The sequence below is a fragment of the Azohydromonas aeria genome, assembly GCF_009760915.1.
GTDB lineage: Bacteria > Pseudomonadota > Gammaproteobacteria > Burkholderiales > Burkholderiaceae_C > Azohydromonas > Azohydromonas aeria.
Window position 1 is genome coordinate 1 of sequence record NZ_VIDQ01000014.1, and the last position, 56,340, is coordinate 56,340.

Here is a 56,340-nt window from a genome sequence, read left to right on the forward strand (position 1 = left end):
TGCCCAGCGGGCGCTTGAGCCAGCCCGGGGCCAGCTCGGTGAGGAACAGCGCGATGCCGAAGCTCACCGGCACGGCGATGAGCAGCGCGATGGCCGAGCTCGCCAGCGTCCCCCAGATCATGACCAGGCCGCCGAAGCGCTCCTGCACCGGGTCCCACTCGCTGCTCCACAGGAAGCCCAGCCCGTAGGCCTCGATGGCCGGACCGGCGCCCACGAAGAGCGAGATGATGATGCCCACCAGCAGCGTGAGCACCAGCGCCGCGGCGGCATGCGCGGCGGCCGAGAACAGCCGGTCGGGCCAGGGCGAGAAGCGGGGCGTCGCCGGCGGCGGCACCAGCGGCAGGCGCCGCTCTTGGGCGGCGTCCTGCAGACGGCCGGGGGTGGGCATGGTCGAGCTCATGGGCCTCCTTCGGGCGCCGGGCAAGGGTCCGGGGCTGCGGGCAGCCCCGCAGCCTCATGGCGCCGGGAGTGGGGATGTCGTTGTGGGTGAGGTGGCAACCTCAACGCGCAAAGCCGGCATCAGACCGGCTTTGCAGGAGCGTTGCGCTGCTCAGTTGGCCGCGGCCAGGGTCTTGCCGTCGGCGCTCTTGATGGTGGCCCACTGCTTGCGCACCAGCGCCTTCACGGGCTGGGGCAGCGCCACGTACTCCAGCTCCGCGGCCATGGCGTCGCCATTGGTGAAGGCCCACTCGAAGAACTTGAGCGCCGCGGCGGCGTTGGCCGGCTTCTCCGGCGTCTTGTGCATGAGGATGTAGGTCGCGCCCGTGAGCGGCCAGGCGTCCTTGCCGGGCTGGTCGGTGAGCACCTGGAAGAAGGTCTTGTTCCAGTCGGCGCCGGCCGCCGCGGCCTTGAAGTTGGCGTCGTCGGGCGACACGAAGTTGCCGGCCTGGTTCTTCATCAGCGCGTACGTCATCTTGTTCTGCTTGACGTAGGCGTACTCGACGTAGCCGATGGCCCCGGGCAGGCGCTGCACGAACGCGGCCACGCCCTCGTTGCCCTTGCCGCCCGCGCCCGTGGGCCAGTTCACGGCCGTGCCCTCGCCCACCTTGGCCTTCCACTCCGGGTTGGTCTTGGAGAGGTAGTTCGTGAACAGGAAGCTCGTGCCCGAGCCGTCGGCGCGGCGCACCACGGCGATGGCGTCGTCGGGCAGCGGCACGCCGGGGTTGAGCGCCGCCAGCGCCGGGTCGTTCCACCTGGTGATCTTGCCCAGGTAGATGTCACCCAGCACCTGGCCGGTGAGCTTGAGCTGCCCGGGCTGCAGGCCCTTGACGTTGACCACCGGCACCACGCCGCCGATGACGGTGGGGAATTGCACCAGGCCATCAGCGGCGAGCTCCTCGTCCTTGAGCGGCATGTCGGTGGCGCCGAAGTCCACCGTCCTGGCCTTGATCTGCTTGATGCCGGCGCCTGAGCCTACCGACTGGTAGTTCACGCGCACGCCGGCGGCCTTGTTGTAGGCATCGGCCCACTTGGCATAGACGGGCGCCGGGAAGGTCGCGCCCGCACCGGTCACGTCCTGCGCGTGGGCGGTGGAGGCAGAGGCGACGAACAGGGCGCCGCACAGCAGCGGCAGGGAAATGGCAAGGCGATTCATCACGGCTCCTCAGGGGACAAAGGCAACGGGCTGCAATCTATCCAGCACATATGTCATTACCGTGACAGCCGCGCCGCCGCCGAAGCCGTGTGGCACGCCGGCCGCGACGCTTGCGAAAGCAGGCGTTGCCCGTGGCAACACGGCCGCCCTGTCACGATGCCGTCACGCGAATCACGTAGGCTGGGCCGCTCACCGCCCGCGCCGCCCCGGCGCCTCGCGCGCCCCATCCATGACCGACTCCGTGACGCTGCCGGCCGCCGAAGACAGCCCGTCCTTGCCTCCCGCGCCCGCACCCTCGCTTTCGCCCGAAGCGCTGTACCGCCGCACGCTGGACAGCAACTACGGCGCCGATGCCAACGGCCTGGTGTGTGGCTACCACTTCCCGCCCGGGCAGCCCGGCGTGCCGCTGGCCGCGGAAGAAGCGCAGCAGTGGCTGCAGCGACCGGCCGACGCCGGGCCCGAGGGCTTTGTGTGGCTGCACTTCAACCTCTCGCACGCCAAGGCCCTGCCCTGGCTGCAGGCGCATGCCGACCTGCCCGAGAGCTGGTTTGAAGCGCTGCACGCGCTGGGCTCGCGCTCCACGCGCATCGAGCGCGACGGCCAGAACCTGCTGGCCGTGCTCAACGACGTGACCTTCGACTTCTCCTTCGACCCCAACGACGTGGCCACGCTGTGGGTGAGCCTCGGCCCGCGCCTGGTGGTCAGCGCGCGGCGCCAGCCGCTGCGCACGGTGGACCGGCTGCGCGCGGCCGTGAACCGCGGCGAGCCGATCGACTCCACCGTGGCGCTGCTGGAGCACCTGCTGGGCGACCAGGCCGACGAGCTGCAGCGCATCCACCGCGCCGCCGCGGACCGGGTGGACGACATCGAGGATGAGCTGCTGGCGCAGCGCGGCGCGCGCCACGCCGGCGAGCTGGCGCGGTTGCGGCGGCTGACGGTGCGGCTGCAGCGGCTGCTGGCGCCCGAGCCCACGGCGCTGCTGCGGCTGCTGTCGGCGCCGCCGCGCTGGGTGTCGCACGAGGAGCGCGAGCTGCTGCGCCGCGCCGGGGAGGACTTCTCGGTGGTGCTGCGCGACGTGCTGGCGCTGCAGGAGCGCATCAAGCTGCTGCAGGACGAGGCCGCGGCGCACGTGGCCGACCAGAACAACCGCAGCCTGTTCACGCTGACCATGGTGACCGTCCTGGCGCTGCCCATCAACCTGGGCGCCGGCCTGATGGGCATGAACGTGGGCGGCATCCCGCTGGCGGAGTCGCCGCACGGCTTCTGGCTGGTGGTGGGGCTGATCGCGGCCTTCACGGTGGCGCTCGCGGTGTTTGCGCTGCGGCGGCTGCGGCGGCCGGACTGACGGCCCCTCCCCGGCCCGGCGCCTGGCCCGCGGCGGCGCCGAGCCGGGGCCCGTCCTGCGCCTTGCGCCACCGCGCGCCTGGACCGCGTCAGCGCGCCGCCAGGAATTCGCCCACGTCGAGCAGCACGAGCTCGTTGTCGTCGGCCTGGGCCGGATCACGGCTGCTGGAGAAAGGCAGGTTGTTGTCGTTGCCCACCACGATGTGGCGCGCATCGACCACGTCCACGTTCTCGATGGTGAAGAACGGGAAGGCCAGCGCCCCGTTGGTCAGCGGCTTGCGCGCCAGGCGCTGCGGGTCCGCCATCTTCAACAGGTCGATGTAGCCGATCTTGCGCAGCGCGCCGCCGGCGTTGGCCTCGGACAGCTCCACCTTGTAGACGCGCTTGAATTTCGCCACGTCGTGGAAGCAGTCGGCACGCCTGGCGCCTTCCGGGCAAGCCTTGTCAGGCGTGCCCTCGCCGTTGTCGCGCTCGATGATCAGGCCCGTGGTGCCGTCGATCATGTTGAAGTCGCCGATGGCGTGACCATTGCCTTCGAGCACGTATTTCCAGTGCCGGCCGCTCCAGCGGCCGGCCTGCACGTCGAATTCCAGCACGCGCAGGTACTGCCTGCCGCCCACGCTCTCGTAGGCGCCGGCGGCCTCGTCCCAGAGCGCGCCTTCGAGCAGCGCGTAGAGCCTGCTGCCGTCGGGCGAGGCGGCCATGCCCTCGAAGCCCTTGGAGCGGCGCACCTGGAATTTCGGTGCGGCCGCATCCGGCGCGGCCGGCGTCGCCAGCGCCGGATGGTCCGGCGAGCGCACCGCCTTGCCGTCCACCATGGTTTCGAACACCGCCAGCACCTTGCCGCCCAGGTCGGCCTTGATCAGGTACGGCCCCAGCTCGTCGCCGATCCACAGCGCCCCGCCGGCAAACTGGAAGCTCTCGGTGTCGAAGTCGGCGCCGGTGAGGTAGCGCTGCTTCGTGCCCTCGTGGACGATGCGAAACGGCACCCGCTTGTCCGGGTCGTGCAGGAACACCGTCTGCAGCCGTGACAGGCGCCCGGAAGCGAAGTCCACCTTGTAGCGGTTGAGGTAGAGCATCGCGTCGGGCGAGTTTGCCTTGGAGCCGAAGCCGTTGTCGGTCAGCACCCAGTAGCTGCCGTCGCTCATGTGCTTGATGCCCGAGTGTCCCTGCAGCGGCTGGCCCGCGAAAGGCAACGACACGCCGGTGGGCCGCCCGCCCGAGGTGCCCGGCACCGTGCCCGGCGCTTCCACGCGCTGGCCCGTGGTGAACTTGCCGCTGACGCGCAGGTCCGCCGGCGCGTCCTTGGGCGCGGGCATGAAGCTGCGCGCCGGCATCACCGCGTGGCCGTCAAGCACGGCGGCGAACTCGCGGGGCCCGGGCGCGGGATCGTCTTGTTGGGCGGCGGCGGCCTGGCAGGCCAGCGCCGCGGCGGCGCAAAGCAGTAGTCGCTGAGACATCGTGATCCCTCCTGGAAAGACGGGTGGGGCCGGTCCGGTGCGGCCGGCCGCCTGTTCAGACGGCGGGCAGGCCCGCCAGGTCGCCCACGGCCGCGCCGTGGCGGTCGCGGTCGCGGTCGCGGCACGCTCAACCGGGCATCTGCGAGCCGGGCAACTCCATGGGCCGGGCCAGGCCCTGCGCGTCGAAGCGCTCCCGCAGCCGCTGCAGCCGGTCCTTCACCTCGGCCACCGAGAAGCGGCCCAGGCAGGTCTGCTGCCACAGCTCCTCGAAGGCGTCCTCGTAGGCGGCCACCCGGTTTTCCATGTCCTGAATGGGCGTCGTCATGTGCGCACTCCTCGTGTTGACGGTTGCCGAACGGATGACGCGCCTTCTCCGCGCATCGCATGACAAGGTGATGACGGCGGCCATGCCCGCGCCGCGCGGCGATGGCCACCCCACCGGCTTGCGGGCACGGCGCGGCACGGGCGCGCCGGTTTCACGCACCTGTCACGAGCCGCCGCGCACAGTGCGCGGCGCGCCCGGCCCGCGGCGCGCCGATACCCAGGAACCGAGGAGCGCTTCCCATGCCCATTCCCCGCCGCCAATTGCTTGCCGCCACGGGCGCCAGCCTGCTGCTGGCCGCGCCCGTGGCCCAGGCCGCCGGCACCGCCGCCGCGACTGCGGCGGCCGCCTCCCGCGCGGCTCGCCGTCCGCTGGTCATCGCCCACCGCGGCGCCAGCGGCTACCTGCCCGAGCACACGCTCCCGGCCTACTGGCTGGCGATCCAGATGGGCGCCGACTACATCGAGCCCGACCTGGTCAGCACCCGGGACGGCGTGCTGGTGGCGCGCCACGAGAACGCCATCGCCATCCTCAATGCCGACGGCAGCGTGCGCGAGGCCACCACCGACGTGGCCGAGCGCCCCGAGTTCGCCTCGCGCCGCGCCACCAAGACCATTGACGGCACGACGCTCACCGGCTGGTTCACCGAGGACTTCACGCTGGCCGAGCTCAAGACGCTGCGCGCGCGCGAGCGGCTGCCCGCGCTGCGCGCGGCCAACACGCGCTTCGACGGCATGTTCGAGGTGCCCACGCTCACCGAGATCCTGCGCCTGGTGCGCGACGTCAACGACTACCGCCGCGAGCGCGCGCGCGGCGGCGCCTGGCGCCCGGTGGGCATCTACCCGGAGACCAAGCATCCGAGCTACTTCCAGGGCATTGGCCTGGCGCTGGAGGAGCCGCTGGTGCGCACGCTGCGCGCCTGGGGCTACGCCAGCCCCACCGACACGGTGATCATCCAGTCCTTCGAGACGGCCAACCTGCGCAAGCTCGCCGGCATGACGAAGCTGCCGCTGGCGCAGCTGCTCAACGGCTCCGGCCGGCCCTGGGACTTCACGGTCGCCGGCGACCCGCGCACCTACGCCGACCTGGCCAGGCCCGAAGGGCTGGCCGAGATCGCGCGCTACGCCCGCGGCATCGGCGCCAACACGAACCTCATGATCCCGCTGGTCGGCGGCCGGCTGGGCACGCCCACCACGCTGGTGCGCGATGCGCATGCGGCGGGCCTGGTGGTGCACGGCTGGACGTTCCGGGCCGAGAACCAGTTCCTGCCCGACGAGTTCGACAGCGGCAGCGACCCGGCCGCGCTGGGCAACCTCGAAGGCCAGCTGCGCGCCTTCCTGGACCTGGGCATGGACGGCTTCTTCACCGACCACGCCTTCCTGGGCGTGCAGGCGCGCGAGGCCTGGCTGCGGCGCTGAGGAGAGGGCTGATTGCCCGCGCAACCGGGCCGATGCGCGGGCGCGCCGCGGCGGCGCGTTCCCGCCGGCACGGACGTCCACGCGGGGCCGATACTGCGGGCTCGCCAAGGAGGAGCCTGCCCATGCCTGCGCCCATGCCCGAAGCCCGCCATCCCAACGCCGTGCGCCTGGAGCTCGAACCCGGCGGCGTGGTTCACACCAACCTGTCCGGTGCCGCCTTCAGCGGCGACTGGCTCTGGGTCGCGGGCGACGAGGCATGCGCCGTGGAGCGGCTGCGCCGGCTCGACCCGGTGGGGCCGGAAGCGCTGCGCTTCGGGCAGGCGCACACCTTCGCGTTGGCCGACCTGCTGGACCTGCCCGGCGCGCCCGACGACGAGGCCGACCTGGAAGGCCTGGACGAAGTCGATGGCTGGCTGTGGCTGGCGGGCTCGCACGGGCTCAAGCGCAGGAATGCCAAGTCCGGCCGCGAGGACGCGGACAACGCCCGCCGCCTGGCCCGGGTCAAGCTCGACGGCAACCGCCGCCTGCTCGCCCGCGTGCCCATCGAGCTGCGCGACGGCGTTCCGCACCTGGCGCGGACCGCGGCCGACGGCCGCCGCGCCGCCCGGCTCAAGGGCGATGCCGAGGACAACCAGCTCACGCGGCTGCTCAGGGACGACGACCACCTGGCGCCGTTCCTGGAGATTCCCGGCAAGGACAACGGCTTCGACATCGAGGGCCTGGCCGTGCTCGACGGCAGGCGCCTGCTGCTGGGGCTGCGCGGGCCGGTGCTGCGCGGCTGGTCGCTGCTGCTGGAGATCGCCGTCGAGGCGCACCAGGGCCACCTGGAGCTGGTGCCGCTGGACGCCGGCGAGCGCGACGGCGTGCGCCTGCGCAAGCATTTCGTGCAGCTCGGCGGCCTGGGCGTGCGCGACCTGCACTTCGACGGCGACGACCTCTACATCCTGGCCGGGCCGACCATGGTGCTCGACGGCGAGATCCGGCTGCTGCGCTGGAGTGGCGCGCGCCGCGTGCTGCTCGACAACCGGCAGCCGGTGCGCTTCGAGCCGGCGCTGCCGGTGCTGGGCGAGCTGCCGCACGGCCCGGGCTGCGACCGTGCCGAGGCCTTTTGCGAAGTGCCCGCGTCACTGGCCGGCGCCACGCCGGCCTGGCTGGTGCTCTACGACGCCCCGGGCGCGCAGCGGTGCGCCGAGGACGGCGCGGTGTACGGCGACCTGCTGCGGCGGCTCTGAGGCAGCGGGCAGGCGGGCAGGCGGCTGCGCGTGCCGGCGCTCCACGCCATCGGCGGCGCCGCGCATCCGATGCGGCGCCGGCCGCGTAAATGCGGTTCAAACTACCGCCCGACTCCCGTGTCCCCTTCCTTCATGCATTCGATTCCCCGGCCCGCGGCCCCCTTCCTCCTTCACACGCTGGCCGCCGCCGCGGCCTGCGCCCTGATCCCCGCCGCCCAGGCCCATGACGTGCCCGAAGCCGCCGAGGCGCTAGTGCAGCACGTCGAGATCACCGGGCGCCATTACGACAACGCGGTGGGCTCGTCCGACGCCGCCTCGCAGGGCGTGATCCGCGCCGAGCTGCTCAGGAGCCGCCCCGCGCTGCGTCCGGGCGAGGTGCTGGAGTTCGTGCCCGGCGTCATCGTCACGCAGCACTCCGGCGACGGGAAGGCCAACCAGTACTTCCTGCGCGGCTTCAACCTCGACCACGGCACCGACTTCGCCACCAGCGTCAACGGGCTGCCGGTGAACATGCCCAGCCACGGCCACGGCCAGGGCTACGCGGACCTGAACTTCCTCATCCCCGAGCTGGTGGACCGCGTCGAGTACCGCAAGGGCCCGTATTTCGCGCGCAACGGCGACTTTTCATCGGCGGGCTCGGCCGACATCGCCTACCGCGACACGCTGGAGCGCCCCTTCGCCGCGGTGACGCTGGGCCAGCGCGGCTACCGGCGGCTGCTGGGCGCGGGCTCGAACGAGGTGGCCCCGGGACTGTCGCTGCTGGGCGCGCTGGAGCTGCAACGCAACGACGGGCCGTGGACCGTGCCGGAGGACCTGCACAAGCTCAACGGCGTGCTCACGCTCTCCGGCGGCACCCGGGCCGAGGGCTTCAGCGCCAGCCTGATGCACTACGACGCGCGCTGGACCGCGACCGACCAGGTGCCGCAGCGCCTGCTCGACGCCGGCGGCATCGGCCGCTTCGACTCGCTCGACCCGACGGACGGCGGCAGCACGCGCCGCAGCAGCCTCTCCGGCGAATGGCACCGCCGCAACGAGGACGGCTCCGCCACGCGCGTGGCGGCCTATGCCATCGACTACCGGCTGCAGCTCTTCTCCAACTTCACCTACGCGCTGGAGCGGCCGCAGCAGGGCGACCAGTTCGCGCAGCGCGACCGGCGCCAGGTCTACGGCTTCAGCGCCAGCCATGCCTTCGACCACGCGCTGGGCACCTTTGCCGCGCGCACGGAGTTCGGGCTGCAGCTGCGCCACGACCGCATCCGCGTCGGCCTCTTCGACACGCAAGCGCGGCAGGTCACGGACACCACCCGCGACGACCGCGTGCGCCAGACGCAGCTGGGCCTCTATGCCCAGAGCGCGGTGGAGCTCACGCCCTGGCTGCGCGCCATCGCCGGCGTGCGCGCGGACCGCGCGCGCTTCGACGTGGACAGCCTGTCCAATGCCGTCAACTCCGGCCGCGCCTCGGACCACCTGCTGTCTCCGAAGCTGTCCGTGATCCTGGGCCCCTGGCAGAAGACGGAATTCTTCGTCAATGCCGGGCGCGGCTTCCACAGCAACGACGCACGCGGCACCACGGCCCGGGTCGATCCGCGCACGGGCGAGGCGGTGGACAAGGTGCCGGGACTCGCGGCCGCGCGGGGCCAGGAGATCGGCCTGCGCACGGAAGTGGTGCCGGGGCTGCAGAGCTCGCTGGCGCTGTGGCGGCTGGACTCGGACTCGGAACTGCTCTACGTCGGCGACGCCGGCGCCACCGAGGCCGCGCGCGCGAGCCGGCGCCGCGGCGTGGAGTGGAACAACCGCTGGACGCCCCCCGCCCTGCCCTGGCTTCTGCTGGACGCCGATCTGGCCTGGAGCCACGCGCGCTTCAAGGGCGCCGCGCCGGAGGGCGACCGCATTCCCAACGCGGTGGACAAGGTGGCCTCGGTGGCGGTGACGGTGCGCGAGCTCGGCCCCTGGTCGGCCAGCCTGCAGTGGCGCTACCTGGGCTCGGGGGCGCTCGTCGAGGACAACAGCCAGCGCTCGCGGTCCTCGCTGACCACCAACTTCCGCCTGAGCCGCCAGCTCGGCCGCGACACCGAGCTGACGCTGGACGTGTTCAACCTCTTCAACCGCCGCATCAACGACATCGAGTACTACTACGAGTCGCGCCTGCCGGGCGAGGCGGCAGCCGTGGCCGACCGCCACGTGCATCCGGCCGAGCCGCGCACGCTGAGGCTGACGCTGCGCACGAGCTTCTGAGCCTGGGCCAGGGCGCCGCGGCCGGCCGCGGCGTTCACCGGCTCGCGGGCCAGGTCCCGGCCGGGCATCAGGTTGCGAGCGCAATCAGCAGCGGCGCCAGCGCCAGGACGGCAACGCAGGCCACGCCGGCCCACTTGCGCTCCGCGGGCGCCGCGCAGGGCGTCGCGGGCAGCGGCGCCTGCGCGTAGCGGCTGAGCATCTCGGGCTGCAAGTGAACGAGGGCGGCGGGATTCATGGCGTCTTCTCGCTTCTCGGAGTTGGAAAGGGCCGCAACGCTGTGCCAGACCCGCCATTGCAGTGCGCGGCCGTGACAGCGGCGTGTCAGCACGCCGGCATTCCTTCACCGAAATGAGCTGGATCAATGCCGGCGACGGTGCCGCCCCGCCGCGCCAACGTCCCCCGGTCAGCGCCACAGCAGCAGGATCGCCACGCCGCCGGCCAGCGCCAGGCCGAAGTACAGGGCAATGCGCGCGCGCAGCGCGGAGGAGCCCAGCACCATCGCGCAGCCGCCCTTGAACGCCAGGTTGGCCAGCACCGCCAGCAGGACCAGCCGGGCGCCGACGTCGGCCTCGATCCGGCCCGCGTTGGCGAGGTTGGCGGTGGACAGCGTGATCGCGTCCACGTCGGTCAGGCCGCTGAGCAGCGCCACGGGGTACAGGCCCGCGTCGCCGAAGCGGTCCTTGGCGAAGGCCACCGCCAGGATCACCAGCGCGTACAGCGCGCCGAAGAGCAGCGCCGGCTTGAGTTCGGCGGGGTTGCCGCCTTCGGGCAGCGTCTCGGCCTTCTGGCGCCGCCCGTGCCGCCAGGCCAGCAGCGACAGCAGCGCCATCCAGCCCAGCAGCGCGCCCAGCGGCGCGCCGATGGCCGCGAAGTGGCGCGGCGCGACGACGGCGACTTCCACCATCACGCGCAGCAGCGACATGGCCGAGGCCACCACGATCACCAGCGTGGCCAGCGCGGCGCCCGCCGCCTGCGCGCTGCCGCCGGCCTCGCCGCGGCTGCGCCGCGCGTAGCTGACGGTGGTGGCCGTGCTCGACACCAGCCCGCCCACGATGCCGCCCAGCAGCGCGCCGGTCTGCGCCGCGGCGAGCTTGCGGGCCACGAAGCCGGCGAGGTTGATGGTCACGATCAGCACCACCATCAGCCAGATACGAAAGGGATTGAGCACTTCGTACGGGCCGAAGCTGCGGTCGGGCAGCACCGGCAGCACCACCAGCGTCACCAGCGCGAACTGCATCACCGCGGTGACGTCGCGATCGCTCATCGCACCGACGATGCGGTGCATCGGGGCCTTGAGGTAGAGCAGCAGCACCGACACGCCCCCCAGCGCCACCGCGGCCTCGGTGTGGCCGACCACGAGATAGGCGCCCAGCCCATAGGTCAGCAGCACCGCGACCTCGGAGGTCATGCCGGGGTTGGCGTCGGGCTGCCGCAGCTTGATGAGATTGGCAATCAGCAGCAGCAGCGCCAGGGCGAGCATGCCGGCGGCGACGAGCCAGGGGCCGAAGGCCGGCACGGTCAGCGCCATGAGCGCGCCGAACAGCGCGATCAGCGGGAAGGTGCGTATGCCCGCCAGGCGCGAGTCGACGCGCTGGCGCTGCAGCCCCATGAGCAGCCCCAGGCCCAGCGCCAGGGCCAGCTTGAAGAAGGTGGTTTCCAGGTCCATGCGCACCCCGCGAAGGAAGCCGGCAGACGGCACCATGGTGCCGCACGCCGCCCAGGGGGCACGCCCAGGCGCGGCCGGGCCGGACCCTCAGAGAGCGAGCTCACGCAGCTCACGGATGCAGGCCCGCGAAACCACCGTGCACGAGCCCGCGGCGCAGGCCGCGAAGTGGCTCGACGGCGGGGTTCAACCCGATGCCGCCTGCTCCTGGGGACGGGCCTTGAGCAGGCGCAGCCCATTGGCCACCACGAGCAGCGTCGTGCCCATGTCGGCGAAGACGGCCATCCACATCGTGGCCGAGCCGAACACCGCCAGCACGAAGAAGACGGCCTTCACGCCCAGGGCAAAGGCGATGTTCTGCCACAGCACGGCGTGCGTGCGGCGGGACAGCCGGATGGTTTCAGGCAGGCGGCGCAGGTCGTCGTTCATCACCACCACGTCGGCCGCCTCCATGGCCGTGTCGGTGCCCGCCGCGCCCATGGCCACGCCCAGGTCGGCGCGCGCCAGCGCCGGCGCGTCGTTGATGCCGTCGCCCACCATGGCGACCGGGCCGCGCCGGCGCAGCTCCTCCACGGCGGCGAGCTTGTCCGCGGGCAGCAGGTTGCCGCGCGCCTCGTCGATGCCGGCCTCGCGGGCGATGGTCTGCCCCGTGGCGGCGTTGTCGCCGGTGAGCAGCACCGGCGTGACGCCCAGCGCCCGCAGCTGTGCCACCGCCTCGCGCGAGCCGGGCCTGAGCGTGTCGGCGACCGCGAACACCGCCAGCACGCCGTCGTCGCCCATGAGCAGCGTGACGCTGCGCCCCTGCGCCTCGTGGGCCTGCAGCCGCTGCTCCAGTGACGGGCTGCACTGCCCGCGCTCCTCGGCCAGCCGGTGGTTGCCCAGCACGTAGCGGCGGCCGTCCACCACGCCTTCCACGCCGCGCCCGGCCAGGGCCCTGAAGCCGGTGATGCCGTCGCCCCGCAGCGCCAGGCCCTGCGCGATGGCCTGCGACACCGGGTGGTCCGAGCGCGCGGCCAGGCTGGCGGCCAGCAGCGCGTTGGCGTCGCGCTCGCCGTGCAGGCTTTCCCAGTGCACGAGCTTCGGGCGCCCCTGCGTGAGCGTGCCGGTCTTGTCCAGCGCCACGACCTTGAGCGAGCGCGCCAGCTCCAGGTGCGTGCCGCCCTTGATCAGCACGCCGCGCCGCGCCGCGGCCGCCAGCGCGCTGACCACCGTCACCGGCGTGGAGATCACCAGCGCGCACGGGCAGCCGATGACCAGCAGCACCAGCGCCTTGTACAGGCCCTGCGTCCAGGTTGCGCCGGCCAGCAGCGGCAGCAGCACCGCGGTCGCCGCGGCCAGCGCGAAGATGGCCGGGGTGTAGAACTGCGCGAAGCGGTCCACGAAGCGCTGGGTGGGTGCGCGCGCGGCTTGCGCCTGCTCCACGGCGTGGATGATGCGCGTGAGCGTGCTGTCGGAAGCCGGGGCGGTCACGCGCACCTCGATCTCTCCCGTGCCGTTGACGGTGCCGGCAAAGACCGCATCGCCCGGCTGCTTGTCCACCGGGATGCTCTCGCCTGTCACGGGCGCCTGGTTCACGGCGCTGATGCCGCGCGTGACGCTGCCGTCCAGCGGCACGCGCCCGCCCGGGCGGATGCGCACCGTGTCGCCCACGGCCACCGCGGCGGCCGGGGTCACCCTCCAGCTGCCGTCGGCCTGGCGCACGTCGGCCTCTTCGGGCGCCAGGGCCATGAGCGTGCGGATCGAGTTGCGGGCCCGGTCCGCGGCGCGCGCCTCGATGAGCTCGGCAATGCCGTAGAGCGCCATCACCATGGCGGCTTCCGGCCACTGGCCGATGAGGAAGGCGCCGGTGACGGCCACCGACATCAGCGCGTTGATGGTGAGCCGGCCGCGGCGCAGCGCCGCGAAGCCCTTGGTGTAGGTCTCCAGGCCGGACAGCGCGATGGCACCCAGGGCCAGCGCCATGCCCGCCACCTCGAAGGCCGTGGTGTGCGCCGCGAAGAGCTCGATGCCTTCCGCCAGCAACGCCAGCACAAGCGCCCATGCCAGGCGGGCCATGCCCGAGGACGCGCCGTGCGCGTGGTCATGCCGTCCCTGGCCCGCCTGGGCGCCCTCGCCCCGGGGCGGCTCCACGGGCTGCGGCTTGAAGCCCGCGCCGGTGATGGCCGCCAGTGCCCGGGGCAGCACGTGCGCCGGGGCGTTGATGGCCAGGGTGCGCGCGGCGAGCTGGAAGTCCAGCGCACGGATGCCGTCGATGCCTTCGAGCGCGCGGCGGATCTCGGCTTCCTCGACCGGGCAATCCATGGTCGGGATGCGGTACACGGCCGTGGCGGCGCGCGACGCGGGCATGGGGCTGATGGCCACGGTGGGGGCCTGGGCCGGCGCGCCGCCGCAGCATGCGCCGCCGCTGCACGAAGGGGGGGAGTCTTGGGGGTTCATGATGTTTCTTCCAATCCGCCACGCTACAAGGACGCGCCCGAAGGCAACTGCGGCGAGGTCAATGCGTAGCTGAATCCGCACATGCATCGCTCACGTTACACGGCGCATCCGCGGGTTGCGCTCACGGGAGAAGGCGCTCCTTGTCCCGGGTGCCATCGATGCCTTCCCGGCCAGCCGAGGCAGCACACCCCGGCTGTCCAGGAGCACGGCCGGCGACCAGACTTGCCGCCATGGACCCACGAAGCGAGTTGCAGGCACGCCGTGACGCCCTGGAGAGCGAGCTCCTGGCGCTGCAGCCCAACGTCCCGGGCGATGCGCCTCACGGCGGCTTGACAGGCGTGGAGCTGCTGCAGCGCGTGGACCGCCTGCTGGCGCAGCTGGGCGCGGTCAACCAGGCCTTGTCGGAGCCGGGCGGCCCGCGGCCGGCTTGAGGCCGTCCAGGCGGGCACGGGTCGCGGCTCAGCCTGGCGCCTGCTGGCGCAGCGGCACCCGCCACAGCACCGCCGTGCCCTCGCCCGGCCGGGACTCGATCTCGAAGCTGCCGCCCAGGGCCTCGATGCGCTCGCGCATGCCCACCAGGCCCCAGTTCACCTGCCCGGCCTCCACGTCCAGCGCCCGGGCCGCGTCGAAGCCCACGCCGTCGTCCTCGACGCTGGCCACGAGCCGGGCCTTGAAGCACTCCACCGACACGCTGACGCTGCGCGAGCGCGCATGCTTGGCGATGTTGTTGAGCGCCTCCTGCACCACGCGAAACACCGCCAGCTCCACGTGCACGGGCAGTGCCCGCCCCTGCAGCCCGCGCAGCAGCAGGTCCACCGGCTGGCCGGTCAGCGCCGACCACGACGACACGTAGGCGGTGATGCCCTCGTGCAGGCCGCCGTGCTCCAGCGCCGCCGGCCGCAGCTCGAACACCAGCCGGTCCAGGTCGCGGTCGGCCACCTCCAGGGCGCGCCTGACCTCGGCCACGTCCTCGCCGGCAGCGCGGCCGCGCAGCTTTCCGTGCAGCGCGCCCAGCGCCAGCGACACGGCGGTGAGCTGCTGGCCAAGCGAGTCGTGCAGCTCGCGCGCGATGCGCCGGCGCTCCTCGTCCTGCATCGTCTCCAGGTGCTGCAGCAGCCGGCGCTGGCGCGTGGCCAGGGTTTGCAGCTCCTGCGTGCGCTCGGCCACGCACTGCTCCAGCCGCTCGCGCGACTCGCGGCGCAGCCGCGCCAGCTTCACGTGCGCCTCCACGCGCGCCACCAGCTCGCGCGCGCTGAAGGGCTTGACGATGTAGTCGTCGGCGCCCGACTGCATGCCGTGCACGCGGCTGTCCTCGCTGGCGCGGGCGGTCAGCAGGATCACGGGCAGCTCGCGCGTGGATTCCCGCGCGCGCAGCGCCTGCAGCAGCGCCAGGCCGTCCAGCCCCGGCAGCATCACGTCGGCCAGCACCAGCTCGGGAACCTGCTGCTGCACGGCCGCCAGCGCCGCCTGCGCGTCGGCCACCGCCTCCACGTCGAAGCCCGGTGACAGCAGCCGCGCCACGTAGCCGCGCATGTCGGCGTTGTCCTCGACCAGCAGCACGCGCGCGCGCTCGGTGGGCGGCAGATGCGCCAGCGGCGGATCGGGCAGCCCGTGCAGCAGCTCGCTGGCGTTGGCGTCGCGCGCCGCCGACGCGGGCAGCCAGCGCAGCGCCTCCTCCACGAAGGCCTCGGGCCGCGTGGCGGTGGAGGCCAGCGGCTGTTCATCTGCCCCGCTGACGTGGTCGGCGCTCAGGTGCGAGCGGCCCAGCGGCAGTTGCACCGTGAAGCAGCTGCCCTCGCCCCAGGTGCTCGCCAGCTGCACCGTGCCGCCGTGCAGCTTGACCAGTTCCTGCACCAGCGCCAGCCCGATGCCCGAGCCCTCGTGCGAGCGCCCGCGCGCCGCCTCGACGCGGTGGAAGCGCTCGAAGACGCGCGGCAGCTCGTGCGCGGGAATGCCGGTGCCCGTGTCCCGTACCGTCAGCACCGCGTGCGCGCCCTGCTGGCGCACCGCCACCGTGATGCGGCCCTCGAACGTGAACTTGAAGGCGTTGGAGAGCAGGTTGAGCACGACCTTCTCCCACATCTCCCGGTCCACGAACACGGTTTCGGGCAGCGGCGGGCAGTCGATCACCAGCGCCAGCCCGGCGGCCTCGCAGGCCGAGCGGAAGCTGCTGGCCAGGTCGGCCGTGAGGGCGGCCAGGTCGGTGGGCTCGTAGCGGGCGCGGGCCCGGCCGGCTTCCACGCGGCTGAAGTCCAGCAGCGTGTTGACCAGGCGCAGCAGCCGCAAGCCGTTGCGGTGCACCACCCGCAGCGGCTCGCGCACGGCGCCCTCCAGCGGCGCGCCGGCCAGCAGTTCCTCCAGCGGCGCCAGCATGAGCGTGAGCGGCGTGCGGAACTCGTGGCTGACGTTGGAGAAGAAGGCGGTCTTGGCGCGGTCGATCTCGGCCAGCGCCTGGACACGGCGCTGCTCGTCCACGCGGGCGCGCAGGGCGACCAGCGCGTTGGAGAGGGCCACGCCCAGCAGCGCGAGGAAGCTGCGGTAGGTCTCGGTCAGCGGCAGCCGCGCCGAGACGCCCGCCACCAGCAGCGCCGGCGCCGGCGGGCCCAGCGGCGTGGCCAGGGGGATGACGAAGGCCGTGGCGGGCGGCTCCTCGTAGGGGCCACAGGGCTCGCCTTGCAGCAGCGCCGGCAAGTGCCCCGCCTCGACCATGCGCGCCGTCCTCAGGGCCTGCGCCACCGGCCAGGGCTCCACGGCCTGCGGCGACAGCTGCTGCGGCGCCGCGGCGCTGCCGGCGCGCACGCCGTGGCAGCCGGCCAGGCGGTAGCCGCCCAGGGCCGCGTCGAAGCGGTAGTACAGCAGCAGCGGCACGTCCCACTCGAAGGCAGCGAGCGCCTGCACGGTGCGGCGTGCCACGTCGGCCTCGTCCCGCGCCAGCTCCAGGCACGTGCCCAGCTCGCGCAACGCCTGCGCGCGGCGCTCGGCCAGCATGGCCGTGGTGGTCTCGGCGACGGGGTGGAACACCCCGGCGATGCGGCCGCTCTCGTCGCGGATGGGCGAGTGCGAGAAGGTGAGGAAAGCCTCCTCCAGGCGGCCGCCGAGGCGGCGCAGGAACATGCGCTGGTTCTCCCGGGACACGGTCTCGCCGGCCAGGGCACGCTCGAAGGACTCGCCGATCGCCGGCCAGGCGCTGGCCCACGTCTCGCGGTAGTCCGCACCCAGGGCGCGCGGGTGCGCGTCGCCGCAGCAGTCGCGGTAGCGGTCGTTGTAGAGCTGCGTGCGCTGCGGCCCCCAGATGATGCTGATGGGGAACCCGGAGACCAGGCACAGGCTCACCGCGGTGCGCAGGCTCTGCGGCCAGCCTTGCGGCGCGCCCAGCGGCGTGCCGGACCAGTCCCGGGCGCGGATCAGCGCGCCGAGCTCGCCGCCGCCTTGCAGGAAGTCGGGGCCGGCGTCGAAGGGGGCGTCTTTGTTCTTCATGAGGCTTGCCTCCTGTCCAGGGGCGCGCGCAGCAGCACGGTGGTGCCTGCGCCCGCATGGGACTCGATCTCGAAGCTTCCACCCGGGGCTTCCATGCGCTCGCGCATGCCCAGCAGTCCCCACTGGGCCCGGCCGACCGAAGGCGTGCCGATGTTGCCTGCATCGAAGCCCACGCCGTCGTCCTCGATGCTGCCGACGAGCCAGCCGCGGCCGCGCTGCAGGCTCACGCTCACGCGCGAGGCCCGGGCGGGCGCCAGCGCGGTCTGCACGATCGTGCACGGGCCCGCCGGCCCCTGCCGCGCGGGTCCCTGCGGCGTGGCGGCCCGGTCGCGGTCGCGCACGTGCTGAGCCATCTCGCCCTGGTCCAGCGGCCGGGCGCAGCCTGCGGCGTGGGGAAGTTCTGCATCCATGCTGCTGAGCGTAGCCCGGGAGAGCGCCGGGGCCTGCAGCAGCATCCCGGGCAACACCGTTCGGGAGCAGGCGGCGTGCGTGATGCAGCCCATGGCTCGCGGGCACGTCCGGAAAGATGGCCCCCGGCGACAAGGGCTGCATCACGACCGGCGGCACGTGAAAGTCCGTCGCCAACTCCTGTGGGATGGCAAGGATCGCCGCCCCACCGCCGGCTGAAGCTCCCGGGACCGCGATGTCGAATGGCGGCGCCTCACCCATGGCGGTACCTTCTCAACACCCGCAGGGTGTGCCCCTGCGGCGCAGCCTCGGGTCAATAGCCGGCAACGGCGGCGCTGCTCCAGGCGGCGGGAGGGAAGTCGCAGCCGCACCGGGACCGGCGCAATCGACACCGCATTGGGCTGATAAGTGCAATTCACAGTCTCATCAATGACGCTACGTCAATGAGGTCAGACTGATAAAGCCAATGAGGGGCTGGGGTTGGAGGCTACAAAGCAGTGCCCGAAGTATCGACAGCAGTTGATCTCCGTCAGAGAACAACAAAAGGACTTACCTGCCGCAGTCCTTTAGCCCAAAGTAGTTAATCAGCCACTCATTGCCGCCAACTGGGCAGGCAGGGCAGCAAACCCCGCAGGAGCAAGAATCGGGAAAGCGGCTTTATGCCTCTGCGTATCAAGCCATATTCCGTTTGCTTCCACGAAATCCTCTTGGAGCATCAGATTAATGCTGCGCGCTGGACGTACGAAAGAAGTCGATCTTGCCGACTGCTTCGCCGGAATATCAGCACTTCGCCAGCAAGGTGATGCAATACGGCTCAACTCTGCCCGCATGCTCCAACAAGGATGTTATATGCAGCATTCGCAATATATGGCTTGGCGGCAGAACAATTGATATCCCCTCCCCACTCATTGCTGAGGCAGCCATGAGCCCCCGAGTTGTTGCAAGCATAAAGATGGTCGTCGCCTTTGCGGCCTATGCCGTATTTGCCCTTTTGGCTAGCTATGGATGATTTTTTCTTATCTCGTTCTTCCTGATCAAGCATAACCATTGACTCCAGCATCCAGGACGAAAGATCGACACCCAACACCGCTTGGATATCATCTCACTCTGGTTGGCAAGTTCAGGCTGAGCCACGCTGCCGCCATTTCAGCACAACGATGGTATTGTGACTTGGCAATAGTTAAGTTACACGCCAGCAACGGCGCGCATTTTCGCTCCAGAAGCAGTGAGCGGCGCACGGAAATCACGGCGCTTATGTCAAATCCACTGGTTGTCGCAATATTCTTGGTGAACGTTCCCCTCAGTTCGAGTGGTCGATGTCTACCACCTCGGGCACGCCAATGCCGATTCGAGTGGGAGCCCATTCAATCCGCCAAATCGAACAGCAAAGGCGCCACTACAGTCAACAGGCGCAGCGGTGTCCTGTACGCATAGGCTGCCGTGGACGCGCCATTGTCAGGATGGAACCTTTCGTTAATCCAGGGTGACGTTGGCCCTGCGCACTACCTGCGCCCACTTGTCTGCTTCCTGGCGGATGAAGGCTGCGAACTGCTCAGGCCCCATGTGGCCGGGCTCGGCGCCCTGCTCAGCCATCACGCGCTGCGCCTCCGCATCCACCAGGCTGGCGCGTGACTCCGCAACCAGCCGTGCCAGCACAGCCGCCGGCGTGGCGGCGGGAGCCCACAGGCCGAACCACGAACTGGCATCGAAGCCGGGCACACCACTCTCGGCAACGGTGAGCACGTCAGGCAAGGCGGGCGAGCGCCTGGCCGACGTCACAGCGATCGCGCGTAGCGCGCCCGACCGGATGTGCGGCAGGGCCGAGGGCAGGTTGTCGAACATCATCGCGGTCTGGCCCCCGATCAGGTCAGCCACCGCCGGTGCGCTGCCGCGATAGGGCACATGCTGCAGTTGCACGCCAGCCAATTGCCCGAACATGGCGCCCGAGAGATGGATGGATGTGCCGTTGCCCGCAGAGGCATAAGTCAACTTGCCGGGTTCGGCCTTGGCGCGTGCAACCAAGTCCTTGACGCTGCGCACTGGCAACGAGGGATGCACCACCAGCACATTGGGCAGCGTAGCGATTAGCGCAATCGGAGCGAAATCCTTGATCGGGTCGTAGGGCAGCTTCTTGTAGAGCGCCTGGTTGATCGCATGCGTGCCGACGGTGCCGACCAGCAGGGTGTGACCGTCGGCCGGGGCCTTCGCCACCTGGGCCGCGCCGATGTTGCCGCCAGCACCGGCCTTGTTCTCCACCACCGCAGCCACGCCCAGCCGGGTGCTGAGCTGCTTGCCCATGAGACGACCCAGGATGTCGGTCGTGCCCCCCGCGGCAAAGGGCACGACCAGCGTCAGCGGCCGGGACGGAAAGCCCTGGCTACGTGCCAGGCCCGGCCAGGCCGCCGAGGCCAAGGTCGCGCCGGCCAGACCCAGCAGGCGGCGGCGTTGTGCGTGGTGGGGCTTGGCCATGGTCTGCCTTTGTCAGTGTTGGAAGAAGGTGCGGGAACCGGTCTCGTCAGGTTGCGGCCGACGGCGGGGCCAGCCGGCGCAGCGCCTCGTGCATCTGCTGCTCCAGGCGAGCGACGATCGCGGCCAGCGGCTCCAGGCGGTCGACGAAGGCCAGGGCATGGCCGGCGGACAGCAGCCCCTTGGACCAGTCACCACTGAGGTAGGCCTCGCGGCCGATGCGTCCCGACACCAACGGCATGAGGTCCTGAATCGTCAGGCCCGGCTGCGTGGCTTCCAGCGCCCTGACGGCGCCGGTCGTCTCGTTGCGCAGGCTGCGCACCGTGTTGCCGACGGTCTGCATGCACAGCTCGGTGTCGGTGGGCTGCGCCTGCACGAGGCGGCGCTTGTAGTCGGCATGGGCCCAGACCTCGTCCGCGACGAGGAAGCGTGTGCCCATCACCACGCCGGCGGCGCCCATGGCCAGCGCGGCCGCAATCTGCGAGCCATGGCCAATGCCGCCGCCGATCAGGTACGGAATGTCCAGGCGACCGTCGGCCCAGGCGGCGTTGACGATGGTGCCCACCATGTCCAGGCCCGGATGCCCGCCGCACTCCGCCCCGACGATGGCCACGGCATCCACGCCGATCGACGCTGCCTTCACGGCATGGCGCAGCGCCGGCACCTTGTGCAGCACCTTGATGCCGGCCGTCTTGAGCAGCGGCAGGTACTCCTCGGGATTGCGGCCGGAGGTCTCGACGAAGCGCACGCCCTCCTCAACGATGGTCTCGAAGACCTCGCGCGTCCTCTCGCCAGGCACGAGCTTGGGCAGCATGGACACGTTGACGCCGAAGGGCGCGCCCTCGCACAGTTCGCGGCAGCGCCGGATCTCGGCCCGCAGCGCCCCGGACGCCGGAAAGCTCGCCGCCGTGACGAAGCCGATCATCCCGCTGCGCGCGGCGGCAGCCACGTAGTCCGCGTTCGACAGCCACATCAACCCGCCGGCCACGATGGGCAGCCGCGTGCCGAACAGCGCGGTGACTGCCGTCGGCCAATGGCTTTGCTGCATGGAAGCGTCCTCCCTTTACGCCCTGTGCCTGTCGTGCGTCAGACGACGCCACGGTCCTTGAGGCCGGCCAGCTCGTCGTCGGAGAGCGCCAGCAGCTCCTGCAACACCTGCCGGGTGTCGCCACCGAGCTGGGGTGGCGGCCGGCGCACGGGCATCCGCGTGCCGTCGAAGCGATAGGGCGGCGCCAGTACCGGGGTGCTGCCCGCCTCGGGATGAGGCTGCTGCGTCACCAGCCCGGCCTCGACGGCGCGCGACGAGGTCAGCGCCTCGTGCAGGCCCAGCACTTCGCCGCAGGGAATGCCGCAGGCGTTGAGCCGGTCCAGCAGCTCGCGCCGCGTGCGGCGGGCCAGCTCGCGCCCGATGTGCGGCAGCAGCTCGGCACGGTGGGCCGAGCGGTCCAGGTTGGTGCGGAAGCGCGAGTCCTCGGCCAGTTCCGGACGCTCGATCACCTCGCGGCAGAAGCGCTGGAACTGGCTGTTGTTGCCTACCGTGATCACCAGCGGCCCGTCTGCGGCGTCGAACACGCCATAGGGCACGATGGACGGATGCGCGTTGCCGTAGCGCGGCGGGTCCTCCCCTTGCAGCAACGCCTCCAGCCCGTAGTAGGAGGTGATCATCAGCCCGCAGTCGAACAGCGCCATCTCGATGTGCCGGCCCTGGCCGCTGCGCTCGCGCTCGTACAGCGCCGCGAGCACGGCCTGCGCCGCGTACATGCCGGTGAACATGTCCACGGCCGCGATGCCGAACTTCAGCGGCGGGCGCTCGGCCTCACCGTTGAGCGCCATCAGTCCCGCCTCGCCCTGAACCAGCAGGTCGTAACCCGGGCGCGCAGCCTCCGGACCGCTGCGGTCATAGCCCGAGATCGAGCAGTACACCAGGCCTGGCCGTTGGGAGCGCAACTGCTCGTAGCCCAGGCCCATCTTCTCCACGCCGCCGAGCTTGAAGTTCTGGATCACGACGTCGCTCTGGAGGGCCAGCGCGCGCGCCAGGGTTTGTCCTTCCGCCGTCTGCAGGTCCAGCGCGACGGAGCGCTTGTTGCGGTTGACGCTGTTGAAGTAGGCGGTCTCGGTGCGGCCCACGCGCCGGCCCCAGTCACGCGTGTCGTCGCCGCGGCGCGGATGCTCCACCTTGATGACCTCGGCGCCCAGGTCGCCCAGCACCATCGCGCTCATCGGGCCTGCCAGCACGCGCGAGAGGTCCAGCACGCGCACGCCGGCCAGGGGCAGCGACGCGGAAGGAGTTGAAGTCGTCATTTCGTTGTTGCCTCGTGGGCGCTGCGCAGCGTGCGGAAGTCGGCGGCGCGCTTGTCGAAGAAGGCCGCGATGCCCTCGGCAGACTCGGCGTCGCCGAGCGCATCCACCATGTGACGCGCCTCGCGCTCCAGCTGCTCGTCCAGCGTGGCGCCGACGGCATGGCGGCACAGGTCCTTGATTCGGACCGTGGCCCGCGCCGGGCCCGCAGCCAGGCGCTGCGCGAGCGCGACGGCCTCGTCCACGGCCCGTCCGGGCTCGGCCAGCCGGTTCACCGCACCGAATTGCGCCAGCCGCTCGGCCGCGATGCGCTCGCCCGTGAGGCACAGCTCGGTCAGCAGCTGGCGTGGCAGCAGCTCGGTCAGGAAGAAGGTGGCGCCGCCGTCCGGCGTGAGGCCGACCTTGACGTAGGCGACGCTGAAGTAGGCGTCACGCGCCATGACGAGCAGGTCACAGGCCAGCGCCAGTGACACCCCCGCACCGGCCGCGCCGCCCTCCACCGCGGCGATGACGGGCTTGCGGCAGTCGCGCAGCGTGCGCACGAGGCCGTGCAGCCCCTCCAAGCGCTCGCGGCGCACCTCGGGCGCCAGCTCCCGCCGCTGCGCCAGCTGACGCAGGTCGCCGCCGGCGCAGAAGAAGCGGCCGGCGCCGGTGAGCACCACGGCACCGATCTGCGTGTCGGCCTGCGCCTCGGCCAGCGCCGCCGTGAGCGCCGCGTAGAACTCCGGGCTGAGCGCATTGCGCACCCCGGGGTTGTCATGGGTCAGCACCAGCACCGCCCCGTCCCGGCGCTGGATCAGCCTGCCTGCCGTGCTCACTCCAGCACCACCCTGGCCTCACGGATGACCTTGCCCCACTTGGCCGTTTCCGCATTGATGAAGCCGTCGAATTCCGCGGGGCTGCTGCCCACCGGGATGGTGCCCATGGCTTCAAGCTTGGCCTTCACGTCGTCCATGCGCACGATCTGCGCCACCTCCTCCGCCACCCGGCGCAGGATCGGCTGCGGGGTGCCCGCGGGCGCCAGCAGGCCGGCCCAAGTGCTGCCGGTGAAGCCGCTCAAGCCCTGCTCGATGAAGGTAGGCACCTCCGGCAGCACCGGCAGCCGCTTCTCGGCCGCCACCCCGATGAGGCGCACCTTGCCGCTGCGGCCGGGCTGGATCAGTCCCTGCGCGGCATCCATGAACAGCTGGATCTGGCCGCCCATCAGGTCCGTCAGCGCGGCAGCCGCGCCACGGTACGGGATGTGGACCATGTCCGCGCCCGCCACCGACTTGAGCAGCTCGGTCGTCAGGTGGACAGCCGAGCCGTTGCCGCTGGAGCCGAAGCTGACCTTACCGGGGTTTTTCTTGGCGTAAGCGATGAGCTCGGGCACGGTCTTGAACGGTGCGTCGTTGTTGACTGCCGCCACCAGCGGCGAGATGCCGATCAGCGACACCGCGGCCAAGTCCTTGCGCGGGTCGTAGGGCAGCTTGGCGTACAGCGTGGTGTTGGCCGCATGCGCGGCAATCACCACCGCCAGCGTGTAGCCGTCGGCCGGCGCCTTGGCCAGCGCATCGACGCCCAGGGTGCCGTTGGCGCCGGACTTGTTGTCCACCACGACCGTCTGGCCCAGGCGCTCGCCGAGCTTTTGGCCGATGAGGCGTGCCGTCACGTCGGTGAAGCCGCCCGGCGGGTACGGCACGATCAGGCGGATGGGTTTACCAGGCCAGTTCTGCGCGAAGGCAGCGGCCGGCGCAGCCAGCGCCGCGGCCAGGCCGAGGTTGAATTGGCGACGTTGCATCATGTCTTGTCTCCTTGGCGTGATCAGGCGGCCTGGTGCCGCTCGCGCAGCTCCCGTTTGAGCACCTTGCCGATGGCGCTGCGCGGCAGCTCGTTGATGAAATGCAATGACTGCAGCCGCTGCATCCTGCCCAGCCGTGCGTTGGTCCACTGCAGCAATTCGTCTTCGTCCATGGCATGGCCTTCGCGCCTGACGACGAAGCCCACCGGTGTCTCGCCCCAACGCGCGCTGGGTGCGCCCACCACCGCGGCGTCGGCCACGGCCGGATGCTCGCGCAACGTGGCCTCCAGGTCGCTCGGGTAGATGTTGAAGCCGCCGGAGATGATCAGGTCCTTGCGCCGGTCCAGCAGCGTCAGGAAGCCGTCGGCATCGAAGCGTCCGATGTCACCGGTGCGGATGAAGCGCTTGCCCGTGGCATCGAACCATTCAGCCTCGCGCGTCGCATCGGGGCGCTTGTGATAGCCGCGCATCATCCCGGCGGAGTGGCCCACCACCTCGCCGACGGCGGCCGGGTCGCCGGCCGGCAGCTCGCGCCCCTCGGCATCGACCAACCGCAGCTCATGCCCCGGCGCCGGGCGACCCACGGTGTGCAGCTTGTCGGGATGCAGGTGCGCCTCCAGCACGCAGCTGCCGCCGCCCTCGGTCATGCCATAGAACTCCACCAGCCCACCCGGCCAGCGCCGCAGCACCTCGGCCTTGAGCTCGGCCCCAAACGGCGCGCTGGTGCAGAACTTGTAGCGGGTGGACGAAAGATCGAAGGTGTCGAATTCCGGCAGCGCCATCAACCGCTGGTACTGCACCGGCACCAGCATGGTGTGCGTCATGCGGTGCTTCTGCGCCAGTTCCAGGGTGCCACGGGCGTCGAACCTGGGCATCAGCACCACGCAGCCGCCAAAGGCCAGCGTGGGGAAGAACACCACCAGCGTGGTGTTGGAGTACAGCGGCGTGGACAGCAGCGTGACGGTGTCGCCCGCGTAGCCATAGCGCGCGGCACGCAGGGCATAGGCCCAGCGCATCGAATGCGGCTGCACGATGCCCTTGGGCTCGCCGGTGGTGCCCGAGGAATAGATGATGTTGAAGGGCCACTCGGGTTGGATCTCGACCGCGGCGGGCTGCCCGGCGCCTTCCAGCCACTCGGACAGCGCGCGCCCCGCAGCCGAGCCGTCGAGCGCGATGCGCGGCGGACCGCCCTCGCCCGGCTGGACCGAGGCGTCGAGGAACAGCAGCTTGGCGTCGGCGTCCGCGAGCATGCGCTGCAGGCTCTCGGGCGTGGCGCCCGGCGCCAGCGGCGCCACCACCGCGCCGGCACGCAGCGCCCCCAGGAACAGGGCCGCGTATTCGACCGAGGTGGCAGCGCACACCGCGACCGCGTCGCCAGGCCGGATGCCGTCACGCTGCAGCGCCGCGGCGATGCGGTCCATCAGCGCATCGAGCTGCGCGTAATTCAGCCGGCAGCCGGCCACCACCAGCGCCGTCCTTTCGGGTGCGAGTCGGGCATGCAGCCGGATGCGCTCCGGCATGGCATCGAAGCCGGGCAGGTTGCTGGTGTCGGTCATGAAGCGTTCCTTGACGAGGACAGGGCTGGCCGCGGCGCTGGGCACCTGCGTTGGTGAGGGGCTCAGTAGCCCGCCTGGCGATCCACGGCGTGGGGCTGCGGCAGGCCGGCGCGGGCACGCCGCAGCGCGTCCAGGCATTGCTCGGCCACGGTCTGGAAGGCGGCCTGCGCCGCGATGTGCGGCGTGGCCAGCACTTTGGGATGCGTCCACACCCAGTTGTCCGGTGCCGGGGGCTCGCGCTCGAACACGTCCAGCGCGGCGCCGGCCAGGTGCCCCTCATCGAGCAGCGCGCGCAGGTGCGGCTCGACCACATGCTCGCCACGTCCGACGTTGACCAGGAAGGCCCCGCGCGGCAGCGCGCCGAGCGTGTGGAGGTCCAGCAGCGCGCGCGTATCGGGCGTCAGCGGCAGCGCGTTGACCAGGATGTCGCTGCGCGCCAGCAGCGCACCCAGCTGCTTGCGACCCGCGAACACCTGCACCCCGGGCAACTCGCGCGGGCGGCGCACCCAGCCTGCCACTTCGAAACCCAGCGCCGCAAAGGCACGTGCGATCGCCTGCCCCACCGCCCCCAGACCCAGCACCACGACCCGACACGCCCCGGGAGAGCGCACCGGGTGGCGCAGCCACTGCGCGCGCGCCTGCTGTGCCTCGTAGCGCGGCAGCTCGCGGGTGAAGCGCAGCGTGCAGGCGACCACGTACTGCGCGATCTGCACCGCCTGCAGCGGGTCCACCACGCGGGTGACGGGCGTCGCCGCAGGCAGATCGTCCACCATCAGCTTGTCCACGCCCGCGCCGGTGGAGCACAGCACGCGCAAGCCCGGGTAGCGCGGCAGGATGCCGGGCTTGAGCCGCCAGGCCAGCAGCGCCTCGACGCGGCGGGGGTCGAAGTCATCGCCCTCCGTCCACACCGGTGTGTCGCCCGCGATCGCACGCAGCGCCTCGACGAAGGGTTGCGCCGGCAAGGGACGGGACAGCACCAGGATTGCCATGGCGGACCTCAGGCGTCGTAGCCGGGCAGGCGGCGGTCCAGGCGGCGCAGCAGGGCGGGCCACACCAGGTCCGCGCCCTGGCCGCGCGTGACCTCGCGGCTTTGCTGTGGCATGCCGTCGACGATGTCCTGCGGCACCTCCACGAGCGCGCCGCCGCCAGCCTGCGCCAACACCTGGATGCGGCAGGCCGCCTCCAGCAGGTACATGCCGTTGAAGGCCTCCGCCGCGCTGCGGCCGCAGGCGAGCAGGCCGTGATTGCGCAGGATCATCAAGTTGCGCGAGCCCAGGTCGGCCACCAGGCGAGCCTTCTCGTCCTCGCGCAGAGCCAAGCCCTCGTAGGCGTGATAGGCCAGGCGCGGCAGCACCAACGCCGCCTGCTGCGAAATCGGCCGCAAGCCGCCAGCCTGCGCGGATACCGCCGTACCGTGCAGCGAGTGCGTGTGCAGCACGCAGTTCACGCCCGGGCGGCCGGCATGCACCGCGCTGTGGATGACGAAGCCCGCGGGGTTGATGTCGAAGGGGCTGTCCATCAACGGCCGGCCCTCGTGGTCCACCTTCACCAGGCTGGAGGCCGTGATCTCGTCGAAGCCCAGCCCGTAGGGGTTGATGAGGAACTGCTCGGGCTGCCCGGGCACCCGCAACGAGATGTGCGTGAACACCAGGTCGTCCCAGCCAAACAGCGCCACCAGCCGGTAGCACGCGGCCAGGTCCACACGCGCCCGCCATTCCTGCGGCGTCACGGCCTCGCGCAGGTTGGTGATGTCCAGGGTCCGGGTCATGATATGCATCCTTACGGTTCCAGCAGAATTTACTTCTGCTATGCGGAATCTACAGACATGATCTTGGCATGGCAACCGGACTGACCCTGGTGGCCTACATGCTCAGTCAATTAAACCAATCGAGGAGGGATGCCCGCAGAGTGTCATTGCGACCGGTTCCGCGATCAGTCAATATGTTCCGCCATGCAGAACTTAACGGGAGAGCAGCGCGGCGGCACGGCCGCCGGAATTCAGACCAGCCGCACCAGCTGCTTGCCGAAGTTGCGGCCCTGCAGCATGCCCAGGAAGGCGTCTGGGGCGGCCTCCAGGCCCTGGGCCACGCTCTCGCGGTACTTCAGCTCGCCGCCGCCGACCAACTCAGCCAGCTCCTGCAGCGCCTGCGGCCACACCGCCGGGTGCTCGCTGACGATGAAGCCCTCGATGCGCATGCGGTTGGTGAGGATGAGCCGCGGGTTCGCCATCGGGATGTCCTCGCCGCCATAGCCGGCGATCAGGCCGCACAGCGCCACGCGGCTGAAGGCATTGGCGTTGAGCATCACGGCGTCGAGGATGCGTCCGCCAACGTTCTCGAAGTTGCCGTCGATGCCCTGCGGGCAGGCCTCGCGCAGTGCCGCCGCCAGCGACGCGAGGTCGGCATGCGCGCGATGGTCCACGCAGGCGTCGAAGCCCAGCTCCTCCACCACGAAGCGGCATTTCTCGGAACCGCCGGCAATGCCCACGGCCCGGGCACCGCGCCGCTTCGCCAGCTGCCCCACCACGCCGCCGACGGCGCCGCTGGCCGCGCTGACCACCACGGTCTGCCCCGGCTGCGGGTCAAGGATGCGGTTGAGGCCGTACCAGGCCGTGACGCCCGGCATGCCGACCACGCCCAGGTAGGCCTGCAGCGGGACGCGGCGGTCGTCCACCCTGCGCAGCGCGCCGGGGCGGGAAGGGTCCGCCACCTGGTAGAGCTGCCAGCCGCCCATGCCCACCACCTTGTCGCCCGGCGCGAATTTCGGGTGGCGCGACTCGACCACCTCGCCCGCGGTGCCGCCGAGCATGACTTCGCCCAGCGGCTGCGCCGCCGCGTAGCTCTTGGCGTCGCTCATGCGCCCGCGCATGTACGGATCCAGGCTCAGCCAGTGATGGTGCACCAGCACCTGCCCGTCCTGCAGCGGCGGCAGCGGCGTCTCGACCAGCCTGAAGTTGTCGGTGCTCGCCGCGGCCTGGGGGCGCGAGGCAAGCAGGATTTGCCGGTTCATCAAGGTCATCGCAAGGCTCCCGGGAAAAAGGGGCGCCCCAAGCGCCCCCACAGGAAAACGGTCCAGCCCCGGCTCATTTCATTGCCAGGCCCAGCCGCTCGATCAGCGCCTTGTCGCGCTGGAAGGTCTCGGCAGCCCACTTGCGGTAGTCCTCGCCGCTGCGGTACCAGGGCTGCTGGTTGAGCTGCTCCAGCACCTCCTGGTGCCGCGGGTCGTCCATCGCCTTCTTGAACGCCTCGTGCAGCGTCTTCATCACGGCCGGGTCCATGCCCTTGGGGCCGACGATGCCGTAGGGCGAGGCGGACACCACGTTGTAGCCCAGCTCCTTGGCCGTGGGCACGCTGGGCCAGCGCTTGGTGCGCTGCTCGCCGAAGGTCAGCAGCAGCCGCATCTGCCCGCCGTCCACGAACTTGTCCCAGCCGGTGGCGTCGCTCTGCGCGCTGACATGCCCGCCCAGCAAGGCCTGCTGCAAGTCGGCGTTGCCCTTGAAGGGCACGTGCGTGAGCTGCACCTTGGCGTTCTCGGCCAGCTCCTCCATCAGCAAGTGCGGGCTGGTGCCGATGCCCGTGGAGCCGTAGTCCACCTTGCCGGGCGCCTTGCGTGCGGCCTCGATGTAGTCGTTGAAGCTCTTGTAGGGCGAGTCGGCGCGCACCGTGAAGCCGAAGGTGTAGCCCGAGACGCCGATGATGTAGCTGAAGTCGTTGAGCGGGTTCCAGGCCGTTTTCTGCATGTGCGGCACGCGCAGCATGCCCATGGGGAACTGGGCGATGGTGTAGCCATCGGGCTTGGCGGTCTGCGCCATCATGCCCGGGCCCAGCGTGCCGCCGGCGCCGGGCTTGTTCTCGACGATGATGTTCTGCCCCAGCTGCTTGGAGGCGAGCTCGGCCAGCAGCCGCATGTGCCGGTCGGTGGAGCCGCCCGCGGGCCAGGGCACGATCAGCGTGATCGGCTTGGCTGGAAAGCCCTGCGCCAGCGCGGCGCCGGCCGGGGCCAGCAGCGCGGCGGCGTAGCCGGCCAGCAGCAGGCGGCGGGTCTTGGAGGTTGCGGTCATCGTTGTCTCCGGTTGGTGCGGCCCTCGGTGGGGCCATCGAGAAAATGCGTTTCAGCGGTAGCGGCGCGACAGCGTCTCGGCCACGCACACCGGCTTGTCGCTGCCCTGGCGTTCGACGCGCGCTTCGAGGGTGAGCTGCAGCCCGCCCTCGCAGGGCTCGCAGCGCAGCAGCGTGAAGTGCCCGCGCAGCAAGCTGTCCACGGGCACCGGCGCCGGAAAGCGCACGCGGTTGAGGCCGTAGTTCACGCCCATGCGGCTGTCGGCCAAGCGAAAGGCCGTGGCCGACAGGGCCGGCAGCAGCGACAGCGTCAGGTAGCCATGCGCCACCGTGCCGCCGAAGGGCCCGGCCGCGGCACGCGCCGGGTCCACGTGGATCCACTGCGCGTCGCCGGTGGCCTGCGCGAAGCGGTCGATGCGGTCCTGGTCCACCTGGAGCCATCCACTGCTGCCCAGCGGCCGGCCAACCAGCGCCGGGAGCTCATCCATCTGGTAGCTGTTCATGCGTCAGCCCCCGGCAGCACGACCAGCTTGCCCATCGCCTGCCGGTCGGCCAGGCGCTGGATGGCCGCGGCGGCATGGTCCAGCGGCACGCGCTCGGTGATGGCAGGCCTGAGCAGCCCCTGCTCGAACCAGCGCCCCAGCTGCGCCATGTTGGCCTCGTGTTGCGCCGGGTCGCGGCGCATGGCCTCGCCCCAGAACACGCCCAGGATCTGCCGCTCCTTGAGCAGCGCGAGATTGAGCGGCAGGCGCGGGATCTCGCCCGCCGCGAAGCCGACCACCAGGTAGCGCCCGCGCCAGGCCGTGGCCCGCAGCGCCGGCTCGGCATGGACGCCACCCACGGCGTCATAGACCACGTCGGCCCCCTGCCCGTCCGTCAGCGCCTCCACCCGGCGCCGCCACTCGGGCTGGGTGTAGTCGATGGTCGCATCGGCGCCGCTGCGGCGGCACAGCGCCAGCTTTTCTTCGCTGGAGGCCGCCGCGATCACGCGCGCGCCCAGCGCCCGGCCGATCTCGATGGCCGCCAGCCCCACGCCCCCTGCGGCGCCCAGCACCAGCAGCGTTTCGCCGGCCTGCAGCCGACCCACCTGCTGCAGCGCGTGCAGCGAGGTGCCGTAGGTCAGCACGAAGGCCGCGCCGTGCTCAAAGTCCATGCCCTGCGGCAGCCGGGACACCTTCGCGGCCTGCGCCAGGCACAGCTCCGCGAAGGCACCGTGGCCGGTGGAGGCCACCACCGTGTCGCCGACGCTGAAGCCTTGCACGCCCGGCCCCAGCGCTCGCACGACGCCCGCGGCCTCGGCCCCCGGCGCGAAGGGCAGTTCGGGCCGCACCTGGTAGCGGCCCTGCACGATCAGCGCGTCGGGGAAGTTCACCGACGCGGCCTTCACCTCGATCAGCACTTGGCCCTCGCCCGGCACCGGGTCGGGCAGCGTGCCCGGGCGCAAGTCGGCGATCGGCCCGAAGGCGCTGCACACCAGGGCCTTCATGCGCGCGCTCCTGAGTTCCCAGCCTCGGTCTCTTGCAGCTGGCGCCACATCACCTTGCCCGAGCCCGACTTGGGCAGCGCGCTGACGAACTGCACGATGCGCGGGCTCTTGTAGGCCGCCATGTGCTCGTGCGCCCAGTCGATCAGGTCCTGCTCGGTCAAATGCTCGAACCCCGGGCGCAGCACCACCACCGCCTTGACGGTCTCCCCGCGCTTGGCATCGGGGGCGGCGATCACGCAGGCCTCCTGCACCGCCGGGTGGTGGTACATCAGCGCCTCGACCTCGGCCGGCCAGACCTTGTAGCCCGAGGCGTTGATCATGCGCTTGAGGCGGTCGGTCATGAAGAAGTAGCCGTCCTCATCGATGCGCGCGAGGTCGCCGGTGCGCAGGAAGCGCTTGCCGTCCAGCTCGACGAAGGCCCCGGCGTTGGCGCCCGGATTGTTCCAGTAGCCCTGCATCACCTGCGGGCCGTGCACGACGATCTCGCCGCTCTCGCCCTGCGGCAGCGCCTGCAGCGTCACGGGGTCGATGATGCGGGCATCGACGTCGAACACCGGGATGCCCAGGCACTGCGGCTTGGGCCGCTGCGGCGGGTTGATGTGCGTGGCCGCCATGGTTTCGGACATGCCGTAGCCCTCGACGAAGTCCAGCCCCGTGAGCTCCTTGAGCCGCTGCGCCACGGCCTCGGGCATGGCCGCGCCGCCGCCGCGGATGCCCTGCAGGCTGGAGAGGTCGTATGCCGGCAGCCGGGGGTTGGCCACGAAGTCCACCACCATCGCCGTGATCGCCTGCCACACCGTGACGCGGTAGCGCTGCATCAGCGCCGCCGCGGCGTCGCGGTCCCAGCGCGGCAGCACCACGACGGTGGCGCCCACGTAAAGCGGCCCGTTCATGCTGCCCGACAGCCCGGTGACGTGGAAGAAGGGCAGCGCCGCCAGGTACACCGCGTCCTGCGTGCGCGAAAACCAGGTGGTGCCGCCCACCAGCGTGCTCATCACGCTGCGGTGGGTGTGGACGCAACCCTTGGGGTTGCCGGTGGTGCCCGAGGTGTAGGGCATCACGGCCGGGTCGTCCGGACCAGCCTGCATGGGCAGCGGCCGCAGCCGGCGCGCCAGCGCGCCGCCCCACGCCGTGAGGCGCGGATCGTCCAGCGGGATGCGCGGCGCGGACACGAAGTCGGGCACGCGCAGGTCGGTCGGCGCGGTCAGGTGGTCGCCGTAGGTGGCTACGAGGACGCGCTCCAGACCCCGCCCCAGCAGCGGCCGCACCTCGTCCAGCAACTCCTGCCCGACGACAGCCACCGTGGCCCCGCTGTCCGCCGCCAGGTGCCTCAGCTCCTCGCAACGGTTCATCGGGTTCACCGGCACCACCACCGCGTCGGCACGCAGGATGGCGTAGAAGGCCAGCACCCACTGCGGGCTGTTCTGCATGTCCAGCAGCACGCGGTCGCCGCGCTTCACGCCGGCCTCGTGCTGCAGCCAGCCGGCCAGCGTCTCGGCCTCCTCGCGGAACTGCGCGAAGGTCAGCACCGAGTCGTAGAAGACGATGAAGGGCTTGTCGGGAAAGCGGGTGGCCGACACCTCGGCGTTGTAGAACAGGTGCGTCTGCGGCAGCGTCAGGTGCCGCGGCACGCCCGGCGGCCAGTGCGCGAAATGCAATTGCTCGGCCATGGCGTCAGTGCTCCTGGTGGCGGGCGAGCTCCATCTTGGCGATGGCGTTGCGATGCACCTCGTCGGGCCCGTCGGCAAAGCGCAGCGTGCGGGTGCTGGCCCAGGCGCGGGCCAGGCCGAGGTCGTCGCTGACGGCGCCGCCGCCGTGCAGCTGCATCGCCCAGTCGATCACCTGCAGCGCCATGGACGGGGCCGCGACCTTGATCATCGCGATCTCCTGGCGCGCGGCCTTGTTGCCCACGGTGTCCATCTTCCAGGCCGCGTGGAGCACCAGCAGCCGCGCCTGATCGATGAGGATGCGCGACTGCGCGATGCGCTCGCGCGTGACACCCTGGTCGGCGAGCTTGCGGCCGAAGGCGGTGCGCTGCAGCGAGCGCCGGCACATTGCCTCCAGCGCGCGCTCGGCGCGGCCGATGACGCGCATGCAGTGGTGGATGCGCCCGGGGCCCAGCCGCCCCTGCGCGATCTCGAAGCCGCGGCCCTCGCCCAGCAGCATGTTGGCCGCGGGCACGCGCACGTTCTCGAACAGCACCTCGGCATGGCCGTGCGGCGCATCGTCGTAGCCGAACACCGGCAGGTGGCGCAGCACCTTGACGCCCGGCGTTTCCATGGGCACCAGGATCATCGACTGCTGCTTGTGGCGGTCGGGATGATCGGGATCGCTCTTGCCCATGAAGATCAGGATCTCGCAGCGCGGGTCGTTGGCGCCCGACGTCCACCACTTGCGGCCGTTGATCACGTACTCGTCACCGTCGCGCTCGATGCGCGCCTCGATGTTGGTGGCGTCGGAGGAAGCGACATCGGGCTCGGTCATGGCGAAACCCGAGCGGATGCGGCCATCGAGCAAGGGCAGCAGCCAGCGCTCCTGCTGCTCGGCCGAGCCGTAGCGCACCAGCGTCTCCATGTTCCCGGTGTCCGGCGCGGAGCAGTTGAACGGTTCGCTGCCGATGGGCGAGCGGCCCATGAGCTCGCACAGCGGGGCGTACTCCAGGTTGGTGAGACCCGCGCCGTACTTCGACTCGGGCAGGAACAGGTTCCACAGCCCGGCCTCGCGGGCCTTGGTCTTGAGCTCTTCCATCACCGGCGCGGGCTGCCAGGGATTGCCGGCGTCGCGGTGGGCCTGCATCTCGCGCTCGAAGCGTGCCTCGGCCGGGAACACATGCTGGTCCATGAAGGCCGACAGCCGCTGGAGCAGCTCCTTGACCTTGGGCGAATACTCGAAATCCATGCGTTGTCTCCCTAGCGGATGGTTTGCGCCAGCGCCCAGGCCTGCTCGGCCAGCGGGCGGGCACGCTTGCCCGTTTCCACCGCCTGAGCGCTGGAGGCATTGCCCTGCAGCGCACGGTGGGCGACCCCTTGCAGGATGCCGACCAGACGGAACATGTTGAACACGAGGTAGTAGCTCCAGTCGGCCTCGCCCAGCGTCACGCCGCCGCCCATGCGCTCCAGGTAGCAGCGCACGTACCCGGCCTCGGACGGGATGCCCAGTGCCTGCAGGTCCGCGCCGGCCAGGCCGCCGGGTGCGGGCAGCCGCCAGCGCATGCAGTGGTAGGCGAAGTCGGCCAGCGGATCGCCCAGCGTCGAGAGCTCCCAGTCCAGCACGGCCAGGATGCGCGGCTGCGTGGCGTGGAACACCACGTTGTCGAGCCGGAAGTCGCCGTGCACGATGCGCGCCGGTACGGCCGCCGGCAGGTGCCTGGGCAACCAGTCGATCAGCGCATCGGCCGCGGGGATGGGCTCGGTCTCGGCCGCGCGGTACTGCCGCGTCCAGCGCGCCACCTGGCGCTCGATGTAGTGACCCGGCTTGCCGTAGTCCGACAAGCCCACCGCGGCCGGGTCCACCCCATGCAGCGCGGCGATGACGCGGTTCATCTCCCCGTAGTGCGCCGCACGCTCGGCCGGCTCCATGCCCGGCAGGGTGGGGTCCCACAGGATGCGCCCCTCGACGCAGTCCATGACGTAGAAGGCCGAGCCGATCACCGAGGCGTCCTCGCACAGCGCGTGTACGCGCGGCACCGGCACGTCGGTGGCCGCCAACGCCTGCATGACGCGGAACTCCCGTTCCACCGCATGCGCCGAGGGCAGCAATTGCCCCGGGGGCTTGCGCCGCATCACATAGCGCCGCTCGCCCGCCGTGAGCCTGAAGGTGGGATTGGACTGGCCGCCCTTGAACTGCTCGACTTCCAGGGTGCCCTCGAAGCCCGGCACCTGCTCGCGCATCCAGGCCTGCAGGGCCCCGATGTCGAAGGCATGCTGCGGCGCCACTGCTCGGGTGCCGCTGAATTGCGCCTGCGCGTCGTTCATGATGATGGTGGGCCTCACAGCGCCGAGGTGCCGCCGTCCACTGCCAGGTACTGGCCGGTGATGTGGCGGGAGGCCTCGCTGGCCAGGAACACCACGGCGCCCATCAGGTCTTCGTCGCCGCCCAGGCGCCGCAGCGGCGCGCGCGCGACCACCTGCTCGCCGATGCTCTCCAGCAGGCCGGCCGACATCTTCGAAGGGAAGAAGCCGGGGCAGATCGCGTTGACGTTGATGCCATATCGGCCCCACTCCGACGCTAGAGCCCGCGTGAAGTTGATGGCCGCGGCCTTGGAAGTGTTGTAGGCGATGGTGTGCACGCCCGGCGCCATGCCCTTGAGGCCCGCCACCGAGGCGACGTTGACGATCTTGCCGCGCCCGCGCGGGATCATGCAGCGCCGGCCCACCTCGCGCGCCAGGAAGAACGGCGCGTTGACGTTGAGGTTCATCACCTTGTGCCACGCCTCGTCCGGGTACTCCTCGGCCGGCGCCCCCCAGGTGGCCCCGGCGTTGTTGACGAGGATGTCGATGTCGCCGAAGCGCTGCACCACGGCTTCGACCAGCACCGGGATGCGGTCGAACTGCTGCAGGTCGTTGACGATGGCGAGCACCTCGATGCCCTCGGCCTCCAGGGCCGCCTTCGCTTCGGCCAGCTCGCCTTCCTTGCGTGCGCTGATCGCCACCTTGCAGCCCGCTTCGCCCAGTGCCCGGGCCATCTGCAGCCCCAGCCCGCGCGAGCCGCCGGTGACCAGCGCCACCTGGCCGTCGAGCCGGAACAGGTCCATCACGCCCATCAATGTCTCCCGTGTCGTTGCTTGCCTGCCCGGCGGCTGTCCCGCCGGGGAATGAGAACTGCGGTGATCAGCAGACCTCGAACAGCCCGGCCGCGCCCTGGCCGCCGCCGATGCACATCGTCACCACGACGTACCTGGCGCCGCGGCGCTTGCCCTCGATGAGCGCATGCCCGGTCAGCCGGGACCCGCTCACGCCGTAGGGGTGGCCAACGGCGATCGCGCCGCCGTTGACGTTGAGCAGCTCGTCGGGGATGCCCAGCCGGTCGCGGCAATACAGCACCTGGCAGGCGAAGGCCTCGTTGAGCTCCCACAGCCCGATGTCCTCGGCCTTCAGGCCGGCGCGCTGCAGCAGCTTCGGGACGGCGAACACAGGGCCGATGCCCATCTCGTCGGGCTCGCAGCCGGCCACCGCGAAGCCGCGGAAGATCCCAAGCGGCTGCAGGCCCAACTGCTCAGCCCGCTGGGCACTCATCACGACACAAGCGGAAGCGCCGTCGGAGAACTGGCTGGCATTGCCTGCCGTCACCACGCCGCCGGGCAGCGCGGGACGGATGCGGCTCACCGCCACCAGCGTCGCGTCCGGGCGGATGCCCTCGTCGCACGAGATGGTGACCTCGCGGGTCGTGATGCGGCCGCTGGCCTTGTCCACCACACCCATGGTCGTGGTCATGGGCACGATCTCGGCATCGAAGCGCCTGGCCGCCTGCGCCGCGGCGGCGCGCTGCTGGCTCCGCGCGCCGTAGGCGTCCTGCGCTTCCTTGCCGATGCCGTAGCGGCGCGCCACCTGCTCGGCCGTCTGCAGCATGCTCCAGTACAGCCCGGGCTTGTGCTGCAGCAGCCACGGGTCGCGGCGCATGTGCTGGTTGGCCTCGTTCTGCACGCAGGAGATGCTCTCCACGCCGCCGGCGACGAGGGCCTGCACTTCGCCCGCCATCACGCGCTGCGCCGCGATGGCAATGGCCTGCAGCCCCGAGCCGCAGAAGCGGTTGAGGCTCATGCCCGCCGTGGTCACAGGCAGCCCGGCGCGCAGCGCGATGGCGCGCGCGACGTTGCCGCCGGTCGTGCCTTCCAGGAAGCTGGCGCCCATCACCACGTCCTCGATCGCATCCGGGTCCAGGCCCGAGCGCGCCACCGCGTGCTGCACGGCGTGCGCGCCCAGCGTGGCGCCATAGGTCATGTTGAAGGCGCCCTTCCAGCTCTTGGCCAGGCCAGTGCGGGCGGTGGAGACGATGACGGCGTCGGACATGGTGCGGAATTCCTCGTCGGGCAGGCGGTCAGGTTCAGTTGAAGCTGCCACCCTCGGCGGCGAGCTGCAGCAGCAGCGGTGCGGGCGTCCACAGCGCCGGATCGGCGCCGGGCTCAGCGGCAAAGGCCTTCAGGCGGCGCACCACGTAGGGCAAGCCCACCTCGTCGGCGTACTTCATCGGGCCGCCGCGGTGCTTGGGGAAGCCGTAACCATTGAGGTAGACCACGTCGATGTCGGAGGCACGCTGCGCAATGCCTTCGGCCAGGATGCGGGCGCCCTCGTTGACCATCGCGAACACACAGCGCTCGACGATCTCCTGCGCGTCGATGGCGCGCGTGGCGTGGCCGCGCTCGGCGCGCCACTGCTCGATGATCTGCGTGACCATGGGGTCGGGGATCGGGTCGCGCCGACCCGGCTCGTAGCGGTACCACCCCGCCCCGGTCTTCTGCCCGAAGCGACCGGCCTCGCAGACGCGGTCGGCGACGATGCTGAAGTCCTGGCCCGGGTTGGCCGCGGCGCGGCGCTTGCGGCCGGCCCAGCCGATGTCCAGGCCGGCCAGGTCGCCGACGCGGAACAGGCCCATCGCGAAACCGAAGTCTTCCAGCGCTCGGTCCACCTGCTGCGGCAGCGCGCCGCGGTTGAGCAGGTCGTTGGCCGCAGCGCCGTAGCGCGCCAGGATGCGGTTGCCGATGAAACCGTCGCACACGCCCGAGACCACCGCGACCTTCCTGATGCGCCTGGCCAGCTGCATGGCGGTGGCCAGCACCTCGGGCGCGGTGGCGGCGCCGCGCACCACCTCCAGCAGCCGCATCACATTGGCAGGGCTGAAGAAATGCAGCCCGATCACGTCCTGCGGACGCCGCGTGAAGCGTGCAATGGCATCCAGGTCCAGCGCTGAGGTGTTGGACGCCAGGATCGCGCCCGGCTTCATCACCTCGTCCAGCGCGCGGAAGACCTGCTCCTTCACCTCCATGCTCTCGAACACCGCCTCGATGGCGAGGTCGGCGTCGCGCAGCGACTCGTAGCTCAGCGTGGGCGTGATCAGCGCCAGCCGCTGCTCGAACTGCGCCTGGGTCAGCTTGCCCTTCTTCAGCGAGCCTTCGTAGTTGGCGCGGATGGTGTTGAAGCCCTTGTCCAGGGCCGCCTGGCTGGCTTCCAGCAGCATGACCGGGATGCCGGCATTGGCGAAGGCCATGGCGATGCCGCCGCCCATGGTGCCCGCGCCGATGATGCCGACCTGGCGCACCTCGCGCAGCGGCGTGTCTGCCGGCACCGCCACCTTCGAGGCGGCGCGCTCGGCCGCGAACACGTGGCGCAGCGCGCGTGACTCGGGCGTGCTCATCAGGCCCAGGAACAGCTCGCGCTCGAAGCGCAGGCCGTCGTCGAAAGGCAGCGACACGCAGGCCGCCACCGCGTCCACGCATTTCAGCGGCGCCGGCAGGAAGCGGCTCGACGCCTTGACCTGCGTGCGGGCGAACTGCAGGAAGGCTTCCGAGCCGGCCTGCTCCAGCTTCACGTCGCGCAGCCGCTTCAGCGGCCGGCCCTCGGCCACCACCTGCTCGGCAAAGGCAACGGCGGCTCCCACCAGCTCGCCTTCCTTCACCACCGCGTCGAGCAGGCCGGTGCCTTCAAAGCGTGCCGCCGCTTGCGGCTCGCCGGAGAGGATCATGTTCAGTGCCGCCTCCAGCCCGATGGCCCGCGGCAGGCGCTGCGTGCCGCCGGCGCCGGGCAGCAGGCCGAGCTTCACTTCGGGCAGGCCCAGCGAGGCGTCCGCCTTGGCGATGCGGAAATGGCAGCCCAGCGCCAGTTCCATTCCGCCGCCCAGGCAGGTGCCGGCAACGGCAGCCACCACCGGCTTGGTCGAAGACTCCAGCGCCGCGATCAGCGCGGGCAGGTTGGGCTGCTGGCTGGACTTGGGCGTGCCGAACTCGCGTACGTCGGCACCGCCCGAGAACAGCTTCTCGCCGCCCGTGAGCACGATCGCGCGCACTTGTGCATCGGCCAGCGCCTCGTCCAGCAACGCCAGCACGCGGCTGCGCAGCGCATGGCTGATGCCGTTGACCGGCGGGTTGTCCAGCGTGACGACGGCGACGGCGCCATGCCGGATGCAGGAGGCGGGAGCGTTCATGCAGATCCTCAGCAGTGGGTACTTTAAAGTTCTGCAATGCAGAACACTATTCCGAATGAGTCCATGCTAGTGCCCCACCACCACCCTGTAAAGTCACTTCGGGTAAACGCCTAGAGCCTAAGCGCAAGGATGAAAACCCATCCATCTAGCAGTGGTCAGGGCAGACGACATTCAACAAAAATCGGTGCCAAGTTCTGCAATGCAGACTATAGTGAACTCATCGCAACCCTGGACTTGCCGATGCAGGATTCGCCGCTCATCGAACCGCGCGAGTTGCAGTTCCAGCTTTTCGAAGTGCTGGACGCCCTCGCGCTGACCCGCCGTGAACGCCATGCCGAGCACAGCCGGGAGACCTTCGAAGCCGCGGTGGAGGCGGCGCACGAAATCGCGCTGCGCGAGTTCCTGCCGCACAACCGGCTTGCCGACGAGCACGAGCCGCGCTGGGACGGGCAGCGGGTGCAGGTGCTGCCCGAGGTGCAGCGGGCACTGCGCGCCTTCTGCGATGCCGGCTTCACGGCGGCGGACCAGGATGTGGCCGAGGGCGGGATGCAGCTGCCGGTGCTGCTGACCCAGGCTTGCCTGAGCCTGTTCAAGAGCGCCAACACCGCGACGACTTCGTACGTGGGGCTGACGATGGCCAATGCCAACGTCATTGCGCGCTTCGGCACCGCTTCGCAGCGGCACCGCTACCTGAACGCGCTGCGCTCGGGACGCTTCTTCGGCACCATGGCACTGACCGAGCCGCAGGCGGGATCGAGCCTGTCGGACCTCGCCACCACTGCCACGCCGCTGCCCGATGGCCGCTTCGCCCTCAAGGGCCAGAAGGTGTTCATCTCGGGCGGCGACCACGAGCTCGGCGAGAACATCGTTCACCTGGTGCTGGCGCGCATTGCCGGTGCGCCGCCGGGCGTGAAGGGACTGTCGCTGTTCACGGTGCCGAAATGGCATGTCCACGAAGACGGCAGCCTGGGCGAGCGTAACGACGTGGCGCTGGCCGGCCTGATTCACAAGGCCGGCTGGCGCGGCACCACGTCGACGATGCTGTCCTTCGGCGAGCAGGGACGCTGCATCGGCGAGCTCGTAGGCGGGCCGGGCCAGGGCCTGGCATGCATGTTCCACATGATGAACGAGGCGCGCATCGGCGTGGGCATGGGTGCGACGATGCTGGGCTGGCGCGGCCTGCGCGCCTCGCTGCAGTACGCGCGCGAGCGCCGCCAGGGTCGCCCCCCTGGCAGCAAGGATGCGATGCAGCCGCAACTCCCACTGATCGAGCATGCTGATGTGCGCCGCATGCTGCTGGCGCAGAAGGCCTGTGTCGAAGGCGCCTACGCACTGGGCCTGTACTGCGCGCGGCTGGTGGACGAGCAGCGCACGGGTGAGGACGCAGCGGTCCGCGCAGACGCTGGCCGGCTGCTGGAACTGCTCACGCCGGTGGTGAAGTCCTGGCCCGCGCAGTGGTGCCTGGAGGCCAACAGCCTCGCGATGCAGGTGCATGGCGGCTACGGCTACACGCGCGAATACCCGGTGGAGCAATTCTGGCGTGACAACCGCCTCAACATGATCCACGAGGGCTCGCACGGCATCCACGCGCTGGACCTGCTGGGTCGCAAGGCGATGCTGGAGGACGGTGCGGCGCTGGCGGTGCTGGGGCGCGAGTTCGCGGCCACCGTGCAGTCGGCGCAAGTGCGCGAGGCCTTGCGCGAGCACGCCGATGCGCTGGCCACGGCCTGGGCGGACGTGGAACGTACCGTGCATGCGTTGCGCCCGGTGCTGTCAGAGGATGCCGTGCGTGCCCTGGCCAACGCCCATCTGTTCCTGGAGGCTTTCGGCCATACCGTGATGGCCTGGACTTGGCTGCGCCAGGCGGTGGTGGCTGCGGATGCCCTGCCCGGCGCAGCGGCGGCGGACACGCTCTTCTACCGCGGCAAGCTGCAGGCTTGCCACTGGTTCTTCCGCTGGGAGCTGCCGCGCGTGCCGCCGCAGTTGCAGTTGCTGCGGCAACTCGACGACAGCGTGCTGGCGATGCAACCCGACTGGTTCTGACGCATGGACACCCTCTGCCTTGATATTCCTGCCGGCTTCGAGCCCTTTGCTGGTGCCGGCCCCTTCTTCTCCGTGCTCGGCCCGCTGTACCGGCGCCGCGCCGAGGACGGCCGCAGCGTGCTCGGCCTGCACGTGACGGCGCAGCACGCCAACCACATCGGCGTGGCGCATGGCGGCATGCTGACGACGCTGGCCGACGGCGCGCTCGGCATCAACCTCTCGCGCCACCCGCGCTACAACCGACCGTTGGTGACGGTGAACCTCAACACCGACTTCCTGTCGTCGGCGCAACTGGGCGAATGGCTGGAGGCCCAGGTGGAGTTCCGACGCCTCGGGGGCAGGCTGGCCTTTGCCGACTGTCTCATCAGCGCCGGCGAGCGCCTGGTGCTGCGCGCCACCGGCGTGTTCGCCGTGGCGGCCGTCGGCCGGAAGCCTGCCGGTGAAGCCTGATGAAGGTCCACGTGCTCACCCGCAAGGAAGAGATCGACCCGCTGCGCCTGGCAGGCAAGGTCGTGGTGGTGCTGGACGTGCTGTTTGCCACCACCACCATGGCCGCGGCGCTGGACGGAGGCTGCACCGAGGTGCTGCCCATGCCGGATGGCGAGGCGGCCCGGGCCGCGCTGCAGCGCCCGGACGCGCCGTCTGGCGTGGCCGCCGGGGAATGGATGGCGCAGACGCTGCCGGGCTTCGTGGCGGCCACCCCACTGGCGGTCCTGGCGCAGCCGCTGTCCGGTCGGCGCCTGGTCTACAGCACGACCAACGGCACCGTGGCGCTGCTGCGCGCCCGGGGTGCGGCCGAGGTGCTGGCCGGTGCGCTGGTCAATGCCGCGGCGGTGGTGCGGTACCTGCTGCGCGTGCATCCGGAGCGCACCGTGGTGCTGGCCTGCGCCGGCTCGGCCGGGCGCTTCAACCTGGAGGATTTCTACGGCGCGGGCTGCCTGGTGTCCCTGTTGCGCGAAGCACCGGGCCCGCGTCGCTTCAGCGACTCGGCGCTGGCGGCGGCCCTGCTCTACACGCACGCGCGCGGCCTGCCGCACGGAAACGACCACCCGCTGTGGCAGGCCCGCGTGGGGCAGCGGATGGTGGAAAAGGCGCACGCGGCCGACTTGAGCTACGCGGCGCGCGAGAGCGTGCTGGAGGTGGTGCCCAGGATGGACGGCGAGCGTCTGGTGCTGGCCTGATGCCGGTTGCCATCAGGCACGAAGAATTCATCCATGCGCACGCGGGCGAAGCACCAGGCGTCTCACGATGCCGCCGGTCCGCTTCCTGCCTACGGCCGGGCCGGGCTGCGCAGGCGCTGACAAGCTGCATCAGCGCGCCAGCATGCCCTCGAGCCGGCTGACCATCTCGATCAGGCGCGGGCGTACCTCTTCCAGCAGGAACTCCTTGGACAGCAGGAAGGACGGCGCGCCGCAGTTGATGGCCATGGGCGGCAGGCCGCCGCCGGGATTGAAGGCCCGGGCGATGGCGTTGACGTCGCTTTGCCAGTCACCAAAAGAACAGGTCACGCCCAGGGTTCGGTAGTCCTCCAGCGCCTTGCGGATGCCGCGCTCCGTCTCCGGCCAGGCCATCTCGTCGAACTCGCGCACCCGCTCCATGAACTCCACCCGCTCGCGTTCGGGAATGGCCGCCAGCCAGGCGCGGCCGATGGCGGTGGCCGCCACCGGGATGCGCGAGCCGATGTCCAGGCTCAGCGTCAGCGCCGAGGTGGAGCGGCAGTTCTCGACGTAGATCATCGACATGCGGTCGCGCGCACCCAGTGACACCATGGCGCGAGAGAAGTCCGCCAGCTCCTGCATCAGCGGACGCGCCACCGTGCGCACGTCCAGCTTCGCCAGCATCGCGCTGCCCAGCGACAGCGTGGCCGTGCCCAGCCGGTACTTGCCGCTGTCCTCCAACTGGATCAGGTAGCCCAGCTTGGTGAGCGTATAGGTCAGCCGCGAGACGGTGGACTTGGGCAAGCCGCAGCGCTGCGCGATCTCCTGGTTGCCCAGCGTCTTGTCGCCGGAACGAAAGCACGCGAGCACCTCCAGGCCGCGCGCGAGCGCGGTGACGAAGTGGCGATCTTCCTTGGCGCCGGATTCGCTGCTTTCGGCCTCCGGCTCGGCCTGGATGTTGGCGGGCCTGTCCATGACGAAGCTCTGTAGTTCTGGTCCCATTAGTGGAACACAAAACCGCATATCGGTCGGTTTCGGCCCATCAAGAATCGACACAGTTCCGCTATGGAGAAGTTGACAGCGCCGCGTCGTGCATCAACAATGCGTTTGTGCTGTTTTGCAGAACTTAGTTTTGCACAGCGGAATTGAATGACCGGAGACCCCATGGATCTGAACTTCAGCCCCGAAGACCAGGCCTTCCGCGAGGAGGTACGCAGCTTCCTGCGCGAGTCGCTGCCCGCGCACATTCGCGACAAGGTCAGAAACGGCGTGCATCTCATGCGCGACGACCACCTGCTGTGGCAGCGCACGCTGCACGGGCGCGGCTGGAGCACGCCCGGCTGGCCGCGCGAGTTCGGCGGCCCCGGCTGGAGTGCGGCGCAGCAGTACATCTTTGACGAGGAATGCGCCGCCGCGGGCGCGCCGCGCCTGATCCCCTTCGGCATCAAGATGGTGGCGCCGGTGATCATGGCCTTCGGCTCGCCGGTGCAGCAGCAGCGCTTCCTGCCCCGCATCCAGGCCGGGCTGGACTGGTGGTGCCAGGGCTACTCCGAGCCCGGCTCGGGCTCGGACCTGGCGTCGCTCAAGACGCGCGCGGTGCGCGGCGTCGATGCGCAGGGCGAGCACTACATCGTCAACGGCCAGAAGACCTGGACCACGCTGGCACAGCATGCCGACTGGATCTTCTGCCTGGTGCGCACCGATCCGGCGGCCAAGGCGCAGCGCGGCATCAGCTTCCTGCTCATCGACATGAAGAGCCCGGGCATCAGCGTGCGGCCCATCATCACGCTCGACGGTGCGCATGAGGTCAACGAGGTCTGGTTCGAAAACGTGCGCGTGCCCGCCGAGAACCTCATCGGCGAGGAGAACGCGGGCTGGACCTACGCCAAGTTCCTGCTCGGCCACGAGCGCACCAACATCGCCGGCATCGGCATCGCCAAGCGCGAGCTGGCGCGGCTCAAGGCCGTGGCCGCGCGCGAGCGCAAGAACGGCCGCCCGCTGCTGCAGGACCCTCTGTTCTCGGCGCGCGTGGCTCAGGTGGAGATCGACCTCATGGCGCTGGAGGTCACGAACCTGCGCGTGCTCTCGGCCGAGAGCGAGCAGCGCGCGCCGGGCCCCGAGGCCTCGATCCTCAAGGTCAAGGGCACGGAGATCCAGCAGCAGATCTCGGAGCTGCTGGTGCAGGCCGTAGGGCCCTATGCCCTGCCCTTCCTGCCCGAGGCGCTGGAAGGCCAGGGCGTCGAGCCGCCCGGCCCGGCCCATGCGCTGGCGCTGGCGGCCACGTACTGCAACCTGCGCAAGCTGTCCATCTACGGCGGCTCCAACGAGATCCAGAAGAACATCGTCGCCCAGATCATCCTCGGCCTCTAAGGACCTGCCATGGACTTCAATTTCAGCGAAGAGCAGCGGCAGCTGCAGGACACCATCGAGCGCTTCGTGCGCAACGACTACGGCTTCGAGAAGCGGCGCGCGATAGCGGCCAGCGCTGAAGGCTTCAGCCGCCAGGTGTGGCAGAACCTGGCCGAGCTCGGGGTGCTGGCCATCAACGTGCCGGAGGCGCACGGCGGGCTGGGCTTCGGCCCTGTGGAGACGATGCTCGCCATGCAGGCCAGCGCGCCGGCGCTGCCGTGCGAGCCGCTGCTCTCCAGCGCCGTGATCGCCACCGCGCTGGTACGCGACTTCGGCGACGCCGCGGCGCAGGCCGAGCTGCTGCCTGCGCTGGCCTCGGGTGAGCGCATCGTCGTGCTGGCACACCATGAGGCGCCGGCGCGCGGCATGGCTGCCTGGGTGCAGACACGTGCCGCGGCGGAAGGCGACGGCTATGTGCTTGACGGCCGCAAGGCCGTGGTCAGCGACGCCGCTGCGGCCGACGAGCTGCTGGTGTCGGCACGCCTGTCGGGCGCGCCCGATGACGCATCCGGCGTGCTGCTGCTGCGCGTGCCGCGCGGAGCGGCGGGGCTGAGCCTGCGCGAGTACGCCACCATCGACGGCCACCGCGCCGCCGAGGTTGAGCTGAGCGGTTGCTTCGTGCCGGCGCAGGCCGTACTGGGCACGCCCGGGCAGGCGCTGCCGGCCATCGAGCGCGCGCTCGACATCGGGCTGGCGGCCCTGTGCGCCGAAGCGCTGGGCCTGCTGCAGGCCACGGTGGATGCCACCGTGGAGTACCTGCGCACGCGCCAGCAGTTCGGCCAGCCCATCGGCCGCTTCCAGGCCCTGCAGCACCGTGCTGCGGACATGCTGCTGCACCTGGAGCAGGCGCGCTCGATGACCTATCTGGCGGCGATGCGTTGCACCGATACAGGCGACGAGGCCAGGCGCCAGGCGCTGTCCGCGGCCAAGGTGGTGGTGAGCCAGGCCTGCCGCTTCATCGCTCAGCAAGCGGTGCAACTGCACGGCGGCATGGGCATGACGGACGAGCTCGTGCTCAGCCACTGGTTCAAGCGCCTGCTGGCCATCGAGGCCAGCATGGGCGACACCGACACCCACCTGCAGCGCTTCGCCGCACTGTCGCAGCGCGAGGCGCTGCAGGCGGCCCAGGCCTGAATTCCCAAGGAGACGATGATGTCCACCCCCTTCCAATGGGACGATCCGCTGCTGCTGGAACAGCAGCTTGATGCCGACGAGCGCGCCGTGCGCGAGGCCGCGCGCGACTACTGCCAGGGCCGCCTGGCGCCGCGCGTGCTCGAGGCCTTCCGCAGCGAGCACACCGATCCGGCCATCTTTCGCGAGATGGGCGAGATGGGCCTGTTGGGCCCGACCATCCCCGAGCAGTACGGCGGGCCGGGCCTGAACTACGTGGCCTACGGCCTCATCGCACGCGAGGTGGAACGCGTGGACTCGGGCTACCGCTCGATGATGAGCGTGCAGAGCTCGCTGGTGATGGTGCCGATCTACAAGTTCGGCAACGAGGCGACCCGGCAAAAGTACCTGCCCAAGCTGGCCACCGGCGAGTGGATCGGCTGCTTCGGTCTCACGGAGCCCGACCACGGCTCCGACCCCGGCAGCATGATCACGCGCGCCCGCAAGGTGGCTGGCGGCTACGAGCTCACCGGTACGAAGACCTGGATCTCCAACAGCCCGATTGCCGACGTGTTCGTGGTGTGGGCCAAGGACGACGAGGGCAGGATCCGCGGCTTCGTGCTGGAAAAGGGTTTCAAAGGCCTGTCCGCCCCTGCCCTCCACGGCAAGGTGGGGCTGCGCGCCTCCATCACCGGGCAGGTGGTGATGGACCAGGTGTTCTGCCCCGAGGAGAACGCCTTTCCCGAGGTGCGCGGCCTCAAGGGTCCGTTCACCTGCCTGAACTCCGCGCGCTACGGCATCGCCTGGGGCGCGCTGGGCGCGGCCGAGGACTGCTGGCATCGCGCGCGCCAGTACGTGCTGGACCGCAAGCAGTTCGGCAAGCCGCTGGCGGCGAATCAACTGATCCAGAAGAAGCTGGCCGACATGCAGACCGAGATCACGCTGGGCCTGCAGGGCTGCCTGCGGCTGGGCCGCATGAAGGACGAAGGCACCGACGCGGTGGAGATCACGTCCATCATGAAGCGCAACAGCTGTGGCAAGGCGCTGGACATCGCACGCATGGCGCGCGACATGCTGGGCGGCAACGGCATCAGTGACGAGTACGGCATCGCCCGCCACCTGGTGAACCTGGAGGTGGTCAACACCTACGAGGGCACGCACGACATCCACGCCCTGATCCTGGGCCGTGCCCAGACCGGCATCGCCGCGTTCTGACAGACAAGGAGACAGCCATGAAGATCCTCGTGCCCGTGAAGCGGGTGGTGGACTACAACGTGAAGGTCCGGGTGAAGTCCGACGCTTCGGGCATGGACCTCGCCGGCGTGAAGATGAGCATGAACCCCTTCGACGAGATCGCCGTCGAGGAAGCGGTGCGGCTCAAGGAAAGGGGCGTCGCCACCGAGATCATCGCGGTCTCCTGCGGTGTCATGCAGTGCCAGGAAACGCTGCGCACCGCCCTGGCCATCGGCGCGGACCGCGCCATCCTGGTCGAGACCCCCAACGACCCATCCTTCGAGCTGCAGCCACTGGCCGTGGCCAAGATCCTCAAGGCCCTGGTGGACAAGGAACAGCCCGGCCTGGTGATCCTGGGCAAGCAGGCGATCGATGACGACAACAACCAGACCGGCCAGATGCTCGCTGCGCTGGCCGACCTGCCCCAGGCCACCTTCGCCTCCAAGGTCGAAGTTCTCGAGGGCAAGGCCAAGGTGACGCGCGAGGTGGACGGCGGTCTGGAGACCGTGGAAGTCACGCTGCCGGCCGTCGTCACGACCGACCTGCGCCTGAACGAGCCGCGCTACGTGACGCTGCCCAACATCATGAAGGCCAAGAAGAAGCCGCTGGAGACGGTCAAGCCGGCCGACCTGGGCGTGGACGTGACGCCCCGGATCAAGACCCTGAAGGTCAGTGAGCCGCCCAAGCGCGGCGCCGGCGTGAAGGTGCCCGACATAGTCACCCTCGTGGACAAGCTCAAGAACGAAGCCAAGGTGATCTGACATGGCCGCACTCGTCATTGCCGAACACGACAACGCGGGCCTGAAGGCCGCGACCCTGAACACCGTCACCGCCGCGCTGGCTTGCGGCGGCGAGGTGCACGTGCTGGTGGCCGGCGAGAACGCCGCCGCCGTGGCGCAAGCCGCCGCCCAGGTCCAGGGCGTGGCCAAGGTGCTGCACGCCGACTCGCCCGCGCTGGGCACGCAGCTGGCCGAGAACGTCGCCGCGCAGGTGCTGGCCGTGGCCGGCAACTACAGCCACATCCTGTTCCCGTCGACGGCCAACGGCCGCAACGCCGCCCCGCGCGTGGCCGCCAAGCTCGACGTGGCGCAGCTCAGCGACATCACCAAGGTGCTGAGCGCCGACACCTTCGAGCGCCCGATCTACGCCGGCAATGCCATCGCCACCGTGCAGAGCGCCGACGCGGTGAAGGTCATCAGCGTGCGCACCACGGGCTTCGATGCCGCGCCCGCCACCGGCGGCAGCGCTGCAGTCGAAAACCTGGCCGCGGTGGGCGACAGCGGCCAGAGCGCCTTCGTCGGCCGCGAGCTGACCAAGAGCGACCGCCCCGAGCTGACCGCCGCCAAGATCATCGTGTCGGGCGGCCGCGCGCTGGGCTCGGCCGAGAAGTTCACCGAAGTGCTCACGCCGCTGGCCGACAAGCTGGGCGCGGCCCTCGGCGCCTCGCGCGCCGCGGTGGACGCGGGCTACGCGCCCAACGACTGGCAGGTAGGCCAGACCGGCAAGATCGTTGCGCCAACCCTGTACATCGCCTGCGGCATCAGCGGTGCCATCCAGCACCTGGCGGGCATGAAGGATTCCAGGGTGATCGTGGCGATCAACAAGGATCCGGAGGCGCCCATCTTCAGCGTGGCCGACTACAGCCTGGAGGGTGACGTTTTCGAGGTCGTGCCCCAACTGGTCAAAGCGTTGTGAGCCACAGTCCACGAGGTGCCCGATGACCACCCAGCAGCAACTGCTTGAGCAATACGGTCCGCGCGAGTCCATGGACTACGACGTGGTGATCGTCGGCGCCGGCCCCGCGGGCTTGGCCACGGCCATCCGGCTCAAGCAGCTCGCCGCCGCAGCGGGCTCCGAGGTGTCGGTGGTGGTGCTGGAAAAGGGCTCCGAGCCCGGCGCGCACATCCTCTCCGGCGCGATCATGGATCCCATCGCGCTCACCGAGCTGTTCCCGGACTGGAAGGAAAAAGGCGCGCCGCTGAAGCAGCCGGTCACCGAGGACGAGTTCCTGTTCCTCTCCGAGACCGGCTTCAAGACCACCCCGCACGGCCTGCTGCCCGACTGCTTCAAGAACCACGGCAACTACATCGTCAGCCTGGGCGAGGTGACGCGCTGGCTCGCGGAACAGGCCGAGGCGCTGGGCGTGGAGATCTTTCCCGGCTTCGCTGCGGCGGAAGTGCTGTACGCCGAGGACGGCCGCGTGAGCGGCATCGCCACGGGCCACATGGGCCTGGGCAAGGACGGCGAGCCCACCGAGAACTTCCAGCTGGGCATGGAGCTGCTCGGCAAGTACACGGTGTTCGCCGAAGGGTCCCGGGGACATCTTGGGAAACAGATCATCGAGCGCTTCAGCCTGGACGCGGGCAAGGCTCCGCAGAGCTACGGCATCGGCTTGAAGGAACTGTGGGAAGTGCCCGCTGTGAACCACAAGCCGGGCCTGGTGGTGCACACCGCCGGCTGGCCGCTGGAGCCCGACACCTACGGCGGCTCGTTCATCTACCACGCGGCGGACAACAGGATAGCCATCGGCTTCGTCGTGGGCCTGGACTACCAGAACCCCTGGCTGTCGCCCTTCGAGGAGTTCCAGCGCTTCAAGACGCACCCGGCAGTGCGCAAGCACCTCGAGGGCGGCAAGCGCATCAGCTACGGCGCGCGCGCCATCACCGCCGGCGGGCTGCTGAGCCTGCCCAGGACGGTGTTCCCCGGTGGCGCGCTGGTGGGCTGCGACGCGGGCTACCTCAACGCCAGCCGCATCAAGGGCAGCCACGCCGCGATCAAGAGCGGCATGCTGTGCGCCGAGGCCGCCTTCGAGGCGCTGCAGGCCGGGCGCAGCGGCGATGAGCTCACGGCGTATCCGCAGGCCTTCGAAAAGAGCTGGCTGTTCGCCGAGCTGCAGCAGGCCAGGAACTTCAAGCAGTGGTTCAAGAAGGGCCGCGGCACGGCCACGCTCATGACCGGCATCGAGCAGTGGCTGCTGCCGCGGCTGGGCGTCAAGAACCCGCCGTGGACCGTGCAGCGCAAGCTGCCCGACCACGTCAACCTGCGCCCGGCCGCCGAGTTCCCGCGCATCGACTACCCCAAGCCCGACGGCGTGCTCACGTTCGATCGCCTCTCCTCGGTGTTCATCAGCAACGTGAGCCACGAGGAGAACCAGCCGGCGCACCTGACGCTCAAGGACGCGACGGTGCCGACGCGCATCAACCTGCCCACCTTCGCCGGGCCGGAGAGCCGCTACTGCCCGGCGGGCGTGTACGAGTACGTGGCGGCCGAGGGTGGCGGGGAGCGGCTGCAGATCAACGCCCAGAACTGCGTGCACTGCAAGACCTGCGACATCAAGGACCCGACGCGGAACATCGTCTGGGTCACGCCCGAGGGCGGCGGCGGACCCAACTACGCCGGCATGTGAGCCCGTCGGCATGGGCCAGGCAGCCCGCAACCGACTGCATCACCCTTTTCCATCATCACAGGAGACGACACCATGGCGCACGCCTTCATCTGCGATGCCATCCGCACCCCCATCGGCCGTTACGGCGGCGCGCTCTCCAGCGTGCGAGCCGACGATCTCGGCGCCATTCCTCTCAAGGCCCTGATGGCGCGCAACCCGCAAGTCGACTGGCAGGCTGTGGCGGACGTCCTCTATGGCTGCGCCAACCAGGCCGGCGAGGACAACCGCAACGTCGCGCGCATGGCCAGCCTGCTGGCTGGGCTGCCGCAGGAGGTGCCCGGCATGACGATCAACCGGCTGTGTGGTTCCAGTCTGGATGCGGTGGGCACCGCGGCGCGTGCCATCAAGGCCGGCGAGGCCGGCCTGATGATTGCCGGCGGCGTGGAAAGCATGACCCGCGCCCCCTTCGTGATGCCCAAGGCCGAGAGCGCCTTCAGCCGCAGCAACACGGTCTACGACACGACCATCGGCTGGCGCTTCGTCAACCCATTGATGAAGACGCAGTACGGCATCGACTCGATGCCCGAGACGGCCGAGAACGTTGCCACCGAACATGGGATCAACCGGGAGGACCAGGACCGCATGGCGCTGGCCAGCCAGCTCAAGGCCGTTGCGGCGCAGGAAGCCGGACACCTCGCGCGCGAGATCACGCCCGTGACGATTGCGCAGAAGAAGGGAGAAGCGCTGATCGTGAGCCGGGACGAACACCCGCGGCAGACCAGCCTGGAAGCCCTGGCCAGACTCAGGGGCGTGGTGCGACCGGACGGCACGGTCACGGCGGGAAACTCCTCCGGCGTCAACGACGGTGCCTGCGCGCTGCTGTTGGCCGACGAGGCCGCGGCGGCGAAGCACGGACTGACGCCCAGGGCGCGTGTCGTGGGCATGGCCACGGCCGGCGTGGCACCGCGCGTGATGGGCATTGGCCCGGCCCCTGCGACTCGGAAGGTGCTGGCCCAGACCGGCCTGACACTGGAGCAGATGGACGTGATCGAGCTCAACGAGGCCTTCGCCGCCCAGGGCTTGGCCGTGCTGCGCCTGCTGGGGTTGAAGGACGACGACGAGCGCGTCAACGCATGGGGCGGTGCCATCGCGCTGGGCCATCCGCTCGGGGCCAGCGGCGCACGGCTGGCCACCACGGCAGTCAACCGGCTGCATGCCACCGGCGGACGCTATGCGCTGTGCACGATGTGTATCGGCGTTGGCCAGGGCATCGCAGTGATCATCGAACGGGTGTGACGGCCCCGGACGTCGACGCCAGGCCTGATGAAGCCCTGTGGGCTCCGAGAGCCGGCGACTGCAGCATGGACCGATCCTGCCAACGCTGCTGCGCCTGGCACTGCCCAACGTGCTCGCGATGGTGATGACAGTGCTGGTCGGCATCGCCAAGACCTGGGCTTCCCCGGTTCTCCGGACACATCGAATGACATGCCCTGTCGGCGATGGCACGAATGTGTGCCTCGACCTCGCTGGACGGCGAGCTCGGGCTCTCATGCCTGGCATGCAACCGCTCGAAAGCTTCCAGCAGCGCTCGGCCCGAGGCCATGGCCTGGAGTTCGTCGAGTTGCTGCAGCGACAGCCCCGTGGCTTTCGAGAGTGCCTGCGGTGTCATGGAGGAGCTGAAGTCAGCTGTCATTGATACCCGCGTCGGCCGCCTTCGCCGCCACCGCCCGGACTTGAGCGAGAAGGTCCTCAGCAGGGCACGGCTTGGGTAGCACCAGAAAGCCCATGTCCCTGGCCTTCTGCAGTTCCGCCGTGAACCCGGTCATCAGAATGACTCCAGTTGGTTGGCCGCTCTGCGCGATTCTGTGGGCCAAAGCAATGCCGTCTACGGACCCGGGCATGCGGATGTCGCTGAGAACGACGTCAAAGGGCCTTTCAACTTCGAGCGCTATCACGGCGTCGTCGCCTGTCCTGGCCTTCTCCACCTGGCAGCCCGCAGCCACCAGTACGTCGGCCGCAGCCTGGGCCAAGTCCTCGTTGTCTTCTACGAGCAGCACGCGAGCGTTGATGGAGTCTGTCCCGGTGGTGGCGCTTTGCCGCACTTCAGATGCGAGCGGCTTGCTCGACAGCGGCAGGTACATCCGGACCGTCGTTCCGCGGCCGAGCTCGCTCTCGATCGTGGCCACGCCTCCGGACTGCACGCACAGCCCGTAGACCTGGCTCAAGCCCAGGCCGGTGCCGTGGCCCACGGGCTTGGTGGTGAAGAACGGCTCGAAGACCTTGCCAACCAAGTCAGGCGCAATGCCCGTACCGGTGTCACGGACCTCCAGCACCACGTGCTGCGCCGGTGTTACGGACATCTCGCCGGCGTGCGCAAGGCGTGCGGTGATGTGGAGCGCGCCGCCATCGGGCATCGCATCCCGGGCGTTGACGGCCAGGTTGATCAGGGCCAGCTCCAGCTCGTTCGGATCGACCTCGACGTGCAGCCGTGCCGGCTCCACCACGCTTCGCAGCTCGATCCTGCTGTGCAGCGCCGATCGCATCAGCGCCGTGAGCGACGGCAGCTGCTCCCTCAGGTCGATGACCTCCGGACGCATGGGCTGGCGACGCGAGAAGGTGAGCAACTGGCGTGTGAGCTTGGTGCCGCTGGAAACCGCACGCTCGATCTTCGACACGCAGCTCTCCTGCACCGCGGACAGGCCCGTGCGCCGCAGGATGTGCATGTTGGTGCCGACGACCATCAACAGGTTGTTGAAGTCGTGGGCCACACCACCGGTCAGGTGAGCCACGGCTTCCAGGCGCTGCCCCTGCACCATCGCGCGGTGGGCCTGTTCTGCCTGCTCCAGCGCCTCGCTGATGCGCCGCTGCGTCACGGCACTGGCATTGCGCAGGGAGTCAGCCGCATCGGACATCGCCACGGCGACCTCGTCAATCTCGACGACGCCTGTGGGCTTGAAGGTTGCGGCGCTGCCCTGCCCCAGCGCGTGCGCAGCGTGCTTGAGCGCCACCACCGGCCGCGTGAGCGCGCGGCCTACCCACAATGCACCGATCACGACCGCCACTGCAAGCAAAGCGGCCGTCGAGGCGAACCGGGACAGTGCCAGTGCGGACCAGGTGGCCACCTCGGCCTGGGGCACCCCGATCACGAAGCTCCAGCCATACTTGCTACCCTTGCTGAAGACGGCCAGGACAGGCCGGCCGTCAATGGAAAGGGTCTCCAGGGCTCCTTCCTGATGCGCCATAAGCTGTTTGAGCAAGGCTTCAGGCACGAGCTTGCCGACGAACTGCTCTGCGCCGATGGTTCGCGCCACGATGAAACCGTTGCGGTCCACCACGGTGCCGATCCAGGAATCGGGCAGTCGTTGCTCCTTGAGCAGATCCTGCAGGTAGTTGGCATAGCCGCCCATGGACAGGTAGTGACGCAGGCGGCCGTCCACGACCACCGGCACCTCGACCGCGAAGCTGTACTGCTTGCCAATGGGCGCGAAATACAGGTCCGACACCAATGTGGCCAGTGGATCAGCTTGCTCGCGCAACTTGGAGAAAACTGTACGTGGCAAGGATCCTTCCCCGAAAGGACGCCGGGTGTTGAGCACTTGCTGCCCCGAGATGTCACTCAGCACCACGGCCATATCAGGCTGCGGGGCTATGTCCCGCGCATAGCGGTAGAAGGTCTCGAGGTTGCCCTGGACGAGCGCGGGCGACTTCGCCAGCGTCTTGACCACGCCCTCGCGCCGGGCGAGTTCGCGGTCAACCACCATCGACATCGCCCGTGCGGTTTCAAGCACCCGTGCTTCGGACGACTGCCTCTCTTCCTTGTAGAAGTACGCGATGCTCATCACCGCTGCCAGCAACGTGGGCAACAGCACCGATAGCGCCAGGAGAACCAGCCAGGAACGCACACTGAACCTGCGCGGCATCTACTTGCTCCGTAGGTACAACAACCAGGACCCACGGGACACACTTCCACAGAGGTCAGGGCTGAGTTTACCGACCTTGACTCGGACGGCTTCTCAAATTCGGCGAGGCCCTCGCCAGTTGCTTATCCTCACACGCCTGCGGCTCACAGTCACCTGCATGCCATGGCGTCAGAACAGATCAGATGCGGCCGGGACAAGGACAACCCAGAACCTTCAGCAGGGATCAAGGATCATGCGGCTGGAGAAGATTGCGGCAGCGCGCAACTCGTCCAGGAAGAGGCAGCTCAGCCTGCACTACCAGCCCAAGTTCTGTGCCCGCACGCGGCGCTGCCTGGGCGGGCGTGGAGGCGCTGGTGCGCAGGCAGCACCCGAAGCGCGGGCTGCTGGCGCCGGGGGCTTTCCTGCCTGCCGTGCTCGGCATGCTGCTGGAAGTGGCGCTGGACCGCTGGGTGCTACGCGAGGCTGTGGCGCAACTGGTGTGACCTGGCCGGCACGGTAGCCGCCGTGGTCCAGGAGGCTGCCCCACAGCAGGCGATGCCGCTCGAAGGTATCGAATTGGAAGCATTGGAGACGGCGGCTTCTCAACGACCTGACGAGCGCCAGCCGCACCATCGAGGCCTGCACGCGCCAGGGCATCTCGTTCGCACTGGACGACTTCGGCACCGGCTACTCCTCGCTGCCGTACCTGCAGCGCCTGCCGGTGAGCACACTCAAGATCGACCGCAGCTTCGTTGCCAACATGCTCACCAGCGAGGGGACTTGCATATCGTGCGTGCCGTCATCGGGCTAGCGCAGGCTTCCAACGTCAGCACCGTGGCCGAGGGCGTGGAAAACGATGAGCAGGCTCGCGCCTTGACGGAGCTGGGCTGCCACGAACTGCAGGGCTACGGCATCGCCAAGCCCATGGCCGTCGAGCAGTCCACTCCTGGCTCGATGCCAGCAGCGCAACCTGTGCGTGATACGGCAAGCTCGGGCCTGGGCCATGTGGTCCCTGCAAAAGCAAAAGGCTGCGGTGCTTTCGCACGGCAGCCTTGACGCCCCGCACGAACCGGGTGAAGGGCTATGCGGTTTCTTCAGCGCAGGTCACGGGTTCCTGAATCGGCCCAATCATGCCGCCGGTTTTCGCCTTGGATGAGCATGATTGTGCGGGACATTGCCATGCAGCAATCCGGCCATTTGAGCCGTAATGGCAGCCCATCTTCGAGCGCAGGCCCTTGGAAGCTGCAGCTGCATCGATGATGGCATGGCGAACATTGAGCAGCCCAGGGCAAGACAAGTTGCATCCCGCCCTTGTCAGCGGATCGTCGTGCCGATGCAGGAAGCTTTCCGACAGCATCACGGACAAGCCTGTTCCGCTGCTGTGTAAACAGCCCGATTTGCGCTCTCTGTTCCGGTCTTTGCAATGCCCGACTTGCCTGGCACCGACTGCTGAACGAAGCCCCATCCATGAATGCTGAACAGATCACCGCCGAAATCTGCGAAGCCAACCTGTCGTACCTGATGCTGGCCCAGAGCCTCATCCGCAGCGACCGCGAACAGGCGATCTACCGCCTGGGTGTGTCCGAGGAAACGGTGGACGTGATCGCGATGCTATCGCCGGCGCAGATGCTCAGGATCGCTTCGGGCAGCACGCTGCTGTGCCGTTTTCGTGTGGAGGACGATCTGGTGTGGAAGCTGCTGTTCAACCACGACCGCGGTGCGGCCAACGAGGGCG

The 56,340-nt window shown here is 70.0% G+C and carries 47 protein-coding genes and 2 pseudogenes (1 of these 49 only partly in view); 19 read left to right on the plus strand and 30 right to left on the minus strand.

The features are described 5' to 3' along the window. Positions 1 to 400 (minus strand): annotated as a pseudogene (gene pstC / locus FJ694_RS10880) (phosphate ABC transporter permease PstC); the annotation flags it as partial. Between the two features lie 150 nt (positions 401 to 550). After that, entirely contained in the window at positions 551 to 1,594 is a 1,044-nt protein-coding gene (gene pstS, locus FJ694_RS10885; RefSeq protein ID WP_157266918.1) for a phosphate ABC transporter substrate-binding protein PstS, read from the minus strand. Positions 1,595 to 1,823: 229 nt separating this feature from the next. Between pstS and FJ694_RS10890 the strand changes: the two genes are divergently transcribed. After that, the gene (locus FJ694_RS10890; RefSeq protein ID WP_157266921.1) at positions 1,824 to 2,939 is read left to right on the plus strand and encodes a transporter; all 1,116 of its coding nucleotides are present in this window, start codon (positions 1,824 to 1,826) and stop codon (positions 2,937 to 2,939) included. Between the two features lie 88 nt (positions 2,940 to 3,027). On the opposite strand, the gene FJ694_RS10895 is transcribed toward FJ694_RS10890, so the two are convergent. Both FJ694_RS10895 and FJ694_RS10900 read right to left on the minus strand, forming a co-directional pair. After that, on the minus strand, positions 3,028 to 4,398 hold the full coding sequence (locus FJ694_RS10895; RefSeq protein ID WP_157266924.1) for an esterase-like activity of phytase family protein: 1,371 nt from the start codon (positions 4,396 to 4,398) through the stop codon (positions 3,028 to 3,030). Between the two features lie 127 nt (positions 4,399 to 4,525). Further along, positions 4,526 to 4,723, minus strand: coding sequence for a hypothetical protein (locus tag FJ694_RS10900; protein ID WP_157266927.1), 198 nt, complete (start codon positions 4,721 to 4,723; stop codon positions 4,526 to 4,528). 239 nt (positions 4,724 to 4,962) lie between these two features. Here FJ694_RS10900 and FJ694_RS10905 point away from each other — a divergent pair, with 239 nt between their 5' ends. The 3 genes from FJ694_RS10905 to FJ694_RS10915 all read left to right on the plus strand — a co-directional run bounded on the left by FJ694_RS10905 (position 4,963) and on the right by FJ694_RS10915 (position 9,605). Then, complete coding sequence (locus FJ694_RS10905) at positions 4,963 to 6,138, plus strand: glycerophosphodiester phosphodiesterase (RefSeq protein ID WP_157266930.1); 1,176 nt, start codon at positions 4,963 to 4,965, stop codon at positions 6,136 to 6,138. A 122-nt stretch (positions 6,139 to 6,260) separates the two neighbouring features. Continuing rightward, on the plus strand, positions 6,261 to 7,370 hold the full coding sequence (locus FJ694_RS10910) for a DUF3616 domain-containing protein (protein WP_232539986.1): 1,110 nt from the start codon (positions 6,261 to 6,263) through the stop codon (positions 7,368 to 7,370). A 132-nt stretch (positions 7,371 to 7,502) separates the two neighbouring features. Further along, positions 7,503 to 9,605 carry a TonB-dependent receptor gene (locus FJ694_RS10915; protein WP_157266933.1) on the plus strand — a complete coding sequence of 701 codons (2,103 nt, stop codon included), beginning with the start codon at positions 7,503 to 7,505 and terminating at the stop codon, positions 9,603 to 9,605. 67 nt (positions 9,606 to 9,672) lie between these two features. On the opposite strand, the gene FJ694_RS10920 is transcribed toward FJ694_RS10915, so the two are convergent. The 3 genes from FJ694_RS10920 to FJ694_RS10930 all read right to left on the minus strand — a co-directional run bounded on the left by FJ694_RS10920 (position 9,673) and on the right by FJ694_RS10930 (position 13,704). Further along, entirely contained in the window at positions 9,673 to 9,840 is a 168-nt protein-coding gene (locus tag FJ694_RS10920; RefSeq protein WP_157266936.1) for a hypothetical protein, read from the minus strand. Between the two features lie 168 nt (positions 9,841 to 10,008). Further along, complete coding sequence (locus tag FJ694_RS10925; protein ID WP_198320792.1) at positions 10,009 to 11,271, minus strand: MgtC/SapB family protein; 1,263 nt, start codon at positions 11,269 to 11,271, stop codon at positions 10,009 to 10,011. 183 nt (positions 11,272 to 11,454) lie between these two features. Next, positions 11,455 to 13,704 carry a heavy metal translocating P-type ATPase gene (locus FJ694_RS10930; RefSeq protein WP_157266939.1) on the minus strand — a complete coding sequence of 750 codons (2,250 nt, stop codon included), beginning with the start codon at positions 13,702 to 13,704 and terminating at the stop codon, positions 11,455 to 11,457. A gap of 230 nt (positions 13,705 to 13,934) precedes the next feature. Between FJ694_RS10930 and FJ694_RS10935 the strand changes: the two genes are divergently transcribed. Then, positions 13,935 to 14,135 (plus strand): hypothetical protein, encoded by a 201-nt coding sequence (locus FJ694_RS10935; protein ID WP_157266941.1) that lies wholly within the window; start codon positions 13,935 to 13,937, stop codon positions 14,133 to 14,135. A gap of 28 nt (positions 14,136 to 14,163) precedes the next feature. On the opposite strand, the gene FJ694_RS10940 is transcribed toward FJ694_RS10935, so the two are convergent. Next, positions 14,164 to 17,181 carry an ATP-binding protein gene (locus FJ694_RS10940; protein ID WP_157266943.1) on the minus strand — a complete coding sequence of 1,006 codons (3,018 nt, stop codon included), beginning with the start codon at positions 17,179 to 17,181 and terminating at the stop codon, positions 14,164 to 14,166. Next, positions 17,178 to 17,591, minus strand: a complete 414-nt coding sequence (locus FJ694_RS10945) for an ATP-binding protein (protein WP_157266946.1) — start codon at positions 17,589 to 17,591, stop codon at positions 17,178 to 17,180. Before FJ694_RS10945 ends, FJ694_RS10940 begins: the two co-directional genes overlap by 4 nt. Before the next feature lie 755 nt (positions 17,592 to 18,346). On the opposite strand from FJ694_RS10945, the gene FJ694_RS10950 reads away from it, so the two are divergent. Then, positions 18,347 to 18,598 (plus strand): hypothetical protein, encoded by a 252-nt coding sequence (locus tag FJ694_RS10950; protein WP_157266949.1) that lies wholly within the window; start codon positions 18,347 to 18,349, stop codon positions 18,596 to 18,598. Between the two features lie 464 nt (positions 18,599 to 19,062). Here FJ694_RS10950 and FJ694_RS10955 read toward each other — a convergent pair whose 3' ends face one another. From FJ694_RS10955 to FJ694_RS11040, 18 genes are all read right to left on the minus strand, one after another. Then, positions 19,063 to 20,058, minus strand: coding sequence for a Bug family tripartite tricarboxylate transporter substrate binding protein (locus tag FJ694_RS10955; protein ID WP_157266951.1), 996 nt, complete (start codon positions 20,056 to 20,058; stop codon positions 19,063 to 19,065). A gap of 46 nt (positions 20,059 to 20,104) precedes the next feature. Next, positions 20,105 to 21,103: an NAD(P)H-dependent flavin oxidoreductase gene (locus tag FJ694_RS10960; RefSeq protein WP_157266954.1), complete on the minus strand. Its 999-nt coding sequence runs from the start codon at positions 21,101 to 21,103 to the stop codon at positions 20,105 to 20,107. A gap of 38 nt (positions 21,104 to 21,141) precedes the next feature. Then, positions 21,142 to 22,356 (minus strand): CaiB/BaiF CoA transferase family protein, encoded by a 1,215-nt coding sequence (locus FJ694_RS10965; RefSeq protein WP_157266957.1) that lies wholly within the window; start codon positions 22,354 to 22,356, stop codon positions 21,142 to 21,144. Further along, a complete protein-coding gene (locus FJ694_RS10970) occupies positions 22,353 to 23,171 on the minus strand; it encodes an oxepin-CoA hydrolase, alternative type (protein ID WP_157266960.1) in 819 nt (272 codons plus the stop codon). The genes FJ694_RS10965 and FJ694_RS10970 overlap by 4 nt, the downstream gene beginning before the upstream one ends. Continuing rightward, complete coding sequence (locus tag FJ694_RS10975; RefSeq protein WP_157266963.1) at positions 23,168 to 24,136, minus strand: tripartite tricarboxylate transporter substrate binding protein; 969 nt, start codon at positions 24,134 to 24,136, stop codon at positions 23,168 to 23,170. Before FJ694_RS10975 ends, FJ694_RS10970 begins: the two co-directional genes overlap by 4 nt. 20 nt (positions 24,137 to 24,156) lie before the next feature. Beyond that, positions 24,157 to 25,689, minus strand: coding sequence for a class I adenylate-forming enzyme family protein (locus FJ694_RS10980; protein WP_157266966.1), 1,533 nt, complete (start codon positions 25,687 to 25,689; stop codon positions 24,157 to 24,159). Positions 25,690 to 25,751: 62 nt separating this feature from the next. Further along, the gene (locus FJ694_RS10985) at positions 25,752 to 26,678 is read right to left on the minus strand and encodes a 2-hydroxyacid dehydrogenase (protein ID WP_157266969.1); all 927 of its coding nucleotides are present in this window, start codon (positions 26,676 to 26,678) and stop codon (positions 25,752 to 25,754) included. Between the two features lie 8 nt (positions 26,679 to 26,686). After that, on the minus strand, positions 26,687 to 27,457 hold the full coding sequence (locus tag FJ694_RS10990; protein WP_157266972.1) for a class II aldolase/adducin family protein: 771 nt from the start codon (positions 27,455 to 27,457) through the stop codon (positions 26,687 to 26,689). A 230-nt stretch (positions 27,458 to 27,687) separates the two neighbouring features. Next, entirely contained in the window at positions 27,688 to 28,698 is a 1,011-nt protein-coding gene (locus tag FJ694_RS10995; RefSeq protein ID WP_375140208.1) for an NADP-dependent oxidoreductase, read from the minus strand. A 73-nt stretch (positions 28,699 to 28,771) separates the two neighbouring features. After that, on the minus strand, positions 28,772 to 29,749 hold the full coding sequence (locus tag FJ694_RS11000) for a tripartite tricarboxylate transporter substrate binding protein (protein ID WP_157266978.1): 978 nt from the start codon (positions 29,747 to 29,749) through the stop codon (positions 28,772 to 28,774). 51 nt (positions 29,750 to 29,800) lie between these two features. Then, the gene (locus tag FJ694_RS11005) at positions 29,801 to 30,250 is read right to left on the minus strand and encodes a MaoC family dehydratase (RefSeq protein WP_157266981.1); all 450 of its coding nucleotides are present in this window, start codon (positions 30,248 to 30,250) and stop codon (positions 29,801 to 29,803) included. Further along, positions 30,247 to 31,233, minus strand: coding sequence for an NADPH:quinone oxidoreductase family protein (locus FJ694_RS11010; RefSeq protein WP_157266984.1), 987 nt, complete (start codon positions 31,231 to 31,233; stop codon positions 30,247 to 30,249). Before FJ694_RS11010 ends, FJ694_RS11005 begins: the two co-directional genes overlap by 4 nt. After that, complete coding sequence (locus tag FJ694_RS11015) at positions 31,230 to 32,903, minus strand: long-chain fatty acid--CoA ligase (RefSeq protein WP_157266987.1); 1,674 nt, start codon at positions 32,901 to 32,903, stop codon at positions 31,230 to 31,232. Before FJ694_RS11015 ends, FJ694_RS11010 begins: the two co-directional genes overlap by 4 nt. A gap of 4 nt (positions 32,904 to 32,907) precedes the next feature. After that, positions 32,908 to 34,131 (minus strand): acyl-CoA dehydrogenase family protein, encoded by a 1,224-nt coding sequence (locus FJ694_RS11020; protein ID WP_157266990.1) that lies wholly within the window; start codon positions 34,129 to 34,131, stop codon positions 32,908 to 32,910. Positions 34,132 to 34,142: 11 nt separating this feature from the next. Further along, positions 34,143 to 35,207: a phosphotransferase gene (locus tag FJ694_RS11025; protein WP_157266993.1), complete on the minus strand. Its 1,065-nt coding sequence runs from the start codon at positions 35,205 to 35,207 to the stop codon at positions 34,143 to 34,145. A gap of 14 nt (positions 35,208 to 35,221) precedes the next feature. Next, positions 35,222 to 35,995, minus strand: coding sequence for an SDR family oxidoreductase (locus FJ694_RS11030; protein WP_157266997.1), 774 nt, complete (start codon positions 35,993 to 35,995; stop codon positions 35,222 to 35,224). Positions 35,996 to 36,062: 67 nt separating this feature from the next. Next, the gene (locus FJ694_RS11035) at positions 36,063 to 37,241 is read right to left on the minus strand and encodes an acetyl-CoA C-acyltransferase (protein ID WP_157267000.1); all 1,179 of its coding nucleotides are present in this window, start codon (positions 37,239 to 37,241) and stop codon (positions 36,063 to 36,065) included. A 34-nt stretch (positions 37,242 to 37,275) separates the two neighbouring features. Beyond that, positions 37,276 to 39,369, minus strand: coding sequence for a 3-hydroxyacyl-CoA dehydrogenase NAD-binding domain-containing protein (locus FJ694_RS11040; protein ID WP_157267003.1), 2,094 nt, complete (start codon positions 39,367 to 39,369; stop codon positions 37,276 to 37,278). Positions 39,370 to 39,609: 240 nt separating this feature from the next. On the opposite strand from FJ694_RS11040, the gene FJ694_RS11045 reads away from it, so the two are divergent. The 3 genes from FJ694_RS11045 to FJ694_RS11055 are packed head-to-tail and all read left to right on the plus strand — an operon-like array spanning position 39,610 to position 42,593. Further along, entirely contained in the window at positions 39,610 to 41,412 is a 1,803-nt protein-coding gene (locus FJ694_RS11045) for an acyl-CoA dehydrogenase (RefSeq protein WP_157267006.1), read from the plus strand. Between the two features lie 3 nt (positions 41,413 to 41,415). Then, the gene (locus tag FJ694_RS11050; protein WP_157267010.1) at positions 41,416 to 41,862 is read left to right on the plus strand and encodes a PaaI family thioesterase; all 447 of its coding nucleotides are present in this window, start codon (positions 41,416 to 41,418) and stop codon (positions 41,860 to 41,862) included. After that, positions 41,862 to 42,593, plus strand: coding sequence for a 2-phosphosulfolactate phosphatase (locus tag FJ694_RS11055; RefSeq protein WP_157267013.1), 732 nt, complete (start codon positions 41,862 to 41,864; stop codon positions 42,591 to 42,593). Before FJ694_RS11050 ends, FJ694_RS11055 begins: the two co-directional genes overlap by 1 nt. Positions 42,594 to 42,722: 129 nt before the next feature. Here FJ694_RS11055 and FJ694_RS11060 read toward each other — a convergent pair whose 3' ends face one another. After that, the gene (locus FJ694_RS11060) at positions 42,723 to 43,544 is read right to left on the minus strand and encodes an IclR family transcriptional regulator (protein ID WP_157267016.1); all 822 of its coding nucleotides are present in this window, start codon (positions 43,542 to 43,544) and stop codon (positions 42,723 to 42,725) included. 189 nt (positions 43,545 to 43,733) lie between these two features. Here FJ694_RS11060 and FJ694_RS11065 point away from each other — a divergent pair, with 189 nt between their 5' ends. The 7 genes from FJ694_RS11065 to pcaF all read left to right on the plus strand — a co-directional run bounded on the left by FJ694_RS11065 (position 43,734) and on the right by pcaF (position 52,002). Next, positions 43,734 to 44,939: an acyl-CoA dehydrogenase family protein gene (locus FJ694_RS11065; RefSeq protein ID WP_157267019.1), complete on the plus strand. Its 1,206-nt coding sequence runs from the start codon at positions 43,734 to 43,736 to the stop codon at positions 44,937 to 44,939. Between the two features lie 9 nt (positions 44,940 to 44,948). Continuing rightward, entirely contained in the window at positions 44,949 to 46,112 is a 1,164-nt protein-coding gene (locus FJ694_RS11070; protein WP_157267022.1) for an acyl-CoA dehydrogenase family protein, read from the plus strand. Between the two features lie 18 nt (positions 46,113 to 46,130). Then, on the plus strand, positions 46,131 to 47,303 hold the full coding sequence (locus FJ694_RS11075; RefSeq protein WP_375140209.1) for an acyl-CoA dehydrogenase: 1,173 nt from the start codon (positions 46,131 to 46,133) through the stop codon (positions 47,301 to 47,303). A 17-nt stretch (positions 47,304 to 47,320) separates the two neighbouring features. Then, on the plus strand, positions 47,321 to 48,082 hold the full coding sequence (locus FJ694_RS11080) for an electron transfer flavoprotein subunit beta/FixA family protein (RefSeq protein ID WP_157267027.1): 762 nt from the start codon (positions 47,321 to 47,323) through the stop codon (positions 48,080 to 48,082). A 1-nt stretch (position 48,083) separates the two neighbouring features. Then, positions 48,084 to 49,016, plus strand: coding sequence for an electron transfer flavoprotein subunit alpha/FixB family protein (locus FJ694_RS11085; RefSeq protein ID WP_157267030.1), 933 nt, complete (start codon positions 48,084 to 48,086; stop codon positions 49,014 to 49,016). 22 nt (positions 49,017 to 49,038) lie between these two features. Further along, positions 49,039 to 50,727, plus strand: a complete 1,689-nt coding sequence (locus tag FJ694_RS11090) for an electron transfer flavoprotein-ubiquinone oxidoreductase (protein ID WP_157267032.1) — start codon at positions 49,039 to 49,041, stop codon at positions 50,725 to 50,727. 72 nt (positions 50,728 to 50,799) lie between these two features. After that, positions 50,800 to 52,002, plus strand: coding sequence for a 3-oxoadipyl-CoA thiolase (pcaF, locus tag FJ694_RS11095; protein ID WP_157267035.1), 1,203 nt, complete (start codon positions 50,800 to 50,802; stop codon positions 52,000 to 52,002). Between the two features lie 386 nt (positions 52,003 to 52,388). On the opposite strand, the gene FJ694_RS11100 is transcribed toward pcaF, so the two are convergent. Continuing rightward, positions 52,389 to 54,626, minus strand: coding sequence for a hybrid sensor histidine kinase/response regulator (locus tag FJ694_RS11100; RefSeq protein ID WP_157267038.1), 2,238 nt, complete (start codon positions 54,624 to 54,626; stop codon positions 52,389 to 52,391). 311 nt (positions 54,627 to 54,937) lie between these two features. On the opposite strand from FJ694_RS11100, the gene FJ694_RS36675 reads away from it, so the two are divergent. Next, entirely contained in the window at positions 54,938 to 55,108 is a 171-nt protein-coding gene (locus FJ694_RS36675; RefSeq protein ID WP_198320793.1) for an EAL domain-containing protein, read from the plus strand. 152 nt (positions 55,109 to 55,260) lie between these two features. After that, positions 55,261 to 55,661 (plus strand): annotated as a pseudogene (locus tag FJ694_RS11115) (EAL domain-containing protein). Positions 55,662 to 55,686: 25 nt separating this feature from the next. Here FJ694_RS11115 and FJ694_RS11120 read toward each other — a convergent pair. After that, positions 55,687 to 55,971 (minus strand): hypothetical protein, encoded by a 285-nt coding sequence (locus FJ694_RS11120; RefSeq protein WP_157267047.1) that lies wholly within the window; start codon positions 55,969 to 55,971, stop codon positions 55,687 to 55,689. A 101-nt stretch (positions 55,972 to 56,072) separates the two neighbouring features. Here FJ694_RS11120 and flhD point away from each other — a divergent pair, with 101 nt between their 5' ends. Further along, positions 56,073 to 56,340, plus strand: partial view of a flagellar transcriptional regulator FlhD gene (gene flhD / locus FJ694_RS11125; RefSeq protein WP_157267050.1) — the 5' portion only. It continues 56 nt past the right edge of the window; the window shows 268 of its 324 coding nt (coding positions 1-268); it begins with the start codon at positions 56,073 to 56,075; its stop codon lies beyond the right edge, outside the window.

Bases quoted from the DNA above. Each gene is read 5' to 3' on its own strand.
- FJ694_RS10920 (WP_157266936.1), bottom strand. From the start codon at position 9,840: ATGAATCCCGCCGCCCTCGTTCACTTGCAGCCCGAGATGCTCAGCCGC.
- FJ694_RS10975 (WP_157266963.1), bottom strand. From the start codon at position 24,136: ATGATGCAACGTCGCCAATTCAACCTCGGCCTGGCCGCGGCGCTGGCT.
- FJ694_RS10980 (WP_157266966.1), bottom strand. From the start codon at position 25,689: ATGACCGACACCAGCAACCTGCCCGGCTTCGATGCCATGCCGGAGCGC.
- FJ694_RS10985 (WP_157266969.1), bottom strand. From the start codon at position 26,678: ATGGCAATCCTGGTGCTGTCCCGTCCCTTGCCGGCGCAACCCTTCGTC.
- FJ694_RS11090 (WP_157267032.1), top strand. From the start codon at position 49,039: ATGACCACCCAGCAGCAACTGCTTGAGCAATACGGTCCGCGCGAGTCC.
- FJ694_RS10890 (WP_157266921.1), top strand. From the start codon at position 1,824: ATGACCGACTCCGTGACGCTGCCGGCCGCCGAAGACAGCCCGTCCTTG.
- FJ694_RS11065 (WP_157267019.1), top strand. From the start codon at position 43,734: ATGGATCTGAACTTCAGCCCCGAAGACCAGGCCTTCCGCGAGGAGGTA.
- FJ694_RS10935 (WP_157266941.1), top strand. From the start codon at position 13,935: ATGGACCCACGAAGCGAGTTGCAGGCACGCCGTGACGCCCTGGAGAGC.
- FJ694_RS11085 (WP_157267030.1), top strand. From the start codon at position 48,084: ATGGCCGCACTCGTCATTGCCGAACACGACAACGCGGGCCTGAAGGCC.
- FJ694_RS11040 (WP_157267003.1), bottom strand. From the start codon at position 39,369: ATGAACGCTCCCGCCTCCTGCATCCGGCATGGCGCCGTCGCCGTCGTC.
- FJ694_RS10945 (WP_157266946.1), bottom strand. From the start codon at position 17,591: ATGGATGCAGAACTTCCCCACGCCGCAGGCTGCGCCCGGCCGCTGGAC.
- FJ694_RS11070 (WP_157267022.1), top strand. From the start codon at position 44,949: ATGGACTTCAATTTCAGCGAAGAGCAGCGGCAGCTGCAGGACACCATC.
- FJ694_RS10965 (WP_157266957.1), bottom strand. From the start codon at position 22,356: ATGACGACTTCAACTCCTTCCGCGTCGCTGCCCCTGGCCGGCGTGCGC.
- FJ694_RS11080 (WP_157267027.1), top strand. From the start codon at position 47,321: ATGAAGATCCTCGTGCCCGTGAAGCGGGTGGTGGACTACAACGTGAAG.
- FJ694_RS10925 (WP_198320792.1), bottom strand. From the start codon at position 11,271: ATGGACCTGGAAACCACCTTCTTCAAGCTGGCCCTGGCGCTGGGCCTG.
- FJ694_RS11015 (WP_157266987.1), bottom strand. From the start codon at position 32,903: ATGGCCGAGCAATTGCATTTCGCGCACTGGCCGCCGGGCGTGCCGCGG.
- FJ694_RS11000 (WP_157266978.1), bottom strand. From the start codon at position 29,749: ATGACCGCAACCTCCAAGACCCGCCGCCTGCTGCTGGCCGGCTACGCC.
- FJ694_RS11050 (WP_157267010.1), top strand. From the start codon at position 41,416: ATGGACACCCTCTGCCTTGATATTCCTGCCGGCTTCGAGCCCTTTGCT.
- FJ694_RS10960 (WP_157266954.1), bottom strand. From the start codon at position 21,103: ATGCAGCAAAGCCATTGGCCGACGGCAGTCACCGCGCTGTTCGGCACG.
- FJ694_RS10990 (WP_157266972.1), bottom strand. From the start codon at position 27,457: ATGACCCGGACCCTGGACATCACCAACCTGCGCGAGGCCGTGACGCCG.
- FJ694_RS10915 (WP_157266933.1), top strand. From the start codon at position 7,503: ATGCATTCGATTCCCCGGCCCGCGGCCCCCTTCCTCCTTCACACGCTG.
- FJ694_RS10900 (WP_157266927.1), bottom strand. From the start codon at position 4,723: ATGACGACGCCCATTCAGGACATGGAAAACCGGGTGGCCGCCTACGAG.
- FJ694_RS11075 (WP_375140209.1), top strand. From the start codon at position 46,131: ATGTCCACCCCCTTCCAATGGGACGATCCGCTGCTGCTGGAACAGCAG.
- FJ694_RS10940 (WP_157266943.1), bottom strand. From the start codon at position 17,181: ATGAAGAACAAAGACGCCCCCTTCGACGCCGGCCCCGACTTCCTGCAA.
- FJ694_RS11060 (WP_157267016.1), bottom strand. From the start codon at position 43,544: ATGGACAGGCCCGCCAACATCCAGGCCGAGCCGGAGGCCGAAAGCAGC.
- FJ694_RS11005 (WP_157266981.1), bottom strand. From the start codon at position 30,250: ATGAACAGCTACCAGATGGATGAGCTCCCGGCGCTGGTTGGCCGGCCG.
- pstS (WP_157266918.1), bottom strand. From the start codon at position 1,594: ATGAATCGCCTTGCCATTTCCCTGCCGCTGCTGTGCGGCGCCCTGTTC.
- FJ694_RS11010 (WP_157266984.1), bottom strand. From the start codon at position 31,233: ATGAAGGCCCTGGTGTGCAGCGCCTTCGGGCCGATCGCCGACTTGCGC.
- FJ694_RS11055 (WP_157267013.1), top strand. From the start codon at position 41,862: ATGAAGGTCCACGTGCTCACCCGCAAGGAAGAGATCGACCCGCTGCGC.
- FJ694_RS10955 (WP_157266951.1), bottom strand. From the start codon at position 20,058: ATGGCCAAGCCCCACCACGCACAACGCCGCCGCCTGCTGGGTCTGGCC.
- FJ694_RS11025 (WP_157266993.1), bottom strand. From the start codon at position 35,207: ATGAACGACGCGCAGGCGCAATTCAGCGGCACCCGAGCAGTGGCGCCG.
- FJ694_RS10895 (WP_157266924.1), bottom strand. From the start codon at position 4,398: ATGTCTCAGCGACTACTGCTTTGCGCCGCCGCGGCGCTGGCCTGCCAG.
- FJ694_RS10930 (WP_157266939.1), bottom strand. From the start codon at position 13,704: ATGAACCCCCAAGACTCCCCCCCTTCGTGCAGCGGCGGCGCATGCTGC.
- pcaF (WP_157267035.1), top strand. From the start codon at position 50,800: ATGGCGCACGCCTTCATCTGCGATGCCATCCGCACCCCCATCGGCCGT.
- FJ694_RS10910 (WP_232539986.1), top strand. From the start codon at position 6,261: ATGCCTGCGCCCATGCCCGAAGCCCGCCATCCCAACGCCGTGCGCCTG.
- FJ694_RS11035 (WP_157267000.1), bottom strand. From the start codon at position 37,241: ATGTCCGACGCCGTCATCGTCTCCACCGCCCGCACTGGCCTGGCCAAG.
- FJ694_RS11020 (WP_157266990.1), bottom strand. From the start codon at position 34,131: ATGGATTTCGAGTATTCGCCCAAGGTCAAGGAGCTGCTCCAGCGGCTG.
- FJ694_RS10905 (WP_157266930.1), top strand. From the start codon at position 4,963: ATGCCCATTCCCCGCCGCCAATTGCTTGCCGCCACGGGCGCCAGCCTG.
- FJ694_RS11030 (WP_157266997.1), bottom strand. From the start codon at position 35,995: ATGGGCGTGATGGACCTGTTCCGGCTCGACGGCCAGGTGGCGCTGGTC.
- FJ694_RS10995 (WP_375140208.1), bottom strand. From the start codon at position 28,698: ATGAACCGGCAAATCCTGCTTGCCTCGCGCCCCCAGGCCGCGGCGAGC.
- FJ694_RS11045 (WP_157267006.1), top strand. From the start codon at position 39,610: ATGCAGGATTCGCCGCTCATCGAACCGCGCGAGTTGCAGTTCCAGCTT.
- FJ694_RS11100 (WP_157267038.1), bottom strand. From the start codon at position 54,626: ATGCCGCGCAGGTTCAGTGTGCGTTCCTGGCTGGTTCTCCTGGCGCTA.